This window comes from Mesorhizobium sp. B2-4-1 (assembly GCF_006442185.1).
Taxonomy (GTDB): Bacteria; Pseudomonadota; Alphaproteobacteria; order Rhizobiales; family Rhizobiaceae; genus Mesorhizobium.
The window spans coordinates 502,201-551,619 of record NZ_VFVN01000004.1; the positions used below are offsets into that span (position 1 = coordinate 502,201).

General features: G+C 64.2%; 52 protein-coding genes and 1 tRNA gene (1 of these 53 only partly in view). 29 read left to right on the plus strand and 24 right to left on the minus strand.

Going from position 1 to position 49,419, the window contains the following annotated elements; all coding sequences use genetic code 11:
- The 3 genes in view from FJ949_RS14125 to FJ949_RS14135 are tightly spaced (at most 27 nt apart) and all read right to left on the minus strand, a layout consistent with a single transcriptional unit that may run on beyond the window.
- A protein-coding gene (locus FJ949_RS14125) for a sarcosine oxidase subunit alpha (protein ID WP_140496329.1) crosses the window boundary here: on the minus strand, positions 1 to 2,011 show its 5' portion. It extends 983 nt beyond the left edge of the window; 2,011 of the gene's 2,994 nt are visible here — the first part of the coding sequence; the start codon lies at positions 2,009 to 2,011; its stop codon lies off the left edge, out of view.
- A complete protein-coding gene (locus FJ949_RS14130) occupies positions 2,008 to 2,319 on the minus strand; it encodes a sarcosine oxidase subunit delta (RefSeq protein WP_140496330.1) in 312 nt (103 codons plus the stop codon). The genes FJ949_RS14125 and FJ949_RS14130 overlap by 4 nt, the downstream gene beginning before the upstream one ends.
- A 27-nt stretch (positions 2,320 to 2,346) precedes the next feature.
- Positions 2,347 to 3,600: a sarcosine oxidase subunit beta gene (locus tag FJ949_RS14135; protein WP_140496331.1), complete on the minus strand. Its 1,254-nt coding sequence runs from the start codon at positions 3,598 to 3,600 to the stop codon at positions 2,347 to 2,349.
- Between the two features lie 265 nt (positions 3,601 to 3,865).
- Between FJ949_RS14135 and FJ949_RS14140 the strand changes: the two genes are divergently transcribed.
- The 9 genes from FJ949_RS14140 to FJ949_RS14180 all read left to right on the plus strand — a co-directional run bounded on the left by FJ949_RS14140 (position 3,866) and on the right by FJ949_RS14180 (position 11,844).
- On the plus strand, positions 3,866 to 4,624 hold the full coding sequence (locus FJ949_RS14140) for an SDR family oxidoreductase (RefSeq protein ID WP_140496332.1): 759 nt from the start codon (positions 3,866 to 3,868) through the stop codon (positions 4,622 to 4,624).
- Between the two features lie 111 nt (positions 4,625 to 4,735).
- Positions 4,736 to 5,122 (plus strand): SET domain-containing protein-lysine N-methyltransferase, encoded by a 387-nt coding sequence (locus tag FJ949_RS14145; RefSeq protein WP_140496333.1) that lies wholly within the window; start codon positions 4,736 to 4,738, stop codon positions 5,120 to 5,122.
- 179 nt (positions 5,123 to 5,301) lie between these two features.
- Positions 5,302 to 5,568: a 30S ribosomal protein S21 gene (rpsU, locus tag FJ949_RS14150; RefSeq protein WP_010911429.1), complete on the plus strand. Its 267-nt coding sequence runs from the start codon at positions 5,302 to 5,304 to the stop codon at positions 5,566 to 5,568.
- A 141-nt stretch (positions 5,569 to 5,709) separates the two neighbouring features.
- A complete protein-coding gene (locus FJ949_RS14155) occupies positions 5,710 to 6,552 on the plus strand; it encodes a tetratricopeptide repeat protein (protein ID WP_140496334.1) in 843 nt (280 codons plus the stop codon).
- A gap of 201 nt (positions 6,553 to 6,753) precedes the next feature.
- Positions 6,754 to 7,230, plus strand: a complete 477-nt coding sequence (locus tag FJ949_RS14160) for a DUF992 domain-containing protein (RefSeq protein WP_140496335.1) — start codon at positions 6,754 to 6,756, stop codon at positions 7,228 to 7,230.
- Positions 7,231 to 7,645: 415 nt separating this feature from the next.
- On the plus strand, positions 7,646 to 8,656 hold the full coding sequence (locus FJ949_RS14165; protein ID WP_140496336.1) for a hypothetical protein: 1,011 nt from the start codon (positions 7,646 to 7,648) through the stop codon (positions 8,654 to 8,656).
- A 9-nt stretch (positions 8,657 to 8,665) separates the two neighbouring features.
- Entirely contained in the window at positions 8,666 to 9,673 is a 1,008-nt protein-coding gene (locus FJ949_RS14170) for a hypothetical protein (protein ID WP_140496337.1), read from the plus strand.
- Positions 9,674 to 9,746: 73 nt separating this feature from the next.
- Positions 9,747 to 10,229, plus strand: coding sequence for a DUF992 domain-containing protein (locus tag FJ949_RS14175; protein ID WP_140496338.1), 483 nt, complete (start codon positions 9,747 to 9,749; stop codon positions 10,227 to 10,229).
- Between the two features lie 178 nt (positions 10,230 to 10,407).
- Positions 10,408 to 11,844 (plus strand): MFS transporter, encoded by a 1,437-nt coding sequence (locus FJ949_RS14180; protein ID WP_140496339.1) that lies wholly within the window; start codon positions 10,408 to 10,410, stop codon positions 11,842 to 11,844.
- 16 nt (positions 11,845 to 11,860) lie between these two features.
- Here the strand turns inward: FJ949_RS14180 and FJ949_RS14185 are convergent, their stop codons facing one another.
- The 9 genes from FJ949_RS14185 to FJ949_RS14225 all read right to left on the minus strand — a co-directional run bounded on the left by FJ949_RS14185 (position 11,861) and on the right by FJ949_RS14225 (position 21,072).
- Positions 11,861 to 12,553, minus strand: a complete 693-nt coding sequence (locus tag FJ949_RS14185; RefSeq protein WP_140496340.1) for a response regulator transcription factor — start codon at positions 12,551 to 12,553, stop codon at positions 11,861 to 11,863.
- Positions 12,550 to 15,282: a sensor histidine kinase KdpD gene (locus FJ949_RS14190; RefSeq protein WP_140496341.1), complete on the minus strand. Its 2,733-nt coding sequence runs from the start codon at positions 15,280 to 15,282 to the stop codon at positions 12,550 to 12,552. The genes FJ949_RS14185 and FJ949_RS14190 overlap by 4 nt, the downstream gene beginning before the upstream one ends.
- A gap of 53 nt (positions 15,283 to 15,335) precedes the next feature.
- The gene (kdpC, locus tag FJ949_RS14195; protein WP_140496342.1) at positions 15,336 to 15,905 is read right to left on the minus strand and encodes a potassium-transporting ATPase subunit KdpC; all 570 of its coding nucleotides are present in this window, start codon (positions 15,903 to 15,905) and stop codon (positions 15,336 to 15,338) included.
- Between the two features lie 12 nt (positions 15,906 to 15,917).
- Positions 15,918 to 18,011 carry a potassium-transporting ATPase subunit KdpB gene (kdpB, locus tag FJ949_RS14200; protein WP_140496343.1) on the minus strand — a complete coding sequence of 698 codons (2,094 nt, stop codon included), beginning with the start codon at positions 18,009 to 18,011 and terminating at the stop codon, positions 15,918 to 15,920.
- On the minus strand, positions 18,008 to 18,223 hold the full coding sequence (locus FJ949_RS14205; protein ID WP_140496344.1) for a hypothetical protein: 216 nt from the start codon (positions 18,221 to 18,223) through the stop codon (positions 18,008 to 18,010). The genes kdpB and FJ949_RS14205 overlap by 4 nt, the downstream gene beginning before the upstream one ends.
- Positions 18,224 to 18,250: 27 nt before the next feature.
- Positions 18,251 to 19,951, minus strand: coding sequence for a potassium-transporting ATPase subunit KdpA (gene kdpA / locus FJ949_RS14210; RefSeq protein WP_140496345.1), 1,701 nt, complete (start codon positions 19,949 to 19,951; stop codon positions 18,251 to 18,253).
- 22 nt (positions 19,952 to 19,973) lie between these two features.
- Positions 19,974 to 20,063 carry a K(+)-transporting ATPase subunit F gene (gene kdpF, locus FJ949_RS14215; RefSeq protein ID WP_015315765.1) on the minus strand — a complete coding sequence of 30 codons (90 nt, stop codon included), beginning with the start codon at positions 20,061 to 20,063 and terminating at the stop codon, positions 19,974 to 19,976.
- Between the two features lie 422 nt (positions 20,064 to 20,485).
- The gene (locus FJ949_RS14220) at positions 20,486 to 20,710 is read right to left on the minus strand and encodes an alkylphosphonate utilization protein (protein WP_140496346.1); all 225 of its coding nucleotides are present in this window, start codon (positions 20,708 to 20,710) and stop codon (positions 20,486 to 20,488) included.
- A gap of 272 nt (positions 20,711 to 20,982) precedes the next feature.
- Positions 20,983 to 21,072, minus strand: a tRNA-Ser gene (locus tag FJ949_RS14225).
- Between the two features lie 477 nt (positions 21,073 to 21,549).
- Between FJ949_RS14225 and FJ949_RS14230 the strand changes: the two genes are divergently transcribed.
- From FJ949_RS14230 to FJ949_RS14245, 4 genes are all read left to right on the plus strand, one after another.
- Positions 21,550 to 22,191, plus strand: coding sequence for a hypothetical protein (locus FJ949_RS14230; RefSeq protein WP_246674114.1), 642 nt, complete (start codon positions 21,550 to 21,552; stop codon positions 22,189 to 22,191).
- 130 nt (positions 22,192 to 22,321) lie between these two features.
- Positions 22,322 to 22,639 carry a hypothetical protein gene (locus FJ949_RS14235; RefSeq protein ID WP_140496347.1) on the plus strand — a complete coding sequence of 106 codons (318 nt, stop codon included), beginning with the start codon at positions 22,322 to 22,324 and terminating at the stop codon, positions 22,637 to 22,639.
- Positions 22,640 to 22,833: 194 nt separating this feature from the next.
- Entirely contained in the window at positions 22,834 to 23,823 is a 990-nt protein-coding gene (locus FJ949_RS14240; RefSeq protein WP_140496350.1) for a BMP family ABC transporter substrate-binding protein, read from the plus strand.
- 130 nt (positions 23,824 to 23,953) lie between these two features.
- Positions 23,954 to 24,394 carry a GNAT family N-acetyltransferase gene (locus tag FJ949_RS14245; protein ID WP_224518922.1) on the plus strand — a complete coding sequence of 147 codons (441 nt, stop codon included), beginning with the start codon at positions 23,954 to 23,956 and terminating at the stop codon, positions 24,392 to 24,394.
- On the opposite strand, the gene FJ949_RS14250 is transcribed toward FJ949_RS14245, so the two are convergent.
- Both FJ949_RS14250 and FJ949_RS14255 read right to left on the minus strand, forming a co-directional pair.
- The gene (locus tag FJ949_RS14250; RefSeq protein ID WP_140496352.1) at positions 24,389 to 24,766 is read right to left on the minus strand and encodes a hypothetical protein; all 378 of its coding nucleotides are present in this window, start codon (positions 24,764 to 24,766) and stop codon (positions 24,389 to 24,391) included. The genes FJ949_RS14245 and FJ949_RS14250 overlap by 6 nt on opposite strands.
- A gap of 17 nt (positions 24,767 to 24,783) precedes the next feature.
- Entirely contained in the window at positions 24,784 to 24,993 is a 210-nt protein-coding gene (locus FJ949_RS14255; protein ID WP_140496354.1) for a SlyX family protein, read from the minus strand.
- Positions 24,994 to 25,206: 213 nt separating this feature from the next.
- On the opposite strand from FJ949_RS14255, the gene FJ949_RS14260 reads away from it, so the two are divergent.
- The 6 genes from FJ949_RS14260 (at position 25,207) to deoA (ending at position 31,433) form a co-directional block, all read left to right on the plus strand.
- A complete protein-coding gene (locus FJ949_RS14260) occupies positions 25,207 to 26,739 on the plus strand; it encodes an ABC transporter ATP-binding protein (protein WP_140496476.1) in 1,533 nt (510 codons plus the stop codon).
- Positions 26,736 to 27,875 (plus strand): ABC transporter permease, encoded by a 1,140-nt coding sequence (locus FJ949_RS14265; RefSeq protein ID WP_140496356.1) that lies wholly within the window; start codon positions 26,736 to 26,738, stop codon positions 27,873 to 27,875. Before FJ949_RS14260 ends, FJ949_RS14265 begins: the two co-directional genes overlap by 4 nt.
- Before the next feature lies 1 nt (position 27,876).
- Positions 27,877 to 28,848 carry an ABC transporter permease gene (locus FJ949_RS14270; RefSeq protein WP_140496358.1) on the plus strand — a complete coding sequence of 324 codons (972 nt, stop codon included), beginning with the start codon at positions 27,877 to 27,879 and terminating at the stop codon, positions 28,846 to 28,848.
- Positions 28,849 to 28,918: 70 nt separating this feature from the next.
- Entirely contained in the window at positions 28,919 to 29,311 is a 393-nt protein-coding gene (cdd, locus tag FJ949_RS14275) for a cytidine deaminase (RefSeq protein WP_140496478.1), read from the plus strand.
- Positions 29,308 to 30,114, plus strand: coding sequence for a purine-nucleoside phosphorylase (locus FJ949_RS14280; RefSeq protein ID WP_140496360.1), 807 nt, complete (start codon positions 29,308 to 29,310; stop codon positions 30,112 to 30,114). The genes cdd and FJ949_RS14280 overlap by 4 nt, the downstream gene beginning before the upstream one ends.
- The gene (gene deoA, locus FJ949_RS14285; protein WP_140496362.1) at positions 30,114 to 31,433 is read left to right on the plus strand and encodes a thymidine phosphorylase; all 1,320 of its coding nucleotides are present in this window, start codon (positions 30,114 to 30,116) and stop codon (positions 31,431 to 31,433) included. The genes FJ949_RS14280 and deoA overlap by 1 nt, the downstream gene beginning before the upstream one ends.
- A 30-nt stretch (positions 31,434 to 31,463) precedes the next feature.
- Here deoA and FJ949_RS14290 read toward each other — a convergent pair whose 3' ends face one another.
- From FJ949_RS14290 to FJ949_RS14300, 3 genes are all read right to left on the minus strand, one after another.
- Complete coding sequence (locus FJ949_RS14290) at positions 31,464 to 32,027, minus strand: TIGR02281 family clan AA aspartic protease (protein WP_140496364.1); 564 nt, start codon at positions 32,025 to 32,027, stop codon at positions 31,464 to 31,466.
- Between the two features lie 187 nt (positions 32,028 to 32,214).
- Positions 32,215 to 32,844, minus strand: a complete 630-nt coding sequence (gene upp / locus FJ949_RS14295) for a uracil phosphoribosyltransferase (protein WP_140496366.1) — start codon at positions 32,842 to 32,844, stop codon at positions 32,215 to 32,217.
- Between the two features lie 130 nt (positions 32,845 to 32,974).
- Positions 32,975 to 33,949 (minus strand): adenosine deaminase, encoded by a 975-nt coding sequence (locus FJ949_RS14300; RefSeq protein WP_140496368.1) that lies wholly within the window; start codon positions 33,947 to 33,949, stop codon positions 32,975 to 32,977.
- A 133-nt stretch (positions 33,950 to 34,082) separates the two neighbouring features.
- On the opposite strand from FJ949_RS14300, the gene ubiE reads away from it, so the two are divergent.
- From ubiE to coaBC, 4 genes are all read left to right on the plus strand, one after another.
- The gene (gene ubiE, locus FJ949_RS14305) at positions 34,083 to 34,859 is read left to right on the plus strand and encodes a bifunctional demethylmenaquinone methyltransferase/2-methoxy-6-polyprenyl-1,4-benzoquinol methylase UbiE (RefSeq protein ID WP_140496370.1); all 777 of its coding nucleotides are present in this window, start codon (positions 34,083 to 34,085) and stop codon (positions 34,857 to 34,859) included.
- A gap of 13 nt (positions 34,860 to 34,872) precedes the next feature.
- A complete protein-coding gene (gene ubiB, locus FJ949_RS14310) occupies positions 34,873 to 36,447 on the plus strand; it encodes a 2-polyprenylphenol 6-hydroxylase (protein ID WP_140496372.1) in 1,575 nt (524 codons plus the stop codon).
- A gap of 74 nt (positions 36,448 to 36,521) precedes the next feature.
- Positions 36,522 to 36,731 carry a plasmid stabilization protein gene (locus tag FJ949_RS14315; protein WP_140496375.1) on the plus strand — a complete coding sequence of 70 codons (210 nt, stop codon included), beginning with the start codon at positions 36,522 to 36,524 and terminating at the stop codon, positions 36,729 to 36,731.
- Between the two features lie 2 nt (positions 36,732 to 36,733).
- On the plus strand, positions 36,734 to 38,206 hold the full coding sequence (coaBC, locus tag FJ949_RS14320) for a bifunctional phosphopantothenoylcysteine decarboxylase/phosphopantothenate--cysteine ligase CoaBC (RefSeq protein ID WP_210242138.1): 1,473 nt from the start codon (positions 36,734 to 36,736) through the stop codon (positions 38,204 to 38,206).
- A gap of 74 nt (positions 38,207 to 38,280) precedes the next feature.
- Here coaBC and FJ949_RS14325 read toward each other — a convergent pair whose 3' ends face one another.
- Positions 38,281 to 38,856 carry an invasion associated locus B family protein gene (locus FJ949_RS14325; RefSeq protein WP_140496377.1) on the minus strand — a complete coding sequence of 192 codons (576 nt, stop codon included), beginning with the start codon at positions 38,854 to 38,856 and terminating at the stop codon, positions 38,281 to 38,283.
- A gap of 367 nt (positions 38,857 to 39,223) precedes the next feature.
- On the opposite strand from FJ949_RS14325, the gene FJ949_RS14330 reads away from it, so the two are divergent.
- On the plus strand, positions 39,224 to 39,502 hold the full coding sequence (locus FJ949_RS14330) for a hypothetical protein (RefSeq protein ID WP_224646479.1): 279 nt from the start codon (positions 39,224 to 39,226) through the stop codon (positions 39,500 to 39,502).
- Between the two features lie 122 nt (positions 39,503 to 39,624).
- Positions 39,625 to 40,101 (plus strand): NUDIX hydrolase, encoded by a 477-nt coding sequence (locus tag FJ949_RS14335; protein ID WP_140496381.1) that lies wholly within the window; start codon positions 39,625 to 39,627, stop codon positions 40,099 to 40,101.
- 5 nt (positions 40,102 to 40,106) lie between these two features.
- Here the strand turns inward: FJ949_RS14335 and FJ949_RS14340 are convergent, their stop codons facing one another.
- The 5 genes from FJ949_RS14340 to FJ949_RS14360 all read right to left on the minus strand — a co-directional run bounded on the left by FJ949_RS14340 (position 40,107) and on the right by FJ949_RS14360 (position 45,337).
- Positions 40,107 to 40,952 carry a citryl-CoA lyase gene (locus tag FJ949_RS14340; protein ID WP_140496383.1) on the minus strand — a complete coding sequence of 282 codons (846 nt, stop codon included), beginning with the start codon at positions 40,950 to 40,952 and terminating at the stop codon, positions 40,107 to 40,109.
- Between the two features lie 16 nt (positions 40,953 to 40,968).
- A complete protein-coding gene (locus FJ949_RS14345; RefSeq protein WP_140496385.1) occupies positions 40,969 to 42,153 on the minus strand; it encodes a CoA transferase in 1,185 nt (394 codons plus the stop codon).
- A gap of 15 nt (positions 42,154 to 42,168) precedes the next feature.
- Positions 42,169 to 43,692 (minus strand): tripartite tricarboxylate transporter permease, encoded by a 1,524-nt coding sequence (locus tag FJ949_RS14350; RefSeq protein WP_140496387.1) that lies wholly within the window; start codon positions 43,690 to 43,692, stop codon positions 42,169 to 42,171.
- A 4-nt stretch (positions 43,693 to 43,696) separates the two neighbouring features.
- Positions 43,697 to 44,233, minus strand: a complete 537-nt coding sequence (locus FJ949_RS14355; protein ID WP_140496389.1) for a tripartite tricarboxylate transporter TctB family protein — start codon at positions 44,231 to 44,233, stop codon at positions 43,697 to 43,699.
- A gap of 126 nt (positions 44,234 to 44,359) precedes the next feature.
- Entirely contained in the window at positions 44,360 to 45,337 is a 978-nt protein-coding gene (locus FJ949_RS14360) for a tripartite tricarboxylate transporter substrate-binding protein (RefSeq protein WP_140496391.1), read from the minus strand.
- A gap of 183 nt (positions 45,338 to 45,520) precedes the next feature.
- On the opposite strand from FJ949_RS14360, the gene FJ949_RS14365 reads away from it, so the two are divergent.
- Complete coding sequence (locus FJ949_RS14365; RefSeq protein ID WP_224646445.1) at positions 45,521 to 46,369, plus strand: IclR family transcriptional regulator; 849 nt, start codon at positions 45,521 to 45,523, stop codon at positions 46,367 to 46,369.
- Positions 46,370 to 46,481: 112 nt separating this feature from the next.
- On the opposite strand, the gene FJ949_RS14370 is transcribed toward FJ949_RS14365, so the two are convergent.
- Positions 46,482 to 47,021, minus strand: a complete 540-nt coding sequence (locus FJ949_RS14370; protein WP_140496393.1) for a GNAT family N-acetyltransferase — start codon at positions 47,019 to 47,021, stop codon at positions 46,482 to 46,484.
- A gap of 309 nt (positions 47,022 to 47,330) precedes the next feature.
- On the opposite strand from FJ949_RS14370, the gene FJ949_RS14375 reads away from it, so the two are divergent.
- From FJ949_RS14375 to FJ949_RS14385, 3 genes are all read left to right on the plus strand, one after another.
- A complete protein-coding gene (locus FJ949_RS14375; protein ID WP_140496395.1) occupies positions 47,331 to 48,308 on the plus strand; it encodes a tripartite tricarboxylate transporter substrate-binding protein in 978 nt (325 codons plus the stop codon).
- Between the two features lie 75 nt (positions 48,309 to 48,383).
- Positions 48,384 to 48,845 (plus strand): tripartite tricarboxylate transporter TctB family protein, encoded by a 462-nt coding sequence (locus FJ949_RS14380; protein ID WP_140496398.1) that lies wholly within the window; start codon positions 48,384 to 48,386, stop codon positions 48,843 to 48,845.
- A gap of 10 nt (positions 48,846 to 48,855) precedes the next feature.
- Positions 48,856 to 49,419 (plus strand): tripartite tricarboxylate transporter permease (locus FJ949_RS14385; RefSeq protein WP_181173142.1); only part of this gene is annotated, 564 nt, incomplete at its 3' end.

Below are 49,419 nucleotides of genomic sequence, written 5' to 3' on the forward strand. Positions count from 1 at the left end.
CCTCGATCTTGCCGAGCGTCGAGGCGTCGAACAGGCCAGCCGTGTTTCGAACCGCGACGCACTCGCGGTCGACCGCCGCATGCATGTCCTCGCCACCCCTGGGGAAATACCAGGCGCGCTTCCACTGCCCGACATCCTCGAACACGGCGCCTTGGGCTTCAGCCCAGGGATGGATCGCCGTCTTGCGCGTCGGATCGAACAGCGGACCGCGCGCATGGCTGACGATGGCGCCGAAGGTCACCGGCGTATAGGGGGCGCGGAACGTGGTGAGGCCCACCTCGGGGATTGGCTTGCCAAGCGTCTCGGCGGCAATCGCCAGGCCGTGCATGTTCGAGGTCTTGCCCTGGTCGGTCGCCATGCCGTTGGTGGTGAAGCGCTTGACGTGCTCGATCGAGCGCATGCCCTCATGCACCGCCTGGCGGATGTCCTTGGCGGTGACGTCGTTCTGGAAATCGACGAAGGCCTTCACCGTCGTATCCGGACCGGCGCCGGGGGCGGCGCCCAGCATGCCACGCGACCAGCTTTCCGAGGCGTCGACTTTTGGCCTTGTACCCTTGGCAGTCTTTGCGCCGGCGTCCCTTGCCGCCTTGGCCCCTGCCGCATAGGCCTCGTCGAGGGTCGCCGACAGGCCGTCCGTGCCGTTGCAGGCGCCGACAGAGACGCAGTCCTGCGCGTAGGTGCCGGGCACGAAGCGCTTGGTTTCGTCGTTGAAGGCGACCTTGCCGCGCGACTGCGAGAACAGGTGCACCGACGGCGTCCAGCCGGCCGACATCAGGATCGCATCGACCGCAATGGTGCGCTCGCCGCCACCATTCTTCGGCTGCACCGTCATCGACGAGACGCGCAGCTTGCCTCCGGCGCGGATCACCGCGCGGCCGAAATTGATCTCGATGCCGAGCATCCTTGCTTCATCGATCACCGGCCCTGTCGGATTGTCGCGCAGATCGACGATAGCCGCGATGTTGACGCCGGCCTTCTTCAGGTCGATCGCCGCCGCGTAAGCGGAATCATTGGCGGTGTAGACGCCGACGTTTTTTCCGACCGCGACGCCATGGTGATTGAGATAGGTGCGCGCGGCCGAGGCCAGCATGATGCCCGGCCGGTCGTTGTTGGCGAACACCATGTGGCGCTCGATGGCCCCGGACGCCAGCACCACGCGCCTGGCGCGCACCTGCCACAGCCGCTCGCGCGGCAGGTCGTGGCCGGGATTTTGCAAATGATCGCTGACCCGTTCGACCAGGCCGACGAAGTTCTGTGCGTAGTAGCCGAAGGCAGTCGTGCGCGACAGCACGCGGACATTGTCCATGCCTTTCAGCCTGGCGATCGCCGCCTGCGCCCAGGCAAAGCCGCCCTGGCCGTCGATTTTCGCGCCGCTCTCGAAGCGCAGGCTGCCGCCGAATTCGGCCTGCTCATCGGCCAGAATGACCCGCACGCCGGTTTCAGCCGCTGCCAATGCAGCCGCGATGCCGGCCGCACCGCCGCCCAGCACCAGCACGTCGCAATGAGCGTAACGCGACGAATAATGGTCGGGGTCCGGCCTGTCGGGGGACACGCCAAGCCCGGCGGCTTCCCGGATCTTGGGTTCGTAGAGGCTCTTCCAGGCCGCCTTCGGCCACATGAAGGTCTTGTAGTAGAAGCCGGCCGAAAACAGCGGCGACGCCAGATCGTTGACCGCGCTGACGTCGAAGGACAGCGACGGCCAGCGGTTCTGCGAGTTGGCGGCGAGTCCGTCATAGAGTTCCTGCACGGTCGCGCGAACATTCGGCGTTTTGCGCGCGTCGTCGCGCACGATCTGCACCAGCGCGTTGGGCTCCTCCGCGCCGGCCGACAGCACGCCCCGCGGCCGGTGATATTTGAACGAGCGGCCGACCAGGTGCACGCCGTTGGCCAGCAGCGCCGAAGCCAGCGTATCGCCCTCGATGCCGGTATAGGACTGGCCGTCGAAGCTGAAGCGGGCGGTCTTGGCCTGGCTCAGGCGGCCGGCGCTCGGTATGCGGAACGCGCCGCTCATTTGGCAACCACTTCGCTGGAGTTTTTGGGCAGCTTGGAAGGCTTCGGCTCGCCGGCCTTGTAGGTCATGACGAACTTGTCGGTGACGGTGTCGCGCACGGCGTTGAAGAAGCGCGCACAGCCATGCATGTGTCGCCAGCGCTCATAGATGATGCCTTTGGGATTCGAGCGGATGAAGAAGAATTTTTCGAAATCCTCGTCGCTCTCGCCTGACATGTTGGCCGAGCGCGCGATATGCGCCTCGCCGGCGTTGCGGAACTCAAGTTCCGGACGCTCTTCCTCGCAATAGGGGCAGCGGATGAGAAGCATGTTTTCGTTCCTACAGCTCAGTCATCGTCAATGCGCCACCGCCGCCGCCGCCGCCTCGTCGATCAACCGGCCGGTGCGGAACCGCTCGATGGTGAAGGGCGCGTTGATCGGATGCGGATCGTCCCTGGCGATGGTGTGGGCAAAGACATGGCCGGAGCCGGGTGTCGCCTTGAAGCCGCCCGTGCCCCAGCCGCAATTGACGTAGAGGCCGGGCACCGGCGTCTTGGCCAGGATCGGCGAGCGGTCGGGCGTGACGTCGACGATGCCGCCCCAGGAGCGCAGCATCTTCATGCGCGTGAAGATCGGGAACATCTCGCAGATTGCGTCCAGCGTATGCTGTAATATGTGCAGGCCGCCGGTCTGCGAGTAGGAGACGTACTGGTCGGTGCCGGCGCCGATCACCAGTTCGCCCTTGTCGGACTGCGAGATATAGGCATGCACCGTGTTCGACATCACCACGCAGGGAACGACAGGCTTGACCGGCTCCGACACCAGCGCCTGCAGCGGATAGCTTTCCAGCGGCATTCGCACGCCGGCCATGTTCATGATGACCGAGGAATGGCCGGCCGCGACCACGCCGACCTTCTTGGCGCCGATGAAGCCGCGCGTCGTCTCGACACCGGTCACCGCGCCATTGGCCGCCCGCTTGACGCCGGTGACCTCGCAATTCTGGATGATGTGCACGCCCCGCGCCGAGGCGCCGCGCGCATACCCCCAGGCGACCGCGTCATGGCGCGCCGTGCCGCCGCGCCGCTGCAAGGCGGCACCGACGACCGGGTAGCGCGCATCCCTGGAAATATTGAGCGGCGGGCAGAATTCCTTCGCCTGCTCGGGTGTGAGCCATTCATTGTCGATGCCGTTCAGCCGGTTGGCGTGGACATGGCGCTTCAGCACCTGGATGTCGTGCACATTGTGCGCCAGCATCATGACGCCGCGCGCAGAATACATGACGTTGTAATTGAGCTCCTGGCTGAGCCCGTCCCACAATTTCAGCGCATGGTCATAGATACCGGCGCTCTCGTCATAGAGATAGTTGGAGCGGATGATGGTGGTGTTGCGGCCGGTATTGCCGCCACCGAGCCAGCCCTTCTCCAGCACCGCGACATTGGTGATGCCGTGCACGGTGGCGAGATAGTAGGCGGTAGCCAAGCCATGGCCGCCGGCGCCCACGATGACGACGTCGTATTCCTTCCTCGGCTCCGGCGAGGACCATTGCTCCTCCCAGCCCTTGTGGCCGCGCATGGCCTCACGCGCGATGGCGAATACAGAGTATTTCTTCACGTTCCAGCCTCGCGCCAAAGTCTCGCGGATTTGCGGCCGGGCTAGCAATTTCCCCCGGCGCGCGAGGTGTATCACTAGCGAAACAGCGCTGCCACCCTTGCGCTGTTTGCGACGGCTCTTGCCGTTTTGCGCCGCAACCGGCCGCGGCGTGCGAGGCCAGGGAAAATCGGCGGGTTCGCAGCTTTCGGGTGGCTGCGGCCATGCTCATTTGCGACGACGCATCCGACCGCCGGCAAGGCCGGCTTAGCGGAAGGATGACAGAAACATGCTCGCACTCGCCAACAAGATCGCCATCGTCACTGGCGCCAGTTCCGGCATCGGCCGCGCCACTGCAAAGCTCTTTGCCGAGGAAGGAGCCAAGGTCGTCGCCGCCGCGCGCCGCCAGGCCGAGCTCGATAGGCTTGTCGAGGAGATCGTGGAAACCGGCGGCACTGCGATCGCTCTTGCCGGCGACGTCAGGGACGAAGCCTATGCGAAGGCGCTGGTCGATCTCGCGACCGGTAGCTTCGGTGGTCTCGACATTGCATTCAACAATGCCGGCGCTGTCGGCATGATGGCGCCGCTGCCGGACCTGCCGCCGGCGTCGTGGCATGACACGATGGATACCAATCTGACCAGCGCCTATCTGGCCGCCAGGCATCAGATACCGGCGATGCTGGAGCGTGGCGGCGGATCGCTGGTCTTCACCTCCAGCTTCGTTGGCTATACCGTCGGCATGCCAGGCATGGCGGCCTACGCCGCGGCCAAGGCCGGCCTGATCGGCCTGACGCAAGTGCTGGCCGCCGAGTACGGGCCGAAGGGGTTGCGCGTCAACGCACTGCTGCCAGGCGGCACAGACACGCCCGGCGCGACCACAACCACGCCCGAGGCCCGCACGTTCGTCGAAGGCATCCATGCCCTGAAGCGGATGGCCCGGCCGGAAGAGATCGCCCGCTCGGCGCTTTATCTTGCCTCCGACGCGTCGAGCTTCACCACCGGAACGGCGCTGTTCGCCGACGGCGGCGTGTCGATCAACCGGACGTGAACGGTTTCGGCGCCGGCATGCGGATCAACGCGGGCCGCGATGTCGCAATCCGGGCTTGCATTTGGGCTCGAATTGACGATTCCGTTCTCTCCTTGGAAACGGGCCGGAACCATGCTGCTGATCAAAACCTATGTCGCCCAAAGCGCAATCGAGGGCGTCGGCGTGTTCGCCGCCGAGCCAATCAGGAAAGGCGCCTCGATCTGGCGGCTCGACCCGGATTTCGACCGGCTGATCCCGCTGGAAAAATACCAGGCGGCACCCTCGCATCTCAGGGAACTGCTCGACCGCTACGCCTATCCCAGTCCCGACCGGCCCGGCTTCGTGGTCTATGAGGTCGACAATGGCCGCTTCATGAACCATTCGGCGACGCCGAACACGGACTTTTCGCAATATGGCGGGGCAACTGCGACCCGCGACATAGCGGCGGGCGAAGAGATAACCTGCGACTATGGCGAATTCTTCGAGGATTTTGAGCGGTTGCATCTGGCCACCGCGTAGTTGGCTGCCTACCTTGCGAGCGCCCGCTGGGCGATTTGGCCGCCTCCCTTCATTTCGGCTGTGGACAGCGCGGCGTGATTCTGCTATCAGCCGCCACAATTCGTGGTGTAAATCGCCGCGGAGGCTAGTGGCTATGGCCGCTTGCCTGTTGATATCAAACCCGAAAGACAGGATTGCCCGTGCAGGTACTCGTCCGCGACAACAATGTTGATCAGGCGCTTCGCGCTCTCAAGAAGAAGATGCAGCGCGAAGGCATCTTCCGCGAAATGAAGATGCGCGGTCACTACGAGAAGCCTTCCGAGAAGCGCGCCCGTGAAAAGGCCGAAGCCGTGCGCCGAGCCCGCAAGCTGGCCCGCAAGCGTGCACAGCGCGAAGGTCTGCTGCCGATGACGCCGCGTCCGGTGGCTGCTGGCGGTGCCGCCGGCGCAGCGCGTCCGCCGCGCTGATTAACGCCAATATTTCGTCCTTTTCGAAGGATACCAGGGGTGGCGCGATGCGGAATCGCCGCCACCTTTTTATTTTGATGTGACCCGGCCCGGAGGGGGGATCCGGACCTGAATGACGCGGCAAGTGAGGACAGGGCAGACATGAACGCAATCAGCGTGGAGAGCAAAACCACATTTCGTGGCTTTGCCCTGGCGACAGCCCTGCTTTCCGGATTGATGCTTGCCGGCTGCCAGACCTCAGGCCCGACCGGCGAGTTCAACAACATCGACAAGGCGCAAGGGTCGAGCGAGAATATCTCCTCGCTGTCGGCGGTGATTCAGCGCAATCCGCAGGATCCTGAAGGCTACAATGTGCGCGGCTCGGCCTATGGCCGGGGCGGCCAATACCAGGCGGCGCTCAAGGATTTCAACCAGGCCATCCAGCTTAACCCGAATTTCTACCAGGCCTATTCGAACCGTGCGCTCATCCAGCGCTTCCTCGGCAATCAGGAAGCAGCGCTGGCGGACTACAACCGCTCGATCCAGATCAATGGCAACTACGATGCCGCCTATATCGGCCGTGGCAATCTCTACCGCAAGGCCGGCCGCACCCAGGAAGCCTTCAACGACTTCCAGAAGGCGATCCAGCTCGACACGACCGATGCCCGCGCCTATCACAATCGGGGCCTGATCTATCAGAGCCAGGGCCAGCACAAATTCGCCATCGAGGATTTCTCGACCGCCATCTCGCTGGCCCCGGACGCCGCCGAGCCGTATAATGGCCGCGGCCTTTCCTACCTCGCCACCAATGACGAGGACAATGCCTTTTCCGATTTCAACATGGCCATCAAGCTCGACGGCAAGAACGCCGAAGCCTGGTCCAACCAGGCGCTGATCTACGAGCGGCGCGGCGACAAGGCCAAGGCGGCCAAGTCCTACCGCGAAGCCGTTCGGCTCGATCCCACCTACCAGCCGGCCAAGGATGGCCTCGCCCGCGTCAGCTGAGATCAGGCAAGGCCGGCCAAGCCCACACGCGTCGGATGCGTGTCCGAAAGGACACGTATCGCCGCAGATCGCCATCAATCCGGCAACCGCGCGCTGACCCCGCTGCAAGCCGTGATCGCCTGCCTTGTTCGCGCCAAGGTTTCAGCGGAACGGTCTGGCCACCCAGCCGTTACTTTGAAGCGTTTTGCGAAAGGACCTCCCATGACCAAGAAACTCGTCTGCGCCGCTGCGCTCGCCACGACCATGTTCGCTGTTGCACCGGCAAGCGCCGGCAGATTGCAGCTCGGCACGCTCGACTGCACCATCGACGGCGGCACCGGCTACATCGTGACATCCAACAAGGGCGTGTCCTGTGTCTTCCGTCCTTCCCATCACGGGGCGCCGGAAATTTACACCGGGGTCATCTCCAAGCTCGGCGTCGACGTCGGCCAGACGCACCAGGGCCAGTTGGTATGGGCCGTACTGGCGGCGACCCGTGACCGCGACGCGGGTGACCTTGCCGGCAGCTACTACGGCGTCAATGCCGAGGCGAGCGTCGTGACCGGCGGCGGCGCCAATCTGCTGGTCGGCGGCTTCGACAGCGCCTTCATGCTGGAGCCGCTCAGCGTCCAGGCACAGACCGGCGTCAACCTGGCCGTTGCCGTGACCTCGCTTGAGCTGATCCACTCTCTCAAGTAACGGCACGTTGATCTTCTCGGCACGGACGGCAACCGCGCGATGATCAAAATAGCGCGCGGTGGACTTGGTTCCGCCGCGCGCTTTGCATTTGCGAACTGCTGTGACCAGGCCAAGCTAGCAGATCGAAATTATTGCCGATGGAAGACTTGCTCGTTCTGTGCTACCAACCGGAAATGTTGCTGGCTCTGCGCGAAAATGCGCGCGAGCTCCGGCAGATGTAAAGACATCGTCGAATGCAATTTTGTTGCAGCTGCCGGAGGCCGTGATGGATTTCATCGAGCAGTTATTCGGATTTTCGCCCGATGGCGGGTCGGGATCCTTCGAACTTCTTCTGATACTCGCACCATTCTTGATTGCCGCTGTCTGGTTTTTCATGCGTCGACAGCGACGTTGACGAAATGGCCGCGGACTGGCCATGAACCCGCTCCCCAAAGTACTGGATTTCCTGAACGCGCTCGCCGACGCGTTCACCGAGTGGCCATCGAACCTGCGCCAGATCGCTGCTCGGATCTGCGCCCTCGCCAGATTGCTCTGCGAAAGAATGAAGCTCCCCGATCGGTTGGACCGAAGCGGGCCGCAACGTTGCGTCAAGATCAGCGACCCCGCCTATAAACGCCCGGATCCCCTGATCTACGCGCAGTATTATTTGATGGGCCAGGGCCTCGCCGTCACATGGGACAACCTCGACATCGAGATCCGAAGCGGTGGCAATCCTGTCGCACCACATATGCTGGCGCCCGACACCGAATATGAAATCGTCGCCCGTATCTGGAACAACTCGACCGAGGCCCCGGTCGTCGATCTGCCGGTGGAATTCTCCTATCTGAGTTTCGGCATCGGCACGGTGTCGCATTGGATCGATGAGACCAGGACCGATCTCGGCGTCAAGGGCGGGGCCAACCATCCGGCTTTCGCGTCGGTCAAATGGCGAACTCCGGCAGCGCCTGGTCACTATTGCATCCAGGTCCTGCTCGACTGGCTCGACGATGCGAACCCGAACAACAACCTAGGCCAGGACAACACCACCGTCGGTGTCGCCCATTCGCCCGCAAGATTTGAATTTCGCCTGCGCAATGGCGAGCGGGAGAGGATGGGATTTCGTCTCGAGGCCGATGCCTATTCCCTTCCTGAATTGCCGGTCTGTGAGCCGCGGCCTCGCCCGAGGCCGCGTCGCCGGCCCTTGCGCACCTTCCCCGGCACCATCGCGGCAGTGCCTGTCGGCCACACCCGTCAATCGCATCCTTTGCCCGCCGGCTGGCTTGTCACGTTCGAGCCCGCACAAGCGGACCTTGCCCCGGGTGAGGAAATCCCCGTCACTGTCAATATTGAACCGCCAGCCGGTTTCACCGGCCGTAAGGCAATCAACGTTCATGCTTTCTCGGCCCGCGGCCTCGCCGGCGGCGTGACGCTCTATGTCGAGCGATAGGGGGTCGCCATGGCTTATCGGCACTACACCAAATGCGTATCGGTCGGAAATCACCACGGCAAACAATACGGGCAGATGATCATTGCGGCGGCCGTGGTCGCTTTGCCGCTCATCCTTGTGGGCGCCCTTCCCGGACCGGCCGCCATGCTGGTGGCGCTTGCGGCCATATTGGCCTATTGCCGCTGGTGGCTGTACGACCGGCTGATCTGTCTCGGTGGCGACGAATGCGCGGTGGGCTGGCTGCTCAAGGTCGATCCGCCGGAGGAGAAGTCGGGACTGGACCGGTTCGACACCGACTACAGTCTCAATCTGGTGCCGGGCAATGTCGTCGAATTCACCAACCAGGCAACGGCCGAAAAGATAGCGCCGTTTGGACGCCTGATCGCCAACACGCCTGCGATCCAGGGCGCGGGCCTCGACTGGAAAGGTCAGGAAGCGCGCCAATGGGCCAATGACGACCCGACCGCGGTGCTGCATTGCGAGTTCGAAGGCGCCGGCGTCTACGACCTCATGATAGCCTGCCTTGCGGCAATTCCAGTCGCCACGGCCGCCGCGGTTGCTTGCGCCATTCCCTTCTTCGGCTGGATCGCCTGCGCGGTCCTGTCGCTCATCGCGGCGGTCATCGTCATCATAGGCGGCATAGTCGGCCTGCTCGACACAGCCAATCCGACGGATCTCGACGAGAATCTCGGCGATCTTCACGTCAACGATCCGACGCGCCGCGGCGCGGACATCCTGTTCGTCAAGGGAACGTGGGTCTACGATTCGGCACATGACGGCTGGAACGAAATCCATCCCATCAAGCACTGTCAGAAGATCGGCACCTGGAACGGCAGCTGGAACGAATCCCCGGTTCCCGACGGCAGCCCCGCGCGCTGGTGTGAAGCCGTTGAGACGGCAGGATCGCCATTGACCGTCGCATCCCAGCAGGAGCCTCAGAACCAGTGGACGATACATCCCGCCATAGACGGTTGCCGGCCAAAGCCCGACGATCACCGACCGGACCCCGTGCACTGACCTGGCATCCTTCGCTCGCGAAGCAGTGTCATCTGCTCCTCAAAGATGGCTGCAGCGAATGCACGAGGGGCCCATGACACGCAAAATGATCCTTGCTGCCATCGTTGCCATTGCCAGCCCCGCCTTGGCCCAGGCACAGGACCAGGGCATCGAGCTCGGCACACTTGAATGCGCCATATCGGGCGGCACCGGCTTCATCTTCGGCTCGAGCAAGGATCTGAGCTGCACCTTCACCCCTGCCGACAAGACTTTCGCGCCGGAAGCTTATTTCGGTGCCGTCAACAAATACGGCCTCGACATCGGCACGACCAAGCAGGCGGTGATGCGATGGCTGGTGCTGACGCCGCTGAAGAACATCTACGCGCCGGGCGCATTGGCCGGCGACTATGTCGGCGCCAGCGCCGAGGTGACGGCAACCGTCGGCGCCGGGGCCAATCTGCTGGTTGGCGGCTCCTCGCAGTCCTTCACCTTGCAGCCGCTCAGCCTGCAGATCCAGACCGGCATCAATTTCGCCATCGGTGTCAGCCAGTTCCAGCTGCGCAGCACGGAGAACTGATTGGCCGGCGATGCCGGCCGGCCAGGGATGCGGGCATCCACGAACATGTCCAAAAAATCGCTTGAGCTCAAGCTTGGTTGAGGTTCTACAAACCCATCCGACCATGGTCCTGCCGGACCCCCGAGCCGGCTCCTGGCGCCATGCGTTTGCATCGGGATATGAAATTCGAGGGACCGAAGTGACCGACATCAGCACAAACAGGGTCGACTGGCGCGCATTGTGGGCGAGCGGCGACCTCGCGCGCTTCTGCTTCATCAGCCTCGGCATCCTGCTGCACGCCACCAACGAGACGATGTTGGCGACCGTCATGCCCGCCATGATCGGCGAACTGGCGGGCGTGCAGCTCGTCGGCTGGTCGCTGGCGATCTATGAACTGGGCGCCATCGTCGCCGGTGCCGCGGCCGGACGGCTGGTCAGCTATGTGGCGCTGCGCACCAACATGGTGGTCGCGGGGCTGCTTTACGCGGCCGGCGCGCTGATCTGCGCCACCGCGCCCTCGATGCAATTGTTCCTGGCCGGGCGCCTGATCGAGGGCCTGGGCGGCGGCGCGCTGGTGTCGCTGGCTTTTGTCTCGGTGGAGCGCCTGTTTCCGCGGGCCATCTGGCCGCAGCTTTTCGGTATCATGTCGGCGATCTGGGGCGTCGCCGCCTTCAGCGGGCCGATGCTTGGCGCGATCATGACAGAGCTTCTGTCATGGCGCTGGGCGTTCGGCATCTTCGTGTTCGGCGGTGCGGCGATGGCGCTGGCGAGCTTCGTCGTGCTCGACACGCCGGAAGCGACGAGGCCTAGTGCCGGCGCGGGCAAGGCACCACCCTTCCCGCTCATAGCGCTTGGCTGCCTTGCCGTCGCCGTCGTGCTGATCGCCTCGGCGGGCGTCGACATCGCCCTTCTGCGCTCATCGCTGCTGATGGTGCTCGGCCTGGTCGGCCTTGTGTTGTTTTTCCGTATCGATGCGCTGAAGCCGAAATCTCGGCTTTTCCCCTCGCAGCTGTTCTCGTGGCGCACGCCGGTCGGCAGCGGCATGACCATGGTCGCCGCCTTCTCGGTGGCGACCTGTTCCTTTGCCATTTACGGCCCGCTGCTTCTGACCACGCTGCACCACGTTCCGCTCCTGACCACCGGCTACATCATCGCCGCCGAATCGATCGCCTGGTCGATCCTGTCGATCCTTGTCGCCAACGCGCCACAGGAGCGTGAGAGATTGATCATCGTCATCGGCGCCCTGATGATCGCCACCGGCCTGGCTGGTTTCGCCTACACCATCCCGGCAGGCTCGATCCCGCTGATCCTGGTATGCGCCCTTTTGCAGGGTGGCGGCTTCGGCGTTGCCTGGCCGTTCCTGACGCGCGTCATCGTGGCCTCCGCGCCGGAAGATGAGCAGACCATCGCCTCGGCCGCGGTGCCGACCATGCAGCGCATCGGTTATGCGGTGGGTGCCGCCCTTGCCGGCATCGTCGCCAATGCCAGCGGCTTCTCGCAAGGCCTGAACCGGGACGCGGCGGCTGATGTGGCAACCTGGCTGTTCCTCGCCTTCGTGCCGCTCGGCATCATTGGCTGCCTCGCCGCCCTGCGCACATCGACGACCGCGAACCGGCTGCCGGAAGCTGTCGGCTAATCAGGCCAGGCAACGCTCATTCGACCTCGCGCAGGCGGTAGCCGACGCCGGTCTCGGTGGTGATGTAGCGCGGCTGGTCCGGCGTCTTCTCGATCTTCTGCCGCAACTGCCGGACATAGACCCGCAGATACTGCACGTCGGTCGAATCGTTCCACACCTGCTTCAGCAGGAACTGGTGCGTGAGAACCTTGCCCGCATACTGCACGAGAATGCGCAGAATATCGTACTCCTTGGGCGACAGCTTCACCTCCTTGCCCCCGACCTTGACGATGCGCTTGACCAGGTCGACGCTGAGATCACCGGTGTGGAACACCGGCCTCTCGCCCTGCTGCTGGAACTTGTGCCGCAGTGCCACACGGATGCGCGCCACCAGCTCGTTCATTCCGAACGGCTTGGTGATGTAGTCGTCGGCGCCGAGTTCGAGCGCGTCGACGATGCCGGCCTCGTCGGCGCGGCTGGAGAGAATGACCACCGGGATATCGAGGCCGTCGTCGCGCCATTTGCGCAGCAGTTCATGGCCGCTCATGCCGGGCAGGCCAAGGTCGAGCAGCACGAGATCCGGTTTTTCCTGCACCATCAGCTCGATAGCCGCCTTGGCGTTCGGCGCCTCGCTGACCGCGTAGCCCTGGCTGGCGAGGCCGACCCGGAGCAACTTGCGGATCGGCGGCTCGTCATCGACGACCAATATCCTGACGTTCGAATTGGTCATCGAGGCTGATCCGCGCTGGAGCCGATGCGATTGCCGATGTTGGGCAACTCCGCCGGCACCGGCATCCTGATGGTGAAGGCAGCACCCGAACGGTCGGTCCGGTTGGCGGCCGAGATCGTGCCGCCCATCGCCTCGATGAAGCCGCGGCAGATCGACAGGCCGAGCCCGGTGCCGGCGCGCACCTGGTCGCCCTTGCGCACCCGGTAGAAAGTATCGAACACGCGCTCAAGATCCTGCGGAGGGATGCCCAATCCCTCATCCATGATCTGAAGCACGACGGAGCCGATGTCGGTCCAGCCCTGCAGGCGGATCGTCGAGCCGGGCGGCGAATATTTCGACGCATTGTCGAGCAGATTGAACAGGACCTGCTCGAACAGCACAGGGTCGAGCTTCAGCATCGGCAGGTCGGGCGGAATATCGACCTCGATCTTGTGCTCGCTGGTGATCTTGCGGGCGCGATCGAGCGCGGTGCCGACGGCGTCGCCGACATAATGCAGCGCATAGTTGGGCTCCATCGCACCGGATTCGATCTTGGTCATGTCGAGCAGATTGGCGATGAAGCGGTTCAGCCGCTCCGCTTCGTCGACCACCGTCGACAACAGCTCCGTCCGGTCCTGCTCGGGCAGATCAGGCGCGAACTCCCTGAGGGTGCCGGCCGCGCCCATGATGGCGGCGAGCGGCGTCTTCAGATCATGGGAGATGGAGGTCAGCAACGCCGAGCGCAGCCTGTCGGCTTCGGCCGCGAGCTTGGCACGGTCGACATCGGCGACGAGCTGGATGCGCTCGATGGCGACCGCTGCCTGGTCGGCCAGCGCGTCGAGCAGCCGCTGCTGCTCGGGCGTCAGCAGCGGACCCTGCTTGTCGTTGTCGAGGCCGACCACGCCGACCGCCGTGCGCCCGGTGCGCAGCGGCAGATAGAGCCGCTTCGCACCGGGCAGCGTATCGGCGCCGCGGCCGGCGGCGCGATCGTGCTCCCAGGCCCAGCGGGCGGCGGCGATGTCGGCCTCCGCCAGCGTGTCGTCGGGCGGATAGCCCGCCTTGACGGTAATGGCGCCGTTTTCGGGCAAAAGCAGCACGACCCGCAATTTCAGCATCGAGGCGATCTGGAAGGCCGTGACCCACAGAACGTCGTCGAGCGTGCCGGCGCCGGCAAGCTTCTTGGAAAACAGATAGATATCCTCCGTGGCCCGCGCCCGTGAGCGGGCGGCGGCGGCCTGACGCTGCACGCGCGCCGTCAGGTTGCTGGCGATGACGGCAACGACGAGGAAGACGGCAAACGCAACGATGCTCTCGGGATCCCTGATCGTCAGCGTGTAGCGCGGCTCGAGGAAGAAGTAGTTGAAGGCAAGGGCGCTCAGGAAACAGGCGTACAAGGCCGGCCACAGTCCGAACGTCACCGCCGATGTCAGTACCGCCAGCAGCAGCACGATCGCCAGATTGCGCACGTCGAGGAACTGATCGAGAACCGTGCCGACGGCCAGCGAGCCCGCGACATAGGCCGTGGCGAACAGATACGGCCATATCTGGAACGGCCGCTGCTCGGCCGCCGTCCTGACCTTTCTCGATGCTGCGTCGGTATCGCGCTCGGTTCCCGAGATGACATGGACGCTGATGTCGCCGGCATTGCGGATCAAATCATAGGTGAGCGAGCCCTCGATCAATTCCCGCCAGCGCGACCGGGTCGGCCTGCCGATTACGATATGGGTGAAATTGTTCGCCGTCGCATGGCGCACGATGTCCTGCGCGACGTTCTGGCCCGGAATGGTCGTCACCTCGGCGCCGAGCTGCTCGGCGAGGCGCAGATGGTTCGCCAGCCTGTCCTTCTCTTCTTCCGACATGGCGGCCGAACGGGGGGTGTCGACATGAAGCGCCGTCCATGGCGCACGGAGCCTGTCGGCCAGCCTGCGCGCATAGCGCACGCGCGCCGCCCCGCCCGGACGCGCGTCGAGGCAAACGAGCACCCTTTCCCCCGCCGCCCATGGGCCCTGGATGGCATGGGACTGCATGTGGTTGAGCAGTTGTTCGTCGACACGCTGGGCGGTGCGGCGCAGCGCCAGCTCGCGCAGCGCCGTAAGGTTGCCGGGCGAGAAATAGTTCTCGATGGCGCGCTGGGCGGTATTGGGGAAATAGACCTTGCCTTCCTCCAGCCGCTTGATCAGGTCGTCGGGTGTCAGATCGATGATTTCGACGTCGTCGGCCCGGTCGATGATGGAATCGGGAACCGTCTCGCGCACCCTGACCCGCGTGATCTGGGCGACGACGTCGTTCAGGCTTTCGACATGCTGAATGTTGAGCGTCGTGTAGACGTCGATACCGCGCGCCAGGATTTCCTGCACGTCGAGATAGCGCTTGGGGTGACGGCTGCCGGGCGCGTTTGTGTGGGCGAGTTCGTCGACCAGGACCAGTGCCGGGCGGCGTGCCAGGATGGCGTCTATGTCCATCTCGTCGAGGGTGCGTCCCTTGTATTCGACCGGGCGGCGCGGAATGACCTCGTAGCCCTCGACGAGGGCCAGGGTTTCCTTGCGGCCGTGCGTCTCGACCACGCCGATCACCACGTCGATGCCGTCGGCCAGCCTGGCGCGTCCCGACATCAGCATTTCATAGGTTTTGCCGACGCCGGGTGCCGCGCCCAGAAAGATGCGCAGACGCCCGCGGCCCTCGCGCTCGGCATGCTCGAGCAGCGCGTCGGGGGAAGGTCTGTTTTCGACGTTGCTTCTCTCGTCCGGCATCGGCATCCAGTTTGAACGGCGCCGGGGACGGTGTCGATCCCCGGCGCTGTTCTTCATTGCTTGGCTGTGTCGTCCAATGCGAGGTTAAGGACCAGCACATTGACCACCGGCTCGCCCAGCACGCTGAGCTCCCGGTCCTCGACATGGCTGTCGACGAGCGCCTTGACCTTGGCTTCATCGATGCCCCTTGCCTCGGCGACACGGGGAACCTGGAAATAAGCGTCGTCGGGGCTGATGTCAGGATCGAGCCCACTGCCCGATGTCGTGACGAGGCCCATTGGAACCGGCGCATCGGGGTTTTCGGCCTTCAGCTTCGCCGCGTCGCCCTTGATGCGCTCGATCAGCTTGGGGTTGGACGGACCCAGATTCGAGCCGCTGGAGGCGCCGGCGTCGTAGCCATTGCCGGCGGCCGATGGCCGGCCGTGGAAATAGCGTTCGCTGGCGAAGGCCTGGCCGATCAGTTCGGAACCGACCACCTTGCCGTCCTTCTCGATCAGGCTGCCATTGGCCTGTTTCGGGAACAGCGCCTGGGCGATGCCGGTCATGCCGAGGGGATAGATGAGCCCGGTCAGCACGGTGAAGAAGACTATCATGACGATCGCGGGTCTGATTTGCTTGAGCATCGGAGTGATCCCTTATGCAAGGCCGAGGGCCGTGACGGCCATGTCGATAATCTTGATGCCGGCGAACGGCACGATGATGCCGCCGAGGCCGTAGACGAGCAGGTTGCGGCTGAGCAGCGCCCCGGCGCCGATTGCCCGGTATTTGACGCCGCGCAGCGACAGCGGGATCAGCGCGATGATGATCAGCGCGTTGAAGATGATGGCCGACAGGATGGCGCTCTGCGGCGTCGCCAGATGCATGATGTTGAGCGCCTGCAGCGGACCTGTGGTGTGGCCGGGTGCGACGTAGAACACGGCGAACATGGCCGGGATGATGGCGAAGTACTTAGCCACGTCATTGGCGATGGAGAAGGTGGTCAGCGAACCGCGCGTCATCAGCAGCGCCTTGCCGATCTCGACGATCTCGATCAGCTTGGTCGGATCGGAGTCCAAGTCCACCATGTTGCCTGCTTCCCGCGCGGCCACCGTGCCGGTGTTCATGGCGACGCCGACGTCGGCCTGGGCAAGGGCCGGCGCGTCGTTGGTGCCGTCGCCGCACATGGCGACCAGCTTGCCCTTGGCCTGCTCGTCGCGGATCAGTTTCAGCTTGTCCTCCGGCGTCGCCTGGGCAAGGAAGTCGTCGACGCCGGCTTCGGCCGCGATGGCCGCCGCCGTCATCGGATTGTCCCCTGTGATCATCACCGTGCGTATGCCCATGCTGCGCAGCTCGGCGAAGCGTTCGCGGATGCCGCCCTTGACGATGTCCTTGAGGTGCACGATGCCGAGCAGGCGTCCGTCGCGCTCGACCGCAAGCGGCGTGCCGCCCGATTTGGCGACCTCGTCGGCGATCGCCTGGAGATCCCTGATCGTATCGCTGTTCGGGCGCGTTGCGTGGCTGGCGACGGTCGACTGGTTGACATGGGCGAGCACGGAATCGACCGCGCCCTTGCGCACGGAGGAGCCGTCTATGTCGACGCCGCTCATCCGGGTCTGCGCGGTGAAGGGCACGAAGGTGGCGTGCAGTGTCGCCATGTCGCGGGCGCGGATGGCGTATTTCTCCTTGGCCAGCACGACGATCGAGCGGCCTTCCGGCGTTTCGTCGGCGAGCGAGGCAAGCTGTGCCGCATCGGCCAGTTCCTGCTCGGTGACGCCCTTCACCGGGCGGAATTCGGTCGCCTGGCGGTTGCCGAGCGTGATCGTGCCGGTCTTGTCGAGCAAAAGCGTGTCGACGTCGCCGGCCGCCTCCACGGCGCGGCCGGACATGGCGAGCACATTGAAGCGCACCAGACGGTCCATGCCGGCGATGCCGATGGCCGACAAAAGCGCGCCGATAGTGGTCGGGATCAAGGTCACGAACAAAGCGACGAGCACCGTGACCGGGATATAGCCCCCCGAATAGGAAGCGAAGCTCGGGATGGTAGCGGTGGCCAGCACGAAGATCAGCGTCATGCCGACCAGCAGGATGTTGAGCGCGATCTCATTCGGGGTCTTCTGGCGCTCGGCGCCCTCGACCAGCGAGATCATGCGGTCGAGAAAGGTGTGGCCGGCGGCGGCGGTGATGCGCACGCGGATCCAGTCGGAGAGCACCTGCGTGCCGCCGGTGACCGCGGAGCGGTCGCCGCCGGATTCGCGAATGACAGGCGCCGATTCGCCCGTGATCGCCGCCTCGTTGACCGAAGCCACGCCTTCGATCACCTCGCCGTCGGAGGGGATGATGTCGCCGGCCTCGACCAGCACGGCGTCGCCCACCTTCAGGCTGGTGCCGGGCACCAGCTTGAATTTCGTCCGGTCCTCGCCGGTCAGGAGCTTGGCCTGGGTCTCGGTGCGCGCCTTGCGCAGCGAATCGGCCTGCGCCTTGCCGCGGCCTTCGGCGACGGCTTCGGCGAAGTTGGCGAACAGCACGGTGAACCACAGCCAGATGATGATCTGGATGGTGAAGCCGAGATTGCCGCCGCCGCTGGCGAGGTCCTTGACGAAAAGCACTGATGTCAGCGCCGAGACGACGGCAACGACGAACATTACCGGGTTCCTGGCCAATGTGCGTGGGTTCAGCTTTCTGAAGGCGCCGCCGATGGCGGGCCATAGGATGCCGGCATCCATGATGCTCGCTGATTTTGACTGGCTCATTTTGAAGCTCCAGCTTCGGTGTTGGTGAGCGGCACCGAGCGGTCGGATGCCGAAAGAAGATGCGGAAGCCCGTAGGCCAGCAACCACAGAACGATCATGACGGCGGCGATGCCGAGGAATGTCGACATGGTGGGGAAAGGAGGAGGCCGTTCCTCCTTTCCGTTGTCGGCGGGATGGCGATCGTTGCGATGCCTGTTGTTGAACCAGGACATTTCCGTTTCAGCCAGGACACTTCCGTCTCAGAATGTCTGCCCGTGGATGGCGGCCAGATGCTCGACGATCGGTCCGACGGCGAGTGCCGGGAAGAAGGTCAGGCCGCCGACGATGACGATGACGCCGACCAGCAGCCCGACGAACAGCGGGCCGTCGGTCGGGAAGGTGCCGGCCGAGGCGGGCACGGTCTTCTTCGCCGCCAGCGAGCCGGCGATGGCGAGCGCCGGGATGATGACCAGGAAGCGGCCCATGAGCATGCCGAGGCCCAGCGTGATGTTGTACCAGGGCGAGTTGCCGGTGAGGCCGCCGAAGGCCGAGCCGTTGTTCGCCGCCGCCGACGTATAGGCGTAGAGGATCTCGGAGAAGCCGTGCGGACCGCCATTGGCGATCGATGCCACGGCGCTCGGCAGGACCACCGCGATGGCCGTGAAGATCAGCATCGCCAGCGGCAGGCACAGGATTGCCAGCATCGCCATCTTGACCTCCTTGGCCTCGATCTTCTTGCCCAAATATTCGGGCGTGCGCCCGACCATCAGGCCGGCGACGAAGACGGCGATGAGGATGAACATCAGCATTCCGTAGAAGCCGGCGCCGACGCCGCCGACGATGACTTCGCCGAGCTGCATGTTGATGAGCGGGATCATGCCGCCGAGCGCGGTGAAACTGTCATGCATGGCGTTGACCGCGCCGCAGGAAGCCGCCGTGGTGATGACCGCGAACAGCGCCGAAAGCGCGATGCCGAAGCGGGTTTCCTTACCTTCCATATTGCCGCCCTCGATGCCCAGCGCATGGACCAGCGGATTGCCGGCGGCTTCCGCCCAATAGCAGACCGCAACCCCGGCGATGAACAGCGCGCCCATGGCGGCCAGGATCGCCCAGCCCTGGCGCTGGTTGCCGACCATGCGGCCGAAGACGTTGGTCAAGGCAGCACCGATGGCGAAGATCGACAGCATCTGGATCAGGTTGGAGATGGCGTCCGGATTCTCGAAGGGATGCGCGGCATTGGCGTTGAAGAAGCCGCCGCCATTGGTGCCGAGCATCTTGATGGCGATCTGCGAGGCGACCGGCCCGACGGCGATGGTCTGCTGCGCGCCTTCGAGCGTGGTGGCGCCGACATAGGCTCCCAGCGTCTGCGGCATTCCGAGCCAGACATAGACCAGGGTGAGCACGACGCAGAGCGGCAAAAGCACGTAGAGCGTGGCACGGGTCATATCGACCCAGAAATTCCCGATCGACTTGCCGGAAGCGCGGGCAAAGCCGCGGATCAGCGCCATGGCGATGGCGATGCCGGTGGCCGCCGACAGGAAGTTCTGCACTGTGAGGCCGGCCATCTGCACGAGATAGGACATCGTGCTCTCGCCGCCGTAGTTCTGCCAGTTGGTGTTGGTCATGAAGCTGGCCGCGGTGTTGAAGGCGAGCCCCGGTTCGACCGCGCTCATGCCGGCCGGGTTGTAGGGCAGGCCGCCTTGCAGGCGCTGGAGGAAATAGAGCGCCAGGAAACCGGCAAGGTTGAACAACAGCATGGCGGCGGCATAGCCCGTCCAGTGCTGCTCCTGGTCGCCGGTTCCAGCCAGGCGATAAAGGCCCCGCTCGACGGGGCCGAGCACCGGCGACAGCAAGCTGCGGTCGCCGGTGAAGACGCGATGCATGTAGCCGCCCAGCGGCTTCACGAGCAAAACCAGGATCCCGCAATAGAGGAGGATCTGTATCCATCCGTTGATAGTCATGATTTGGCTTTCCGTGCGCCGGTCAGAAGCGTTCCGGGCGGATCAGTGCGTATGTCAGGTAGGCGAGCAGGAACAACGTCACGCCGCCACCGAGGATGTAATCGACAAGCATGTCCCGATCGCTCAAATTCTGTCGCAGGCTTTGACGTAGGCAAAGGAGAGGGCGAAAAACAAAACCCCGATCCCGAGAACAATGATGTCCATTGTGCTTGTCCTTGCTTTGATTTTTCCACTTTGCGCCCGCTCGAAGCAGCTTGGCGACTACATGAAACGGCGCGCCAACCTGGATTGGTGACGGCGTCAGACGTTTTTCTCAAAGCGGAATATGGACCCGATCGCCATAAAGGTTCGAGACGGGGCAAAGCGGAAAGAAATAGGAATCTTATAAAGATTTTCGGCGGAATGAGTTTGAAGTGGTGAACGCGTCCTGGCGCTCCAGCGATATCGTCAGTCGTAAGGGGTAACAGGTTGGCCGACGAAACGGCTCGCCGCCGGTAAACGCATTCTACCCCTGCGGCTCGACCGCCTTGAGGGTCACGCCTTCTTTACGAACTCGGTTTTGAGCACCAGGCCCTTCACTTGCCTGTTACTGCATTCGATCTCACCGGGATTACCGTTAAGGCGAATGTTCTTCACCAACGTGCCGCGCTTGATCGTCTCCGAAGTGCCCTTGACCTTGAGGTCCTTGATCAGCGTGACGGAATCGCCGTCATTCAACTGAGCGCCGTTGCTGTCGCGCACCATTACATCGTCCGGCATGCCATCTCCTGTGATCGGGATTACCACTACCAGATCACCAGGAATTCCAAAACCGGCTCGTGCGCGGCGTTTTCATGGAACGACCAAGGATCACTCGGTGCTATGCCGCGATTTCGGTCCAAGACGCTCGAAACAGCCAGCTGCTTTTTTCAATGCTGCAAGCCGGTCGGCAAGGTTGATGACCCTGCCCTCCTACGCTGAAGCTTCCGAGGGCATCCTGCTTCGCGCTGTCGATTGAGCCAATCCTGCGAAGCTCGAAGAGCGAAGCAGGATGGCGGAGAGAGCGGGATTCGAACCCGCGTTACGGTTTCCCGTAAACACACTTTCCAGGCGTGCGCCTTCAACCACTCGGCCACCTCTCCGTCCTTGCCTTTCGCGCCGGCCGGTTTCGCCGCGCGGGTTGGGGAGATGCTCTCCCTTTGGGCTGCGGAACTTCCGCACCGGGCGCCGCCAACCAGCGGACTCCCTGCCCGCACCTGAGCCGTCAAAGCAACAGGCGCGGGGCTCATCTAGTCGATCCGGCGCCGAATGCCAAGCCATAACGGCGGTCAATTCGCTTTGCCGGCCAAACGGCGTTCATGGGGGCCGCCGGCACATCCGTTTGGAGTCCCGCCACTTCAATCGCTGCTTGATGACGTGCACGGGCAAGGCTGCGAGGCCAGCCGCGCTTGACTTCGTCCCGAGCGGCCTGTCGAGTGTCCGAAAGGCTTTGCGGGGGGCATCGTCGCAACATGACGTCAAGCAGCGGAATTCCGGGCGGTACGCCTGGCAACGGACAGCCACCCGCCGAGGGAAATGTCCCGGCCCGACATCCGGACAGCGGACTTTCCTACGTCCCGGTGGGCTGGCTCGTTATCGTCATGGCCCTGTCGGTCTATTGGCTGGCGTCGGCCTTGTGGCTGGTGGGGAGTTCAGGCCTGCCGGACGCCGTTTTCTATTTCCTCTTCAGCGGGCTCGTCGCCGACGTCATCACCATCCTATGGGGACTTTACCTGCTCGGCCTCGCCTTCGGCCGTTCGGCGCGCTTCCCCAGCCACTTCACCATCTGGCAGGCCGCCACGATCATATGGCTGCTGGCAAGTCACGCTTACGCACTTGCCGTGCCGGGCTTCGTCTTCTCCGCCAGAAGCCTGGCCATCACCGCCGCCGAGATCGCCATCGGCCTGCTTTGCATCTACCTGTTGCGCCGCGGCTCCGGCGCCGAGACCGTTTATGCCAAGCCGCGAGCCGAAGCGCCGTCGGTCTTCGTTTCCATTGTCGCCGCGCTGCTCGGCATCATCCTCGGCGCGGTCGTCGGCTCGGTGGGCGGTTTCCTGGCCGGTTCGCTCATCGCCGATGTCACCGACGTGAGTTGCTTTGAGGGTGCGTGCGGCTACTTCGCCGCATTCATCGGCCTGGCCGGGCTGGTGGTCGGCGCCATTGCCGGCGGCATTCTCGCCGTCTGGCTCGCCAACCGGCGCAAGCGCAGGCCGGCCGGCTAGGCTGCGTCGGCCGCGATTCAATTCGCGTGCCGTGATTGCGAACGGGGCCCATGCGCTCTATTTCTCATTTCGGAACACCGCCGGAGATCCTCGGGAAGATGTTGAGGATCGGCCAGGGGAAAGGTCTCTGATGTTTCGCTTCGTCTTTCGTCTCGCGGCCATGGTCGCGCTGTCGATTTCGGTCATCATGGCGGTGCTTGACACGACACGCACGGTGGCCGCCTCGGCACTGGTGCTGACCCCGCTCAATGCAAGCTGGCTGGCCGTGTCGCCCGACACGCGCGCCACCTTTGAAAGCTTCGTTCGCGCCAAGGCCGGCCCGCTGCTATGGGACGGCCCCATCGCCTGGGTGCTCAACCAGCCGGGCTTTGCCGTGTTCGCGGTGCTTGCCTTGCTGCTCTACGCCATCGGCTACAGGCGGCAGCGGCGCACGGGGCAATTCGCCTGAAGGGCACGGGCATCGCACCCCGCCATGCTTTTCCAAAAGGTCAAAATTCCACGTGAATTTTGTTTCGGGCCGTGCCAGATTGCCGCTGAGCGGGAGGGGAATATACACTCCTGGCTGACGTCGCGCGCATGCCGGAGAACCGGGCAGGCGTGCGGGGCGTAACGGAAAAAAATAACCGACAGGGTGTGGATCACATGAAACGTATCGTTCTCGGCCTTCTGGCCGCAACTGCAATGGTTCTTCCGGCTTTCGCCGCGGATGTGCAGCCGGCCATCCTCTATGATCTCGGCGGCAAGTTCGACAAATCCTTCAACGAGGCGGCCTACCATGGCGCCGAAAAGTTCAAGACGGAGACCGGCGTCCCCTATGTCGAGTTCGAGGTCTCCAACGCTTCGCAACGCGAGCAGGCGTTGCGCCGCTTCGCCGAGGACGGCCACAACCCGATCGTCATGGCCGGCTTCGCCTGGGAGGATGCGCTGAAGAAGGTCGCGACCGAATATCCCGATCTCAACTTCGCCATCATCGACGATGCCGTCGACCTGCCCAATGTCCGCTCGCTGGTATTCAAGGAGAATGAAGGCTCCTATCTCGTCGGCATCATGGCGGCGATGGCCTCCAAGACGAAGAAGGTGAGCTTCGTCGGCGGCATGGACATTCCGCTGATCCGCAAGTTCGAATGCGGCTATGTCGGCGGCGCCAAATCGGCAGGCGCGACCGACGTTATCCAGAACATGACCGGCGACACGCCGGCCGCCTGGAACGACCCGGCCAAGGGCGGCGAGATCGCCAAGACGCAGATCGACCAGGGTTCCGACGTGGTCTATGCGGCCGCTGGCGGCACCGGCGTCGGTGTGCTGCAGGCGGCGGCTGATGCCGGCAAGCTCGGCATCGGTGTCGATTCCAACCAGAACGGCCTCCAGCCCGGCAAGGTCCTGACCTCGATGCTGAAGCGCGTCGACGTTGCCGTCTACACCGCCTTCATGGACGGCAAGAACGGCACCTTCAAGGGTGGCGTCGAAAATCTCGGCCTCAAGGAAGGCGGCGTCGACTACGCCATGGACGACAACAACAAGGCGCTGGTGACCGACGAAATGAAGGCGGCGGTCGAGAAGGCCAAGGCCGACATCATCGCCGGCAAGGTCGAGGTGCACGATTACACCGCCGACAACGCCTGCCCGTATTGATCTGCCAAACCGACAGCAAACCGCCGGGCATGGTCCCGGCGGTTTTGTTTTGGAAGTCGCTGCCGGGTAGACGCAGACGTCTCGCAAGAAACACGACCCCAGGCCAATGGTGCAGTTGACAGTCGAACCCATGAACGAACGTGACATTGCAGCGGTGGCGCGATTGCGCGTTGCCGCCTTTTTCACGGGCACCGGACGAACGCTGGACGACGACGTGGCCGGACTTCGTAAACTGCTGCACGGCGACGGCTTCGAAACGGCGTTCGTGGCCCGGATCGGCGACGTGCCGGTCGGGACCTGCCTGCTGGTCCGCGACGAACTCGAACCGGCGCATGATCTGACACCATGGCTGGCCGGCCTGGCCATCGCTCCCGAGCACCAGCACCGAGGGATCGGCACTGCGCTGGTCAGGGCAATCGAAGCTCATGCCACATCGCTCGGCGTGGAGGCGCTTTATCTCTACACGTGGGAGGCGCGCGATTACTACATGAGGCTTGGTTGGATAGTCGTCGAGCCGTTCAGGCAGAACGGGGAGCCGATGGCGCTGATGTCGCGCCAATGTGGGCTATAGCTTTCCCGCCAGATAACCCAATGCGAAAGCCACGACCAGTCCAATGGCGACCGCAAGTCCGCGCCGGTCGCCGAGAGAATAGAAGCCGACATCATGCGGCTTGGCGGGGCCCCGGATCACCGGTTTAGCGTCCTCAAGACCGACAGCGCGCATCTGCGGCAAGTCGCCGATGCGCTGCGTGATCTGCCGCCAGCGCTCCGCGCCACCGGCGGCTTCGGTGCGGTCGAAAATATGCAGGTGCTCGGCAAGCTGGACCACGGCATCGCGAAAGGCGGGATCGATCTCCAGATCGCGCTCGGCCCGTTCGCGCTCTGCATCGTTCATCAGGCCAAGCACGTAGTCGCCGGCTCTTGCGATGCGATCGCTGGCCATCGCTCGGCTTCCCTCCCCTACCAGTGCGGCGGCTTAGTCACCGGCACGTCGGGTGCCGCCTGTTCCTCCAGCGTCAGGAAGCGGTCGGTCAGCGCGTCGAGCTTGCGCTGCATGCGCTCGATCACCTTCCACTGCTCGGCGATCTGGCCGGACAGCTCCTCGATGGTCTTCTCCTGCTCGGCGGAGCGGATCTCCAGCGTCGTCAGCCGGTCGGCGGGCACGGTCATGCAAAGTCCTCAGGTGTCGCGCGCAGTGTCAAATCGGCTTGCCATATTAGCGAATATGAGAGCTTCGGCCACGTTCGAAATTGACAAGCGCGCCGGGATTTGTCGAGAGTGGACGCTGCTCCGGCCAATTGGCACGGGCGGAGCGTCATGCTAGGCATTTTGACCAAGCGATAAAAAAATAAGAGTGGGACAGGCTGCATGGCGCATGCCGCGATTGAACTGGCCGCAATCGAACTGATTGGCATCAACAAGAGCTTTGGCGCCGTGCGCGCCAACCGCGACATCAACCTGGAAATCGCGCGCGGCACCATCCACGGCATCGTCGGCGAGAACGGCGCCGGCAAGTCGACGCTGATGTCGATTCTCTATGGCTTCTACCAGGCCGACAGCGGCGAGATCCGCGTCGGCGGCAAGCCGGCATCGATAAGCACGCCCAACGATGCGATCGCGCTCGGCATCGGCATGGTGCACCAGCATTTCATGCTGGTCGACAATTTCTCGGTCCTGGAGAACGTCATCCTGGGCGCCGAAAGCGACGCCTTGCTGAAGAAAAGCATCGCCAAGGCGCGTTCCGAACTGGAGCGGCTGGAGCGTGAATACGGCCTCGAGGTCGATCCCGACGCCATCGTCGAGGAATTGCCGGTCGGCCTGCAGCAGCGCGTCGAGATCCTCAAGGCGCTCTATCGCGGCGCCGAGATCCTGATCCTCGACGAGCCGACGGGCGTGCTGACGCCGGCCGAGGCCGACCACCTCTTCCGCATCCTCAAGCAATTGAAGGAGCAGGGAAAGACGGTGGTGCTGATCACCCACAAATTGCGCGAGATCATGGCCATCACCGACACGGTTTCGGTGATGCGCCAGGGCACGATGGTGGCGACCAGGGAAACGAAGAAGACCACCGTCGCGGAACTGGCCGAACTGATGGTCGGGCGCCGCGTGCTCTTGCGGGTGGAGAAGGGCGAAGCGGAAGCCGGCGCGGTAAAACTCGCGGTCAAGAACCTGACGGTCAAGGATTCCCGCGGCGTCACCATGGTCGACGACATCTCCTTCGACCTGCGCGCCGGCGAGATCGTCGGCATCGCCGGTGTCGCCGGCAACGGCCAGTCCGAACTGCTCGAGGCGATCTCCGGCATCAGGCACGCCGTTTCCGGTTCGGTGATGCTCGAGGGCAAGCCGATCGATCTCACCGGCAAGGCCGATCCCGGCGAACTGCGCGACCGCGGCCTCGCCCATGTGCCTGAGGATCGCCATCATGTCGGGCTGGTGCTGGCCTTCGAGGAGAACGAGAATTCCATCCTCGGCTATCATGACGATCCCCGCTATCTCAAAGGGCCGTTCCTCAACATCGACGCCATCGTTGCCGATGCCAAGGACAAGATCGAGAAATACGACATCCGCCCCGGCAATCCTCGGCTGAAGACGGCCAACTTCTCCGGCGGCAACCAGCAGAAGATCGTGCTCGCGCGCGAAATCGAACAGGACCCCGGCGTTCTCATCGTCGGCCAGCCGACGCGCGGCGTCGACGTCGGCGCCATCGAGTTCATCCACAAGCGCCTGATCGCCATGCGCGACCAGGGCAAGGCCGTGCTGGTCGTGTCGGTCGAGCTCGATGAGATCCGCTCGCTCTCCGACCGCATCCTGGTCATGTTTGCCGGCCGCATCGTCGGCGAACGCGGGCCGGAGGCGAGCGAGGGCGAACTCGGCCTGCTGATGGCGGGTGTTGAGCGCCAGGATGCGGCGCAATGAGCACGCCCTATGCCAAATTGCCGGCCTGGGCCGACTATGGGCTGATCCCGCTGATCAATCTGTCTGTGGCCTTCATCGTCGCGGGCTTCGTCGTGCTTCTGGTCGGCGAGAACCCGTTCCGTGCCGCCGTCATCCTGGTCGAGGGCGCCTTCGGCAAGGGAACAGGTATCGCCTTTACCCTCTTCTATGCCACCACCTTCATCTTCACCGGACTTTCGGTGGCGGTAGCAGCGCATTGCGGCCTGTTCAACATCGGCACCGAGGGGCAGGCCTACATCGCCGGCCTTGGCATCGCCATCGTCTGTCTCTCCTTCGACAGCGTGCTGCCATGGTGGCTGACATTTCCGCTGGCCATCGTGGCTTCGGCGGCCGTGGGCGCCTTGTGGGCGCTGATCCCCGCCTATCTGCAGGCCAGGCGCGGCTCGCACATCGTCATCACCACCATCATGTTCAACTTCATCGCTGCTTCGATCATGGTCTACCTGCTGGTCGGCCCGTTGAAACCGGCAGCCTCGCAGGCGCCGCAGACGCGCAACTTCCTGGCGGGCGCGGAATTGCCGAAACTCAACTGGGTCATCGAGCTGTTCGGCGCCAAGATCCGCTCGGCACCGCTCAACATCTCCTTCCTGCTCGCGCTGCTCATGGCCTTCCTGGTCTGGCTGCTGATCTGGCGCACCAGGCTCGGCTATGAGATGCGCACCTACGGCCACAGCCCAAAGGCGGCGCGCTATGCCGGCATTTCCGAAACCCGCATCATCATCACCGCCATGATGATCTCGGGCGCGCTCGCCGGCATGATGGCGCTCAATCCGGTGATGGGCGACCAGCACAATGTCGCGATCGACTTCGTCAGCGGCGCCGGTTTCGTCGGCATCGCCGTGGCGCTGATGGGTCGCCTGCACCCTGTCGGCATCGTGCTGGCGGCCATCCTGTTTGGCATGCTCTACCAGGGCGGCGCCGAACTCGCCTTCGAGATGCCTGCGATCAGCCGCGACATGATCGTGATCATTCAAGGGTTGGTCATCCTGTTCGCCGGTGCTCTCGAACACATGTTCAGGCCTTACATCCAGGCGCTGTTCGCCTCGCTCAGCCCGAGGTCGGTCGGCATGGAAGCGGTCAAGGGAAAAGGCGCCTGAGATGGACACCTTCAACGCCATCGTCCAGACGCTGGACTCCACCATCCGCCTCTCGGTGCCGCTGCTGCTCGCCTGCCTGGCCGGCCTCTATTCGGAACGCGCCGGCATCTTCGACATCGGCCTCGAAGGCAAGATGCTGGTCGGCGCCTTCGCCGGTGCGGCGGCCGCGTCGGTCTTCCATTCCGCCTTTCTCGGACTGGGCATGGCGATCCTGATCTCGGTCGCGTTCGCCATGATCCACGGCTTTGCCTCGATTACCCATCGCGGCAACCAGATCGTTTCCGGCGTGGCGATCAACTTCATCGCCGCCGGCTCGACCATCATCCTCGGCCAGGCCTGGTTCCAGCAAGGCGGGCGCACGCCGGCGCTGGAACCAGCCGAGCGGTTCGAGGCGATCACATGGCCCGGCGCCGAGACGATCCGCGACGTGCCGTTTCTCGGGCCGATCTACTCGGAACTGCTGTCGGGCCACTCGATACTGGTCTATCTCGCCTTCGCGATGGTGCCGTTCACCTGGTGGGTGCTGTTTCGCACGCGCTTTGGGCTGCGGCTGCGCGCGGTCGGCGAAAACCCGGCCGCCGTGGACACCGCCGGCATCTCGGTCGCCTGGCTGCGCTACAGGGCGCTGATCTGCACCGGCATCCTGACCGGCGTCGCCGGCGCCTATCTGTCGATGGTGCAGAATGGCGGCTTCGTGAAGGACATGACGGCCGGCAAGGGCTACATCGCGCTGGCCGCGTTGATCTTTGCCAAGTGGAAGCCGGTCAACGCCATGTTCGCCTGCCTGCTGTTCGGCTTCCTCGACGCCCTGTCGATCCGCCTGCAAGGCTCGCCGCTGCCGCTCATCGGCAAGGTGCCGGTGCAGTTCATGCAGGCCCTGCCCTATATTCTCACCGTCATCCTGCTCGCCGGTTTCATCGGCAAGGCGATCCCGCCGCGCGCCGGCGGCGTGCCTTATGTCAAGGAACGCTGAGGATCGAGGGCGCGGCTCGGCGCAAAAGAAGCGCCGGCTTTTGGACAAGATCATCGGAGAGAACACCGAAATGTCGCATGAATTGTTCGAAGCGGCGAAGGCTGCCATGGCCAAGGCCTATGCCCCCTATTCGAAATTTCCGGTCGGTGCCGCACTTCGCACCGAGGACGGGCGCGTCTTCACAGGCGCCAACATCGAGGTTGCTTCCTATCCCGAAGGCTGGTGCGCCGAGACGACGGCGCTCGGCCATTACATCATGGGCGGCGGCGGCAAGATCGTGGAAATCGCCGTCCTTGCCGAGCGCATGGCCAAATGCTCGCCTTGCGGCGGCTGCCGGCAGCGGCTGGCCGAATTCTGCCGTCCGGAAACGAAACTCTATCTCTGCGACAATGCGGGCGTCGCCGAAACCGTGACCATGGGCGACATGCTGCCTTACGGCTTTCGCGGCGACATGCTGAAATGAAGGAAGCGCTCGACCATCTGATCGAACGGCTGGACGGCCTGGCGCCGACCACGGCGCTGGTGCTGGGTTCTGGCCTGGGAGGGCTGGTCAGCCAGGTCGAGAACCCGATCCGTGTCTCCTATGCCGATCTGCCCGGCTTTCCCAGAAGCGGCGTTTCCGGGCATGCCGGAGAGGTGGTGGTCGGGCTGTTTGCCGGCACGCCGGTGCTGATGCTGTCGGGCCGCGCCCACTATTACGAGCACGGCAACGCGGCGGCGATGCGGCCGGTGCTGGAGGTGCTTGCCGGCACCGGCATCACCAAGCTGATCCTCACCAATGCCGCCGGCTCGGTCGATCCGGAGATGGGGCCGGGTTCGGTGATGCTGATATCGGACCACATCAATTTCTCCGGCACCAACCCGCTGATCGGCGAGCCGAGCGACCGCCGTTTCGTCGGCCTGACCGAAGCCTACGATGCCGGCATCCGCAAGGCGATCGAACAGGCGGCAAAGGCGACCGGCACGGCGCTGCACAAGGGCGTCTACATGTGGTTCTCCGGCCCGTGCTTCGAAACGCCGGCCGAGATCCGCATGGCGCGCATCATGGGTGCCAACGCGGTCGGCATGTCGACCGTGCCGGAAGTCATCCTTGCCCGCTTCCTTGGCCTGCGTGTCGCCGCCTGCTCGATCATCACCAATCTTGCCGCCGGCATGACCGGAGCCGAGCTTTCGCACCAGGAGACCAAGGATATGGCCCCGGTCGGCGGCGCGCGGCTGGCGACGATCCTGAAGCGTGTGTTCCGCGACGGACTGTTGGAGAACTGATGCTTCCGCAGGAAATCATCCGCCACAAGCGCGACGGCCACAGACTGCCGGCGCGCGAAATCGCCGACTTCATCGCCGGCGTAACCGATGGCGCCGTCACCGATGGCCAGGTCGCGGCTTTCGCCATGGCGGTGTTCTTCAACGGCATGGGCCGCGACGAGGCCGTGGCGTTGACATTGGCCATGCGCGATTCCGGCGACGTGCTCGACTGGTCGGACCTGCCCGGCCCGGTCACGGACAAACATTCGACAGGCGGCGTCGGCGACAACGTCTCGCTGATGCTGGCGCCGATCGTCGCTGCCTGCGGCGCTTATGTGCCGATGATATCCGGCCGCGGCCTCGGCCACACCGGCGGCACGCTGGATAAAATGGATTCCATCCCCGGCTACGCCAGCCAGCCCGACATCACGCTGTTTCGCAAGGCGGTGCTAGAGGCGGGTTGCGCCATCATCGGCCAGACTGCGGACCTCGCGCCGGCCGACCGCCGGCTCTATGCCATCCGTGACGTGACCGGAACCGTGGAGTCGGTGCCGCTGATCACCGCCTCGATCCTGTCGAAGAAACTGGCGGCAGGCCTGGGGTCGCTGGTGCTCGACGTCAAGGTCGGCAATGGCGCCTTCATGGAGAAGTCGCGCGACGCGACGGCGCTCGCCAACAGCCTGGTCGAAGTCGCAAGCGGCGCCGGATTAAAAGTTTCGGCGTTGATCACCGGCATGAACGAACCGCTGGCGTCGGCCGCCGGCAATGCGGTCGAGGTGCGCAACGCCGTCGATTTCCTGACCGGCCGCCTTCGCGACCGGCGCCTGGAGGATGTGACGCTGGCGCTCGCCGCCGAAATGCTGCAGGCGGCGGGTCTGGTGCCGTCCAACCAGGACGGCATGCGGCGGGCCACCGAAACGCTTGCCAGCGGCCGCGCCGCCGCCACCTTCGCGCGCATGGTGACGGTGCTCGGCGGCCCCGCCGATTTCATCGACAAGCCGGAACGATATTTGCCCGTTGCGCCAACGGAACACGCGGTGAGAGCGATCGCGGACGGCTTCGTCACCGGCATTGCCACGCGTGATATCGGCCTTGCCGTGGTCGGGCTGGGCGGCGGCCGCACCCGGCCAGACGACAAGGTCGACCCGGCGGCCGGCATCACCAGGCTGTTGCCGGTCGGCGCCGAGGTTCGAGCTGGCGAGCCGCTGGCGCTGGTCCATGCCCGCTCGGTGTCCGACGCCGAAGCCGCGGCGGCAACGGTGCTTTCGGCCTATGCGATCGGCGCTTCCAAGCCGCCTGCCGACAAGTCGGTCATCCGGCGCATCCTGCCGCGTGGCTGATATGACCCAACCCCGAACGGCCGTGCCCGCTCACTGGACAAGAAGCAGCGTGCCGTTTTCGGCCTGATATTTGCCCAGCCGATTGAGAAAGCTCATGCCGATCAAATTGGTGTGCAGCGCCTTGTCGTCGAGCACGATGGCCTGCACATCGTTGACGGTGATGCTGCCGATCTGCAAGCGGTCGATCATCACCACCGCCGCCTTGATCGTGCCGTTGGCCGTGTTGACCTCATGACTGAAATCCGACGGGTTCAGCGACAATCCGATCCTGCGCGCCGTCGAGGTGTTGACGGCGACCAGTGTCGCTCCGGTATCGATCATGCCGTCGATCTGGCGTCCGTTCAGTTTGAAGGCCGACGAGAAATGCCCTCGCGCGTCGGCCGTGACGACAACCTTGCGGCCCATCGGCAACGGCGCCACCGGCTTGTCGGGAGCCGCTGCCAAGGCGACCTCCGGACGGGCGTCGGCCGCTGGCTTGGCCGTCACCGCCGTTTTCAGCAGGCTTTCGAACATCTGCGGATTCGACTGGTAGACAATCGGGATGGATGCCGATGTACCGGCAAAGACGCTGAGGATAAGTAGCTTGCGCAGCATGGATCGGCCCCCGGCGCATGACCCCGAAAATCGGGATCGATTTCGGAAAGGATCACGCGCAAATCAAAGTGCCGCAGCGTCCGACAGGACGCGCGGCGCTGTCGTGAAGGCCGATTCTTAACGCCGGGATGGTGTTTGCCGTTTTAACGCCGCTCGAAACCGCGCCGTTGCGTAAACTTTCGGTAAATCACTTTGTCCCGTACATGCGGTCGCCGGCGTCGCCGAGGCCGGGCATGATGTAGCCCTTCTCGTTGAGCTGGCGATCGATGGAAGCCGTGAAGACGGGAACGTCGGGATGTGCCTTGGTGAAGCGCTCGATGCCTTCGGGCGCCGCCAGCAGGCACAGAAAGCGGATGTTGGTGGCGCCGCGCCCCTTCAGCTTGTCGATCGCCGCGATGGCGGAATTGGCGGTGGCCAGCATCGGATCGACGACGATGACCAGCCGGTCGGCGAGGTCGCTCGGCGCCTTGAAGAAATATTCGACTGCTTCCAGCGTCTCATGGTCGCGATAGAGGCCGATATGGGCGACGCGGGCCGCCGGAACCAGGTCGAGCAGGCCTTCGAGCAAGCCATTGCCGGCGCGCAGCACCGAGGCGAAGACCAGCTTCTTGCCTTCCAGCGTCGGCGCCTCCATCGTTTCGATCGGCGTTTCGATGGTCGTCGTCGTGAGTTCGAGATTGCGTGTCACCTCATAGCCGAGCAGCAGCGAGATCTCGCGCAGCAGCCGCCGGAAACCGGCCGTCGATGTCTCCTTCTTGCGCATGATGCTCAGCTTGTGCTGGACAAGCGGGTGGTCGACGACGGTGACGCCCTTCATGATGTGCTCCGACGTGGTTCGTGGTGAGTAGCCAATAGTGAGTAGTGAATAGTGAGCCGATTTGCGAGTCCCGATGCGCGCTCCGCCAAACTGCTCACTGCTGGCCACTCCCTGTCCACCCAGCCTTCATTCACCTGGCCTTCGCATCCAGCCGGCTGAGCAGCGTTGCCTTGGTCTTCCTGTCGACGAAAGCGGCCTCGATGGCCGTTCGGGTAACGGCCGCCAGCGCCTTCTCGTTCATCGAGAAATACTCGGCCGCAATGTCGTATTCGCGTTTCAGCGAGGTCCAGAAATAGGGCGGATCATCCGAGTTGAGCGTCACCTTGCAGCCGGCCGCTAGCAGGGCGGGGAACGGGTGGGCGGCGAAACTGTCGAACACTTTCAACGCAATATTGGAGCCGGGACAGCATTCCAGCACCACGCCCTCATCGGCGATGCGCCGGACAAGATCGGGGTTTTCGATGGCGCGCGCGCCATGGCCGATGCGCGACGGGCGGATGTGATCGAGCGCCGCCTGGACCGTCTCCCACCCCGTCAGTTCGCCTGCGTGAACGGTAATGCCGAGCCCGGCCTCGCGGGCGATTTCGAATGCCCTGACGTAGTCCTCCATCTCGCCGACCCTCTCGTCGCCGGCGACACCGAAGCCGGTTACCAGCGGATGTCCGCAGCGCGCGGCAAAGCGCGCTGCCTGCTCGATGGACTCGACGCCGGCATGGCGCACGCCGGTGACGATCATGCGGCCCTCGATGCCGGTCTTGGCCTTGGCGCGGGCCATGCCTTCGCCGAGCGCGTCAGTATAGGCCTTGGGCGACAGGCCCGCCTTCATGGCATGATCCGGCGAGGTGAAGACCTCTGAGTAGATGGCGCCGTCACGAGCCAGGCTGGTCAGATAATGGTCAGCCAGCCGCGCATAGTCTTCCTCGGTCCGGAACAGGTCGGAGGCGAAATCATAGGCGGCGAGAAAAGAGGTGAAATCGTGCCAGACGAAAGAGCCGTTCTGGATATAGGGCGAGATGTCCTTGCCGTATTTCTGCGCCTGTCGGATGACGAGTTCCGGTGCCGCTGCCCCTTCGATGTGGCAGTGCAGTTCCGCTTTCAAAGGCATTCAAACATCCCGTCGGTCAGTCCAGGTCTCGAAACCCGCCACCTGGAAGCGCGGCCGAACACCGCGCCTTAAACAATAGCGCCCGCACCATCGATCGGCTATGGTCCCGCCGGTTTTATGACGGATCAAAAAAATGTCAGTTGAGAGAACCACGGCCGCCGGCGGCATGGAAACCTCCTATGGTTTCAAGCGTGTAGGGGCAGGCGACAAGCAGCCCCTGGTCAACGATGTTTTCCACAAGGTCGCCAACCGCTACGACCTGATGAACGACCTGATGTCGGGCGGCCTGCACCGGCTGTGGAAGGATGCCATGGTAACCTGGCTCAATCCGCCGAAGCGGCCGGGCTGGCGCGTGCTCGATGTTGCCGGCGGCACCGGCGACATCGCCTTTCGCATCGTCGATGCCAGCCATGGGCATGCTCATGCCACCGTGCTCGACATCAACGGCTCGATGCTCGCCGTCGGTCGCGACAGGGCGCAAAAGAAAGGCATGTCCGGCAACACCGACTTCGTCGAAGCCAATGCCGAGGAACTGCCGTTCGCGGACGCCACCTTCGACGCCTACACCATCGCTTTCGGCATCCGCAACGTCCCCAGGATCGACGTCGCTCTCAGCGAAGCGTTGCGCGTGCTGAAGCCGGGCGGGCGGTTGCTGTGCCTGGAATTTTCCGAGGTCGAGATGCCGTTGCTCGACAGGGTCTACGAGGCCTGGTCGTTCAAGGCCATTCCGAAGATCGGCAAGGCCGTCACCGGCGACGGCGAGCCTTATTCCTATCTGGTCGAGTCGATCGCGAAATTCCCCAACCAGGCGAATTTTGCTTCCATGATAACCCGCGCGGGCTTCGATCGGGTCTCGTTCCGCAACTATTCCGGCGGCATCGCCGCGCTTCATTCGGGCTGGAAACTTTGAGGCAGGCCCGGGCATGAGCACCGTCAGCGCTGGATTTCGGCTCATGCGGGCCGGCTGGGTGCTTGTGCGCGAGGGCGTCGTCGCCGCTTTGCCCGGCGAGGAACTGTCCGGCCTGCCGAAATTGGGCTGGCGGCTGGCGCGGCTGTTTACCCGCCGCCGCGCGCTCGCCTATGAGCGCAGCGATCGGCTGGCCAAGGCGGTGGTCCGGCTCGGGCCGTCCTATGTCAAGCTTGGCCAGTTTCTGGCGACACGACCCGATGTCGTCGGCAACGACATGGCGCTCGATCTCGCCATGCTGCAGGACAAGATGCACACCTTCCCGACGGCCGAGGCGGTGGCGGCCATCGAGGGCTCGCTCGGGCGCAAGCTCGGCGACCTCTACACGCGGTTCGGCGACCCGGTCGCCGCGGCCTCCATCGCCCAGGTCCATGCCGCTGAAACCGTCGATGGCGGCGTCGCCAGGAAGGTAGCGGTCAAGGTGATCCGGCCGGGCGTGCGCCGCCGCTTCTTCCAGGATCTCGAAAGCTATTTCCTCGCGGCCCGCCTGCAGGAGAAATACATCCCCTCCTCACGCCGGCTGCGGCCTGTGGAGGTGACCGAGACGCTGGCGCAGACCACCAAGATCGAGATGGACCTGCGCCTCGAGGCGGCCGCGCTTTCGGAACTTGGTCAAAGCACCAGGGAGGATCCGGGCTTTCGCGTCCCTTCCGTCGACTGGGAGCGCACCGGCCGCGACGTGCTGACCATGGAATGGGTCGACGGCATCAAGATGAACGACATCGCCGGACTCGCCGCCGCTGGACACGATCTGAGGGCAATCGCGGCCAACCTCATCCAGTCGTTCTTGCGCCATACGCTGCGCGACGGCTTCTTTCACGCCGACATGCATCCGGGCAACCTGTTCGTCGAGGCTGATGGCACGATCGTCGCGGTCGATCTCGGCATTGCCGGCAGGCTCGGCAAGAAGGAGCGCCGGTTCCTCGCCGAAATCCTCTACGGCTTCATCACGCGCGACTATCTGCGCGTCGCCGAGGTTCATTTCGAGGCCGGCTACGTGCCGCGCCAGCACAATGTCGCGGCCTTCGCCCAGGCAATCCGCGCCATCGGCGAGCCGATCCATGGCCAGCCGGCCGAAACCATTTCCATGGCCAAGCTTCTGACGCTGCTGTTCGAGGTGACCGAACTCTTCGACATGGCGACGCGGCCCGAACTGATCCTCCTGCAGAAAACCATGGTGGTGGTCGAGGGCGTGGCGCGCACGCTCGATCCGGCCTTCAACATGTGGAAGACCGCCGAACCCGTGGTCAGCGGCTGGATATCAGGAAATCTCGGACCAAGCGGCCTGCTGGCCGACGCCCGCGACGGCGGCAAGGCGATGCTGACGCTGATCCGCCAAGCCCCCGAGTTGGCAGCGCGAACCGAGCGGCTGTCGCGCGAGATCGACCTGATGGCCGAGCATGGCCTGCGCTTCGACGAGGCGACGGCCCGTGCCATCGGCAAGGCCGAAGCGCGCTACAACCGCTCCGGCCGCGTGGCGCTTTGGGTGATAGCCCTGACGCTGGTCTATATAGCCTGGAAGCTGCTCTAAGTGACTGCAATGACAGCGATGCTGTCATTGCAGTCGAAAGGCGGGATAGCTATATTGTGCGCAGGAGTGCGACTATGGCCAGGATTACTGTCCGGAATCTGGAAGATCATGTCATGCAGCGATTGCGTGAACGCGGTGCCGCGCGCGGCGTTTCCATGGAGCAGGAGGCGCGGGATGTGCTCGCGGCATCAGTTGGGCTTCCGACCACGAAAGGCTTCGATGGCGGACGCCTGACATTTAAGGACGAGGCCAAGGTTCAACCAATGGCAGGCAGGCAAAGTTAGCCATGGGTACCCTGACCATTCGCAATCTCGACGAGGATTTGAAACAAAGACTGCGCGAGCGGGCTGCCCGTCATGGTGTGTCGATGGAGCAGGAGGCAAGAAGTCTGCTGCTCAAGGAAGTGGCGCCCACCTTCAAAGGTGCCGAGGATTTCGTTACGGCGGAGGAGATCCTCGAATTCGGCCGGGAGCTGCAAAAAGTAGATTTTGATCAGAAGAAACTCGCTGATGATCTCTGGTCCTCCATGAGCCTCTCCGGCAAGCGCATCCTGCTCATCATCGGCGGCGGCATCGCCGCCTACAAGGCACTCGACCTGATCCGCCGTCTGCGTGAAAGGGGTGCGGCGGTGCGCGTGGTCATGACGTCGGCTGCGCGGGAATTCGTCACCACGCTGTCGGCCGGTGCGCTCTCGGCAGACCATGTCTTTACCGATCTCTTCGATCGCAATGACGAGCACGATGTCGGCCATATCAGGCTATCGCGCGAGGCCGATCTGCTAGTCGTGGCGCCCGCCACCGCCGACCTGATGGCCAAGCTCGCCAACGGCCACGCCAATGATCTTGCCTCCACCGTGCTCCTGGCCACCGACAAGCCGGTGCTGATGGCGCCGGCCATGAACCCCAGAATGTGGGCGCATCCGGCGACGCGGCGCAATCGTGCGGCGCTGCACAAGGATGGCATCACCTTTGTTGGCCCCGCCAAAGGCGAGATGGCCGAGAGCAACGAGGCTGGCGAAGGCCGCATGGCCGAGCCGCTGGAGATCGTCGCCGCCATCGAGGCGCTGCTCGATACCGGACCCAAGCGGCTGGCCGGCAAGAAGATCATCGTCACGTCAGGCCCGACGCACGAGCCGATCGACCCCGTTCGCTACATCGCCAACCGATCGTCCGGCAAGCAGGGCCATGCCATAGCGGCGGCATTGGCCAGGCTCGGCGCCGACGTGAGGCTGGTCTCCGGTCCCGTCAGCATCGCCGATCCGGCTGGGGTGAAAACCATCCACGTCGAGCGGGCGCAGGAAATGCGCGATGCCGTGGAACAGCTTCTACCGGCCGATGCGGCGGTATTCGTCGCCGCCGTCGCCGATTGGCGCACCGACAGCCCAGCCGGCGAGAAGATCAAGAAAGCGCCGGGCGAAGGCCCGCCGGTGCTGCGCATGATCGAGAACCCCGACATCCTTGCGGGCGTCGGGCATCACAGGCGGCGGCCGACGCTGGTAGTCGGCTTCGCCGCCGAGACGCAGGACCTTTTGCGCAACGCCGAAGCCAAGCTGAGGAAGAAGGGCGCCGACTTCATTGTCGCCAACGACGTGTCGCAGACCAGCGGCGTCGGTCCGTCCGGTGTGATGGGCGGCGACCGCAACCGTGTTCGCATCGTCTCGAAGGCCGGCGTCGAGGAATGGCCCGAGATGAGCAAGGACGAAGTCGCGGCCCGGCTCGCCACCCTGATCGCAGAACGGCTGAAAACGATCGTGGTTTGACGAGCTGGATCGTCGGAATTCCGCAAAAACAAAGGTTTAGCGCGGGCTGGCGATTCTATCGAACGCTGAACGTGTTAGTCGGCAAGAAGCTCCGCGGTCCGTGCAAGCGCACTGCCGAAGCCATTGAGCGGAATGGAGAAGCTAACCGCTTGCCCCGTATCCGCCGCGAAGGCATCGACCTTCAAGGTGGTGCCCGCCTTGAGCACGGGGACGACGTTGGCATCGAACGCCACCGGCACCAGGCAGCCGACAGCCTGGCAAGTGTTGAACTGCAGGCTGCCGTCCAGCTTCTGGTCGTCGATCGTCAGGCTGACGCCCTTGGCGAGCGCCAGGCCGAACGGCAAAGCGAGCGTGCCGGTCGCGTCTTCGCCCGTCTTGCTCGACAGCTCTATCGCCAGCAGGCGCTGGTTGCTTTGCTTGTTGAACTGCTGGTGTGACAGGCTGCATGCCTTGGCCGCGCCCGATATCTGGCAGTTGACCGCCCAGTCGCCATGGGTTTCGGACAGGGCCGATGCGCCGCCGGGCAACTGTGGCTGGTTGGCGGCGGGCGCGGCCGCCGCTTTGTCGCCTTTTGTCTGCGCCGCCGCGGCCGGCAGACCGGCGATGCAGGCAGCCCCCAGCATCGCCAGCAGATACGCATGCTTCCTCATAAGGACCCCTTTTGCCCGGCTCCATCCCTGAGCCAGCTGGAAGCTGACCCTGAAGGACGCACTGTCGGCGTTCTGTTTGACCGTTTCCTCGAAGGCGCCGTTACATCCGACGGACATGCCGACGCCGTTGACGCCATGGAATTCGAGGCCAGCGTCAGCCCGATAGAGCGGCGAATCGATCGCTTCCGTCAAGTGCGATGCGGGCGGCGGGGCAGATTCTCCTCCGCCGCGAAGGGGGCGCGATCACGCGATTTCCTGTTAATCGGCACTCTGGCGTGGCACGAGGGGACAAACGCACTATATGTAGAGTGAACTTTGTTTGTGCGGGAATGAGCAGATGTTGGCGCTTCGGCCATCAACGGTTTTCATGACGGCGGCATTGGCAGCCGCGACGCTGGCGGGCATCCGTCTGCCTGCTTCCGCGCAGGTGCTCATTCCCTCCGTCGACAACAACGCGTTGATCCAGCAGAACGATCTGCAGGCCTTGCAAAACCGTGTCCAGCGGCAGCAGTTTCAGCAGCAGCAGCAACAGAATCGGGCTCAGGACCGGGTGATCGTGCAACAGCCCCCGCCCATCGTGCCGCGGGTCAGGCCGAACTGCCAGACGCAGATAATCGGCAACACCGCCGTAAGCACCTGCCGCTGAGGCGGGCTTCTCTTTTATTTAGCCGACTTACATGGTAGGGGCGTTCAGGTCCCCCTGCCGCAGTTTGGGTTTTGTAACGACACCGCGTCACGGTATGGGCACTGCACCGACTGGATTTTCGAATGGCAGCCACCAAGAAAAAGGCCGTGCGCAAGGCCAAGAAGGGCGAGACGATCCGCCAGGTCGCGGCTATCCCTTTTCGGCTGGACCAGCGCGGCGACATCGAGGTCATGCTGGTCACCTCGCGCACCACCAGGCGCTTCATCGTACCCAAGGGCTGGCCGATGAAAGGCAAGAGCGGACGCAAGGCGGCCACCATCGAGGCGCAGGAAGAAGCGGGCGTGCTCGGCAAGACCCTGAAGCAGCCAGCGGGCACCTATTCCTATTGGAAGCGGCTGGCCAACCGGTTCGTGCGCGTCGATGTCATCGTCTATCTGTTGGAAGTAACGCAAGAGCTTGCCGACTGGCAGGAAGCCAAACGGCGGCAACGGGCCTGGCTGGCGCCGGCCGATGCGGCCATGCTCATCGACGAACCCGAACTTTCGACGCTGGTAAGGACCTTGAAGCTTCCCCAGCCGGCACAAATCGGCCCTACGTAAAGGCCTCACGCCCCGGCGCCGTCCTCTTCGGGGAGCGGTCGCACTGGCGTCCCGGCATAGGCCCACAGCCATTCGCGTGGCAGCGGACCTTTGTTCCGCTCGGCTTGCTGGGATTGTTCCCAGGCATGCGCCAGGATGCCGACCGAGCGCGACAGCACGAAAAGCCCCCGCGTTAGCGGTGGCGGAAAGCCGAGCTCGCCGTAAATGACGGCGGTCGCGCCATCGATGTTGAGCGGTATCTTTTTGCCCTTGCGTCGCGCGACCTCCGCCTCGATCGCCTCGGCGATATCGGCGAAGCGGCCATTGATCACGCCGCGCGCGGCAAACTCCCGCGTCAGTTCCATCAGGCGCGGCGCGCGCGGGTCGACCGGATGGAAGCGATGGCCCAGCCCCGGCACGTAGCCCTTTTCCCCGGCGAAGAACCGGTCAAGCCGTCCCGAGACAGCCTCTTTCAGCGTCGTGCCGCCATCGAGCGCCGCGGCAATGTCGCCATAGAAGGCAAGCGCCTGCTCGCCGGCGCCGCCATGGACGTCGCCAAGCACGTTGATGGCCGAAGCCATGGCGCTGTTGATGCCGACACCGCAGGTCGCCGCCATGCGGGCGATGGCGATCGACGGCGCCTGCGGCCCGTGGTCGACTGCGGCGCCCAGCGCAATGCCGAGCAGCGCGGCCTGTTCCTCGCTGGGCAATTCGCCGCGCAGCATCAGCCAGATGACAGCCGGGAAGCTGACGCGGCCGATCAGGTCCTGGATTTCATAGCCGCGCAGCCGGATGACGCCCGGCCGCATTTCGATAATGCCGGTCTGCCACCACTCCTCTGCACGCTCGCGGCCCGTCTTTTGCTCACTCATATCGTCTTTTGCTCGTTCATGTGAATGCCTTTGTCTTCGCTCGCGGCGACAGGCCGGCGAAAACCTCGTCCATGTGCTCGCCCAGGGCCGGTGGCGGGGAGGCCGGCAATGGAGCCGTGCCATCGACCATGAAGCCGCCGCGCAGAACCGTCAGCGGTCTCTCCATGTCAGCCACGCCGTCGAAAGCCCTGGTCATCTGGCGCTCCAGCACCTGCGGTTCGGCCAGCACTTGCGGGATCGTCAGCACCCTGCCCGCCGGCACCCCGGCGCGGTTCAGTTTTTCTTCCCACGCAGCCGCCGGGCCATTCGCCAGGGCCCCCTCGATCTCGATCTTCAGCGCCGCACGGTTCCGCTTGCGCGTCTCGCGCTCGGCAAAGCGTGGATCCGACGCCAGCTCCGGCCGTTCGATAAGCCGGCAAAGCGTTATGAACTGCTCCTGCTTGTTGGCGGCGATGTTGAGCAGACCGTCGCCGGTGCGAAAGGCGCCCGACGGTGCCGCCGTCATGTTCTCATTGCCCATCGGCTTGGGATCGACCCCGGCCGTCAGATAGTTGGAAACCGGCCAGCCAAGCGCCGACAATGTGCATTCAAGCATCGATACGTCCAGGAAGGCACCCTCGCCGCTCGTCTTCTGCCTCACCAGCGCCGAGACGATGGCGAAGGCCCCGACCAATCCGCCCAGCGTGTCGGCGACGGGATAGCCCACCCGCAAGGGTGCCGTCTCCGGCGTGCCGGTGATGCTCATAATGCCCGAAAGGCCCTGGATGATCTGGTCATAGGCCGGATTGTCACGCATCGGCCCGGTCTGGCCGAAGCCCGATATCGCGCAGTAGACAAGGCTGGGGCGGACCGCCTTCAGCGCCTCGTAGCCGAGGCCAAGCCGGCCCATGACGCCGGGGCGGAAATTTTCCACCAGCGCATCGGCGCTGGCGACCAGGTCGAGGAAGCGTTCGCGCTCGGCTTCCTTCTTGAGATCGAGCACGACGGAGCGTTTGCCGGCATTCTGCGCCAGGAACGAAGCGCCCATGCCGGCCTGGTTGAGTTCCGGCGAACCGCCGAGCTGTCGCGCCAGGTCGCCGCCTTGCGGCGCCTCGACCTTGATCACGTCGGCGCCGAGCAGCGCCAGCTGGTAGGCGCAATAGGGCCCGGCCAGGACGTTGGTCAGGTCGAGCACGCGAATGCCGGAAAGCAGGTCTGTCATGTCACTTCAAATCGATCAGGCATCGCCCGGCACATGCTCCGGCCCCCGCAATCGGCGGCGTTCGATGTAGGCCCAGATATGCGGCCCGACCAGGCCGATGAAGGCCAGCGTCAGCAGGGTCAGCGACAGCGGGTGCTTGTAGAACACCGACCAGTCGCCGTTCGAGATCGTCATGGCGCGGCGGAACTGGGTTTCGGCGAGCGGTCCCAGGATCATGCCGATGATGACGGGCGCGGTCGGGAAATCGAAGCGCCGCATCAGGAAGCCGGCAGCACCCAGGAGATAGAGGATGGCGAGGTCGATCGGCGACTGCGAAATGCCGTAGGTGCCGACGGTGGCGAAAACCAGGATGCCGGCATAGAGTTGCGGCGCCGGGATCTTCAGCAGCCGCACCCAAAGCCCGATCAGCGGCAGATTGAGGATGACGAGAATGACATTGGCGATGAACAGGCTGGCGATCAGTCCCCAGACCAGATTGCCTTGTGTCGTCAGAAGCAGCGGGCCTGGATTGATGCCGTAGCTCTGGAAGGCCGAAAGCATGATTGCCGCCGTCGCCGAGGTCGGCAGGCCGAGCGTCAGCATCGGCACCAGCACGCCGGCGGCCGAGGCATTGTTGGCGGCCTCCGGACCGGCTACGCCCTCGATGGCGCCAACCGTGCCGAATTCCTGCTTGTGCTTCGAAAGCTTCTTTTCGATGGCATAGGACAGGAAGGTCGGGATCTCGGCGCCGCCGGCCGGCATGGCGCCGATCGGGAAGCCGATCGCGGCGCCGCGCAACCAGGGCTTCCACGAGCGCCTCCATTCGGCCGCCGTCATGTAGAGCGAGCCCTTCAGCGGCACGATCTCGTCCTTGCCGGCATAACGGCGCGAGGCCATGTAGAGCGTCTCACCGACGGCGAACAGGCCGACGGCGGCGATGATGACGTCGACGCCGTCGAGCAGTTCGGTCATGCTGAAGGTGAAGCGCGGCTGGCCGGTCTGCAGGTCGACCCCGATCATGCCGATAACAAAGCCGGCGAACAGGCTGGTCAAGCCGCGCACCGAGGACGAGCCGAGCACCGCCGAAACCGTGATGAAGGCCAGCACCATCAGCGAGAAATATTCGGCCGGGCCGAAGGCCAGCGCGAACCTGACCACGATAGGCGCCAGGAAGGCGACGCCCAGCGTGCCGAGAGTGCCGGCGACGAAGGAGCCGATCGCCGAGGTGGCAAGTGCGGCGCCGCCGCGCCCGGACCGGGCCATCTTGTTGCCTTCCAGCGCGGTGACGATGGTAGCGCTTTCGCCTGGCGTGTTGAGCAGGATCGAGGTCGTCGAGCCGCCATACATGGCCCCGTAATAGATGCCGGCAAACAGGATGAAGGAGGCCTCCGGCGCAACCTGGTAGGTGATCGGCAGAAGCAGCGCGATGGTCAGTGCCGGTCCGAGGCCGGGCAGCACGCCGATGGCGGTGCCAAGCGTGGTGCCGAGCAGGCACCACAGAAGGTTGACCGGAGTGAAGGCGACGGCGAAACCGTGTGCCAGATGGCCTAGCGTTTCCATGGCGTCAGCCCCTCAGCGTGCTGGTGAACGCATCGATCACCGTATTCAGCTGGTTCTCGATGAAACCGGCGCCGATATTGACGCCGAGCGCCCTGGCGAAGCCGAAATAGGCGGCCAGCGCCAGCACGAGGCCAGTGAGCGCATCGCGCAGCGTATGCCGGCTGCCGAAGCCGTAGCAGACCAGAACGAACATGATGACGGATGCCGCGGTGAAGCCGAGCGGCTGGATCAGGAGCAGGTTGGCGACAAGGCCGACGACGACGAAGCCCATCGCCTTCCAGTCGGTCGGCGTCTCCTTTTCCTCCTCCGGCTGCCAGCCGCCGCGCAGTGCGGCGACGATGAGCAGGAGCGAAAGAACCACCAGGCCGAACATGGTGAGGTAGGGAAAGACGGTCGGGCCGACCTTGGAGTAGAGCGGCGACACCGGGATCGCCAAGGTCTGCCAGGCGACCGCCCCGGCACAGGCCAGAAGCCCGATGCCGATCAGCAGTTCGGGTACGGCGAGGCGCGAGGACGCAGCCTGCTGGTCGCTGGTGCTCATGAATGTCCTCCCAAGACAGCCGGCATCTCACAGCCGGCTTTTATCCTATCTTCATCCCCGGTGGATCGCATGCCCATGCGAACGGCGGGAGGAAAAAGGGCGGACCATGGACCCGCCCCAGGGAAATCAGGCGAGCCCGAGATCCTTGAGGATGGCTTCGATGCGAGCCGTATCCTCGGCAAGGAACTTCGCATAGTCGTCGCCGGTGAGCAGGATGGGCGTCCAGTTGCGGTTCTTGCATTCCGTGGCCCAGGCATCGCTCTTGGCCATGGTCTCGACCAGCGTGATCATCGCCGCCTTATCGGTATCGGAGACGCCGGGGGGTGCGAAGACGCCGCGCCAGTTGAACAGTTCGACGTCGATGCCGGCTTCCTTCAGCGTTGGCGCATCGATGCCCTCCTGCCGCTTGTCGGCGGAAATGGCGAGCAGCCTGAGCGCCCCTGCCTTGACCTGTTCGGAGAACTCGCCAAAGCCGGAAATGCCCGCCGCCACCTGGTTGCCGAGCAGCGCTGACAGCGCCTCGCCGCCGCCCGCGAACGGCACGTAGGACAGGTTTGTCGCCGGCACGCCCGCCGTCTTGGCGATCAGGCCGAACAGGATATGGTCCGAACCGCCGGCCGAGCCGCCGGCGACGGGAACCTTCGTCGGATCCTCTTTAAGCGCGGCGACGAAGTCGGCGGCCGTCTTGAACGGCGAGGCCGCCGGCACCACCAGCGCTTCGAACTCGCCGGTGAGCCGGGCGATCGGCGTGACCTGCGTCAAATTATTGGCAGCCTTGTTGGCGATGATGGCGCCGACCATGACCATGCCGCCAACCATCAGCGAATTGCCCTTGCCGTTCCATTGACTGATGAATTGCGGCAGCCCGACCGTGCCGCCGGCGCCGCCGACATTGGTGATCTGCGAGCCGGAGATCAGCTTCTCGCTGCGCAGCACCTGGTCCATCGTGCGCGCGGTCTGGTCCCAGCCGCCACCGGGCGCCGCCGGCACGAAAATCTGTATCTGCGGCGTGCCTTGGGCAAGAGCGGGAGAAAGACGCGACGCCACCAGCCCGGCGGCCCCCGCGGCAGCGGTGCTCATCAAAAATTTGCGTCTGTTCAGCATGGGATTCCTCCAAATCACGACACCTCCTCCGGTGCCCGCCAAAAACGCGCCTGAAACCAGACCCGTGCTTGAGTTCAAGCAGACTTTACCGCGTTCCGTCAACAGGAACGATATTCTGCTGGACAGAATGCTTGAGCTGCGCGACACAATCGCGCCGCTCGACCTTTGTTCGACTGGGAACCAATGAATTCGGCAGGCAAACCAGCTGGCATCGAATTCCGGAGCGCGTCAGCCGACGGTGTTGCCGCGCTTGACCGGGCCATTGCCATCCTCGATGCATTCACCACGGCGGACCGCTCGCTCAGCCTTTCCGAGATCGCGGCCCGAACCGGCCTCTATAAGAGCACCATTCTGCGCCTGGCCAATTCGCTTTTGCGCGGACAATTGCTCGAACGCCTGGACGACGGACGCTACCGCATCGGGCCGGCCAGCTTCCGGCTCGGCGCGCTCTATCAGCGGTCGGTCGTGGCGGTCGACATCCTGCTGCCGATCATGCGCGATCTCTGCGAGCTAAGCTGGGAAAGCGTTGCGTTCTATGTCCGGTCGGGAGACGTGCGCACCTGTCTCTATCGCGTCGAGTCCAAGCATCCTATCCGCTATACGATCCGCGAGGGTGACGTCCTGCCGTTGCTGGTGGGCTCCGGCGGGCGTGTGCTGGCGGCGTTTTCCGGACAGCCGGGCGAACCGTACGAAACCATCCGCAAGACCTGCAACTGCCTCGCCATCGGCGACCGCGACCCGCAGACGGCGGGCGTCTCGGCGCCGGTGTTCGGGCCTGGGCGGGTTCTGCTCGGCGCCTTGACCCTGGCCGGCCCGAGCACACGCGTCGACGCGGCCTTCCTGCGGCGCATGCGGCGGCCGCTGCTCGAGGCTGCGGCCCGTGCCACCCGCGCCTTCGGCGAGGATGCCTCGATGCTCGATGAAGCGGCTCGCGAAGCCGCGGTGCAAACGGATAATGCCAGTCCCGGCGCGGTTATCAGGAGCAGACGGCGTTCTCGGATCATTTCGACGCCCTTGCGGAACGACCGCTAATGCATGCCGCCCAAAGGGACCTCGGCTTTGGGAGAACGACGTAAAACAAGAAAGCTAAGCGCAGCGCATGAATCCGTTTCGACGCCGCGCGCTTTAGGCACTTGGCGAGTGCTCAGGCCAACCGCTCCAGCAGGATGCTCGGGGTTTCGTGATAGATGGTCCGCGCCACCTCCCGGTAGCCGCACTTCGTCGCCACGTTCAAGGAAGCGGTGTTTTCGGGGTCGATGATGCAGACGGTTTTGCCACGTCCGAAGGTCTCGTCGCCCCAGCCAAGCACGCGGCTGACGATCTCGGTGGCGAGGCCGGCGCCGTGGGCGGCCGGAGCGAGCGCCCACCCGGCCTCCGGAATGCCCTCTATCGGCGGCTCCATATCGCGCTTGAGGTCGTGAAACCCGGCCTCACCGACGAAACGGCCCGTCGCCTTGTCCTCGATCGCCCAGAAACCGTAGCCGAGCAGCGACCAGAGCCCGGCGTGACGCAGGAAGCGCATCCAGCTCTCTTCCCGCGTGCGCGGCCTGCCGCCGATGAAGCGGGTGACGACCGGATCGGCCCACATGGCGACATAGGCGTCGAAATCCTCCAGCCGGTGCGCTCGCAGGATGGCGCGCGTCGTTTCGATAATCGGAACGCCGCTTGTGTCGTGATGGTTCATGGGTCGCCCTCGCTCAAACCTGCAAAGCACCTAGCAAATCACCGGCCGCGAGCAAGGGCCAGGCCGGCGCGGATCATCTTCCAGACAGACGGCGCGCGCTTGGCGTGTCTCGATCCAGCCGGGACAGTCGTTCCTCCGATGGTCCGGCCGCGCCTCATGGGCCGCCAGCCAGAACGGTTGCGGATATCAGCACTTTGCCATTTGAGTACGATTGCAATCTGTTAGCCTGCCCTAGTTGTACCCGTGCAGCCGGTGTCGAGGAGAACTCCGCGCAGCGGTTGAAGATTTAAGCTCTGGGAGGAAATCACGATGAGAAGATTTGTCGCCGCTCTGGCTGCCGCCGTGGCCGTCACGCTTTATCCGGTCGCCGCAGGCGCGCAAACCTATCCCGAACGCACCATCACCGTCGTGGTGCCGTTTGCGGCCGGCGGCCCGACCGACACGGTCACGCGTCTTGTCGCGGAAGCCATGTCCAAGGATCTCGGCCAGCAGGTCATCGTCGAGAATGTCGGCGGCGCCGGTGGCACGCTGGGCGCTGGCCGCGTCGCGAAGGCCGAGCCGGACGGTTACACCCTGCTCCTCCATCACATCGGCATGGCCACCAGTGCCACACTCTACCGAAAGCTCGCCTACGACACGCTGAACGCCTTCGAATATGTCGGCCTCGTCACCGAGGTGCCAATGACCATCGTTGGCCGAAAGGACCTCGAGCCGGCCGATTTGAAGGGATTGGTCGAGTACGCCAAGGCCAACAAGGATAGCGTCACCGTAGCCAATGCCGGCATAGGTGCTGCCTCGCATCTCTGCGGCATGCTGTTCATGAGCGCTATCAAGACGCCGCTGGTCACCGTCCCCTACAAGGGCACCGGCCCGGCCATGACCGATCTCCTCGGCGGCCAGGTCGACATCATGTGCGACCAGACGACCAACACCACCAAGCAGATCCAGGGCGGCACGATCAAGGCTTACGCCGTCACCTCGCCGGAGCGCCTCGATGTGCTGCCCGATGTCCCGACGACGACGGAAGCCGGCCTTCCCGACGTGCAGGTCAGCATCTGGCACGGTCTTTATGCCCCCAAGGGCACTCCGGCGGAGATCACCGAACGGCTGTCGAAATCCCTGCAGGTCGCGCTGAAGGACGAGAACGTCGCCGCCCGCTTCGCCGAGCTCGGCACCAGGCCGTCGCCGCAGGCCGACGCGACGCCGGCCGCGCTGAAGGCCAAGCTGGAAAACGAGATCGCGCGCTGGAAGCCGATCATCGAAGCCGCCGGCCAATACGCCGACTGAGTTTTGAACGGGGCGCCGCCGGCGCCCCGTTTTCGCTTCGGTATCGTCGCGCGCCCGCAGCTTGGGAGGAATGTCATGAAGGCTTTCGCAATCGACAGGACGAACGGCATATGCGCTGCGCTGTTCATCGTTTTCGGCGCATTTTTCGCGTTGCAGTCGCTCGGCCTGGAAATCGGCACCGCCTTCCGCATGGGGCCGGGCTATTTCCCGCTGGTGCTGGCGATCGTGCTGATCCTGCTTGGCCTCGTCATCCTCGTCCAGGCGATGCGATTCGAGGGCGATCCGATCGGCTACATTGCGTGGCGCGGCTCGCTGTTCATCCTTCCCGCTCCGATCTTCTTCGGCCTGACGGTGCGCGGCCTCGGCTTCATTCCGTCTATCTTCCTGACGGCGCTGATCGCATCGTTCGCCAGCGGCCGCATGAAACCGCTGACCGCGTTCGTGCTGTCGACCGGCCTGACCCTGTTTGCATTCCTCGTCTTCAGCTACGCGCTCGGCCTTCCGTTCCGGCGCTTTGGCCCATGGCTGCCATTGTGAGGAGATGAGCATGGAGCTCCTCGGCAATCTGGCGCTCGGCTTTTCGACCGCTTCATCGCTGACGAACCTTGGATTCTGCTTGATCGGCGTCCTTCTTGGCACGCTGATCGGCGTCCTGCCCGGGATTGGCGCCACCGCGACCATCGCCATGCTCTTGCCGATCACCTTTCAGATCGGCGACCCGGTTTCCTCCCTCATCATGCTCGCCGGCATCTATTACGGTGCGCAATATGGCGGCTCGACCACAGCCATTCTCATCAACATGCCCGGCGAATCGTCCTCGGCCGTCACGGCGATCGACGGCTATCAGATGGCCAGGAACGGCCGCGCCGGCGCGGCACTCGCGATCGCGGCGATCGGTTCGTTCTTCGCCGGCACGGTGTCGACCTTCCTCGTTGCCATCTTCGCCCCGCCGCTGACCTCGATCGCGCTGGAATTCGGCGCGGCCGAATATTTTTCGCTGATGGTCGTCGGCCTCGTCTCGTCGGTCGCGCTTGCGCACGGTTCGATCGTCAAGGCGCTGGCGATGGTCGTGCTCGGTCTGTTGCTCGGCATTGTCGGCACCGATATCTAC

Excerpts from the sequence above, each read along its gene's own strand:
- FJ949_RS14335 (WP_140496381.1), top strand. The coding sequence starts at position 39,625 with ATGGCAGCCACCAAGAAAAAGGCCGTGCGCAAGGCCAAGAAGGGCGAG.
- FJ949_RS14325 (WP_140496377.1), bottom strand. The coding sequence starts at position 38,856 with ATGAGGAAGCATGCGTATCTGCTGGCGATGCTGGGGGCTGCCTGCATC.
- FJ949_RS14165 (WP_140496336.1), top strand. The coding sequence starts at position 7,646 with ATGAACCCGCTCCCCAAAGTACTGGATTTCCTGAACGCGCTCGCCGAC.
- coaBC (WP_210242138.1), top strand. The coding sequence starts at position 36,734 with ATGGGTACCCTGACCATTCGCAATCTCGACGAGGATTTGAAACAAAGA.
- FJ949_RS14190 (WP_140496341.1), bottom strand. The coding sequence starts at position 15,282 with ATGCCGGACGAGAGAAGCAACGTCGAAAACAGACCTTCCCCCGACGCG.
- kdpB (WP_140496343.1), bottom strand. The coding sequence starts at position 18,011 with ATGAGCCAGTCAAAATCAGCGAGCATCATGGATGCCGGCATCCTATGG.
- FJ949_RS14300 (WP_140496368.1), bottom strand. The coding sequence starts at position 33,949 with ATGCCTTTGAAAGCGGAACTGCACTGCCACATCGAAGGGGCAGCGGCA.
- cdd (WP_140496478.1), top strand. The coding sequence starts at position 28,919 with ATGTCGCATGAATTGTTCGAAGCGGCGAAGGCTGCCATGGCCAAGGCC.
- FJ949_RS14355 (WP_140496389.1), bottom strand. The coding sequence starts at position 44,233 with ATGAGCACCAGCGACCAGCAGGCTGCGTCCTCGCGCCTCGCCGTACCC.
- FJ949_RS14270 (WP_140496358.1), top strand. The coding sequence starts at position 27,877 with ATGGACACCTTCAACGCCATCGTCCAGACGCTGGACTCCACCATCCGC.
- FJ949_RS14175 (WP_140496338.1), top strand. The coding sequence starts at position 9,747 with ATGACACGCAAAATGATCCTTGCTGCCATCGTTGCCATTGCCAGCCCC.
- FJ949_RS14160 (WP_140496335.1), top strand. The coding sequence starts at position 6,754 with ATGACCAAGAAACTCGTCTGCGCCGCTGCGCTCGCCACGACCATGTTC.
- kdpF (WP_015315765.1), bottom strand. The coding sequence starts at position 20,063 with ATGCTTGTCGATTACATCCTCGGTGGCGGCGTGACGTTGTTCCTGCTC.
- FJ949_RS14370 (WP_140496393.1), bottom strand. The coding sequence starts at position 47,021 with ATGAACCATCACGACACAAGCGGCGTTCCGATTATCGAAACGACGCGC.
- FJ949_RS14315 (WP_140496375.1), top strand. The coding sequence starts at position 36,522 with ATGGCCAGGATTACTGTCCGGAATCTGGAAGATCATGTCATGCAGCGA.
- FJ949_RS14235 (WP_140496347.1), top strand. The coding sequence starts at position 22,322 with ATGTTTCGCTTCGTCTTTCGTCTCGCGGCCATGGTCGCGCTGTCGATT.
- FJ949_RS14350 (WP_140496387.1), bottom strand. The coding sequence starts at position 43,692 with ATGGAAACGCTAGGCCATCTGGCACACGGTTTCGCCGTCGCCTTCACT.
- FJ949_RS14330 (WP_224646479.1), top strand. The coding sequence starts at position 39,224 with ATGACGGCGGCATTGGCAGCCGCGACGCTGGCGGGCATCCGTCTGCCT.
- FJ949_RS14220 (WP_140496346.1), bottom strand. The coding sequence starts at position 20,710 with ATGCCGGACGATGTAATGGTGCGCGACAGCAACGGCGCTCAGTTGAAT.
- FJ949_RS14250 (WP_140496352.1), bottom strand. The coding sequence starts at position 24,766 with ATGGCCAGCGATCGCATCGCAAGAGCCGGCGACTACGTGCTTGGCCTG.
- ubiB (WP_140496372.1), top strand. The coding sequence starts at position 34,873 with ATGAGCACCGTCAGCGCTGGATTTCGGCTCATGCGGGCCGGCTGGGTG.
- FJ949_RS14205 (WP_140496344.1), bottom strand. The coding sequence starts at position 18,223 with ATGTCCTGGTTCAACAACAGGCATCGCAACGATCGCCATCCCGCCGAC.
- FJ949_RS14155 (WP_140496334.1), top strand. The coding sequence starts at position 5,710 with ATGAACGCAATCAGCGTGGAGAGCAAAACCACATTTCGTGGCTTTGCC.
- FJ949_RS14340 (WP_140496383.1), bottom strand. The coding sequence starts at position 40,952 with ATGAGTGAGCAAAAGACGGGCCGCGAGCGTGCAGAGGAGTGGTGGCAG.
- FJ949_RS14380 (WP_140496398.1), top strand. The coding sequence starts at position 48,384 with ATGAAGGCTTTCGCAATCGACAGGACGAACGGCATATGCGCTGCGCTG.
- upp (WP_140496366.1), bottom strand. The coding sequence starts at position 32,844 with ATGAAGGGCGTCACCGTCGTCGACCACCCGCTTGTCCAGCACAAGCTG.
- FJ949_RS14240 (WP_140496350.1), top strand. The coding sequence starts at position 22,834 with ATGAAACGTATCGTTCTCGGCCTTCTGGCCGCAACTGCAATGGTTCTT.
- FJ949_RS14290 (WP_140496364.1), bottom strand. The coding sequence starts at position 32,027 with ATGCTGCGCAAGCTACTTATCCTCAGCGTCTTTGCCGGTACATCGGCA.
- deoA (WP_140496362.1), top strand. The coding sequence starts at position 30,114 with ATGCTTCCGCAGGAAATCATCCGCCACAAGCGCGACGGCCACAGACTG.
- kdpA (WP_140496345.1), bottom strand. The coding sequence starts at position 19,951 with ATGACTATCAACGGATGGATACAGATCCTCCTCTATTGCGGGATCCTG.
- FJ949_RS14130 (WP_140496330.1), bottom strand. The coding sequence starts at position 2,319 with ATGCTTCTCATCCGCTGCCCCTATTGCGAGGAAGAGCGTCCGGAACTT.
- FJ949_RS14145 (WP_140496333.1), top strand. The coding sequence starts at position 4,736 with ATGCTGCTGATCAAAACCTATGTCGCCCAAAGCGCAATCGAGGGCGTC.
- kdpC (WP_140496342.1), bottom strand. The coding sequence starts at position 15,905 with ATGCTCAAGCAAATCAGACCCGCGATCGTCATGATAGTCTTCTTCACC.
- FJ949_RS14265 (WP_140496356.1), top strand. The coding sequence starts at position 26,736 with ATGAGCACGCCCTATGCCAAATTGCCGGCCTGGGCCGACTATGGGCTG.
- FJ949_RS14170 (WP_140496337.1), top strand. The coding sequence starts at position 8,666 with ATGGCTTATCGGCACTACACCAAATGCGTATCGGTCGGAAATCACCAC.
- FJ949_RS14280 (WP_140496360.1), top strand. The coding sequence starts at position 29,308 with ATGAAGGAAGCGCTCGACCATCTGATCGAACGGCTGGACGGCCTGGCG.
- FJ949_RS14140 (WP_140496332.1), top strand. The coding sequence starts at position 3,866 with ATGCTCGCACTCGCCAACAAGATCGCCATCGTCACTGGCGCCAGTTCC.
- FJ949_RS14245 (WP_224518922.1), top strand. The coding sequence starts at position 23,954 with ATGAACGAACGTGACATTGCAGCGGTGGCGCGATTGCGCGTTGCCGCC.
- FJ949_RS14345 (WP_140496385.1), bottom strand. The coding sequence starts at position 42,153 with ATGACAGACCTGCTTTCCGGCATTCGCGTGCTCGACCTGACCAACGTC.
- FJ949_RS14365 (WP_224646445.1), top strand. The coding sequence starts at position 45,521 with ATGAATTCGGCAGGCAAACCAGCTGGCATCGAATTCCGGAGCGCGTCA.
- FJ949_RS14185 (WP_140496340.1), bottom strand. The coding sequence starts at position 12,553 with ATGACCAATTCGAACGTCAGGATATTGGTCGTCGATGACGAGCCGCCG.
- FJ949_RS14255 (WP_140496354.1), bottom strand. The coding sequence starts at position 24,993 with ATGACCGTGCCCGCCGACCGGCTGACGACGCTGGAGATCCGCTCCGCC.
- FJ949_RS14375 (WP_140496395.1), top strand. The coding sequence starts at position 47,331 with ATGAGAAGATTTGTCGCCGCTCTGGCTGCCGCCGTGGCCGTCACGCTT.
- FJ949_RS14360 (WP_140496391.1), bottom strand. The coding sequence starts at position 45,337 with ATGCTGAACAGACGCAAATTTTTGATGAGCACCGCTGCCGCGGGGGCC.
- ubiE (WP_140496370.1), top strand. The coding sequence starts at position 34,083 with ATGTCAGTTGAGAGAACCACGGCCGCCGGCGGCATGGAAACCTCCTAT.